The 57,671-nt window shown below is 42.0% G+C and carries 43 protein-coding genes and 1 tRNA gene (1 of these 44 running past the window's edge); 19 read left to right on the forward strand and 25 right to left on the reverse strand.

Annotated elements, in window-relative coordinates; all coding sequences use genetic code 11:
- The coding region (locus tag HWQ36_RS16580; RefSeq protein ID WP_292704790.1) for a FecR family protein at window positions 1–1,170 on the reverse strand (1,170 nt) is incomplete at its 3' end.
- Between the two features lie 546 nt (window positions 1,171–1,716).
- Between HWQ36_RS16580 and HWQ36_RS16585 the strand changes: the two genes are divergently transcribed.
- Entirely contained in the window at window positions 1,717–3,018 is a 1,302-nt protein-coding gene (locus HWQ36_RS16585; protein WP_292704791.1) for a hypothetical protein, read from the forward strand.
- 135 nt (window positions 3,019–3,153) lie between these two features.
- On the opposite strand, the gene HWQ36_RS16590 is transcribed toward HWQ36_RS16585, so the two are convergent.
- The 8 genes from HWQ36_RS16590 to HWQ36_RS16625 all read right to left on the reverse strand — a co-directional run bounded on the left by HWQ36_RS16590 (window position 3,154) and on the right by HWQ36_RS16625 (window position 10,911).
- Window positions 3,154–3,975, reverse strand: a complete 822-nt coding sequence (locus HWQ36_RS16590) for a sulfurtransferase (protein WP_292704792.1) — start codon at window positions 3,973–3,975, stop codon at window positions 3,154–3,156.
- A gap of 996 nt (window positions 3,976–4,971) precedes the next feature.
- Window positions 4,972–5,700: an ABC transporter ATP-binding protein gene (locus HWQ36_RS16595; protein ID WP_292704793.1), complete on the reverse strand. Its 729-nt coding sequence runs from the start codon at window positions 5,698–5,700 to the stop codon at window positions 4,972–4,974.
- 218 nt (window positions 5,701–5,918) lie between these two features.
- A complete protein-coding gene (locus tag HWQ36_RS16600) occupies window positions 5,919–6,143 on the reverse strand; it encodes a ferredoxin family protein (protein WP_292704794.1) in 225 nt (74 codons plus the stop codon).
- Window positions 6,144–6,353: 210 nt separating this feature from the next.
- Window positions 6,354–7,565, reverse strand: a complete 1,212-nt coding sequence (locus HWQ36_RS16605) for an ATP phosphoribosyltransferase regulatory subunit (RefSeq protein ID WP_292704795.1) — start codon at window positions 7,563–7,565, stop codon at window positions 6,354–6,356.
- Complete coding sequence (locus HWQ36_RS16610) at window positions 7,565–8,521, reverse strand: J domain-containing protein (RefSeq protein WP_292704796.1); 957 nt, start codon at window positions 8,519–8,521, stop codon at window positions 7,565–7,567. Before HWQ36_RS16610 ends, HWQ36_RS16605 begins: the two co-directional genes overlap by 1 nt.
- Window positions 8,522–8,746: 225 nt before the next feature.
- Window positions 8,747–9,559: an inositol monophosphatase family protein gene (locus tag HWQ36_RS16615; RefSeq protein WP_292704797.1), complete on the reverse strand. Its 813-nt coding sequence runs from the start codon at window positions 9,557–9,559 to the stop codon at window positions 8,747–8,749.
- 325 nt (window positions 9,560–9,884) lie between these two features.
- On the reverse strand, window positions 9,885–10,430 hold the full coding sequence (locus HWQ36_RS16620; RefSeq protein ID WP_292704798.1) for a thermonuclease family protein: 546 nt from the start codon (window positions 10,428–10,430) through the stop codon (window positions 9,885–9,887).
- 112 nt (window positions 10,431–10,542) lie between these two features.
- Complete coding sequence (locus HWQ36_RS16625; protein WP_292704799.1) at window positions 10,543–10,911, reverse strand: 2Fe-2S iron-sulfur cluster-binding protein; 369 nt, start codon at window positions 10,909–10,911, stop codon at window positions 10,543–10,545.
- Between the two features lie 107 nt (window positions 10,912–11,018).
- On the opposite strand from HWQ36_RS16625, the gene HWQ36_RS16630 reads away from it, so the two are divergent.
- The 3 genes from HWQ36_RS16630 (at window position 11,019) to HWQ36_RS16640 (ending at window position 12,964) form a co-directional block, all read left to right on the forward strand.
- Window positions 11,019–11,103: transfer RNA gene (locus tag HWQ36_RS16630), tRNA-Ser, on the forward strand.
- 538 nt (window positions 11,104–11,641) lie between these two features.
- Window positions 11,642–12,322 (forward strand): HEAT repeat domain-containing protein, encoded by a 681-nt coding sequence (locus HWQ36_RS16635; protein ID WP_292704800.1) that lies wholly within the window; start codon window positions 11,642–11,644, stop codon window positions 12,320–12,322.
- Window positions 12,323–12,397: 75 nt separating this feature from the next.
- Window positions 12,398–12,964 (forward strand): phycobiliprotein lyase, encoded by a 567-nt coding sequence (locus HWQ36_RS16640; RefSeq protein ID WP_292704801.1) that lies wholly within the window; start codon window positions 12,398–12,400, stop codon window positions 12,962–12,964.
- Window positions 12,965–13,195: 231 nt separating this feature from the next.
- Here the strand turns inward: HWQ36_RS16640 and HWQ36_RS16645 are convergent, their stop codons facing one another.
- The gene (locus HWQ36_RS16645) at window positions 13,196–13,789 is read right to left on the reverse strand and encodes an MFS transporter (RefSeq protein ID WP_292704802.1); all 594 of its coding nucleotides are present in this window, start codon (window positions 13,787–13,789) and stop codon (window positions 13,196–13,198) included.
- A 189-nt stretch (window positions 13,790–13,978) separates the two neighbouring features.
- Window positions 13,979–15,502 carry a site-2 protease family protein gene (locus tag HWQ36_RS16650; protein WP_292704866.1) on the reverse strand — a complete coding sequence of 508 codons (1,524 nt, stop codon included), beginning with the start codon at window positions 15,500–15,502 and terminating at the stop codon, window positions 13,979–13,981.
- A gap of 263 nt (window positions 15,503–15,765) precedes the next feature.
- Between HWQ36_RS16650 and HWQ36_RS16655 the strand changes: the two genes are divergently transcribed.
- On the forward strand, window positions 15,766–16,500 hold the full coding sequence (locus HWQ36_RS16655; protein ID WP_292704803.1) for an MBL fold metallo-hydrolase: 735 nt from the start codon (window positions 15,766–15,768) through the stop codon (window positions 16,498–16,500).
- A 144-nt stretch (window positions 16,501–16,644) separates the two neighbouring features.
- Window positions 16,645–22,635 carry a trifunctional serine/threonine-protein kinase/ATP-binding protein/sensor histidine kinase gene (locus HWQ36_RS16660; RefSeq protein WP_292704804.1) on the forward strand — a complete coding sequence of 1,997 codons (5,991 nt, stop codon included), beginning with the start codon at window positions 16,645–16,647 and terminating at the stop codon, window positions 22,633–22,635.
- Between the two features lie 660 nt (window positions 22,636–23,295).
- Here the strand turns inward: HWQ36_RS16660 and HWQ36_RS16665 are convergent.
- Both HWQ36_RS16665 and HWQ36_RS16670 read right to left on the reverse strand, forming a co-directional pair.
- Window positions 23,296–23,682 carry a hypothetical protein gene (locus tag HWQ36_RS16665; protein WP_292704805.1) on the reverse strand — a complete coding sequence of 129 codons (387 nt, stop codon included), beginning with the start codon at window positions 23,680–23,682 and terminating at the stop codon, window positions 23,296–23,298.
- Window positions 23,679–25,292, reverse strand: a complete 1,614-nt coding sequence (locus tag HWQ36_RS16670) for a GMC family oxidoreductase (RefSeq protein WP_292704806.1) — start codon at window positions 25,290–25,292, stop codon at window positions 23,679–23,681. The genes HWQ36_RS16665 and HWQ36_RS16670 overlap by 4 nt, the downstream gene beginning before the upstream one ends.
- A 238-nt stretch (window positions 25,293–25,530) precedes the next feature.
- Here HWQ36_RS16670 and HWQ36_RS16675 point away from each other — a divergent pair, with 238 nt between their 5' ends.
- Complete coding sequence (locus tag HWQ36_RS16675) at window positions 25,531–25,827, forward strand: hypothetical protein (protein WP_292704807.1); 297 nt, start codon at window positions 25,531–25,533, stop codon at window positions 25,825–25,827.
- Between the two features lie 32 nt (window positions 25,828–25,859).
- Here HWQ36_RS16675 and HWQ36_RS16680 read toward each other — a convergent pair whose 3' ends face one another.
- Window positions 25,860–26,657, reverse strand: a complete 798-nt coding sequence (locus HWQ36_RS16680; protein WP_292704808.1) for an SDR family oxidoreductase — start codon at window positions 26,655–26,657, stop codon at window positions 25,860–25,862.
- Window positions 26,658–27,370: 713 nt separating this feature from the next.
- Between HWQ36_RS16680 and HWQ36_RS16685 the strand changes: the two genes are divergently transcribed.
- Entirely contained in the window at window positions 27,371–28,327 is a 957-nt protein-coding gene (locus HWQ36_RS16685) for an SMP-30/gluconolactonase/LRE family protein (protein ID WP_292704809.1), read from the forward strand.
- Window positions 28,317–28,859, forward strand: a complete 543-nt coding sequence (locus HWQ36_RS16690) for a DoxX family protein (protein ID WP_292704810.1) — start codon at window positions 28,317–28,319, stop codon at window positions 28,857–28,859. Before HWQ36_RS16685 ends, HWQ36_RS16690 begins: the two co-directional genes overlap by 11 nt.
- A gap of 419 nt (window positions 28,860–29,278) precedes the next feature.
- On the opposite strand, the gene HWQ36_RS16695 is transcribed toward HWQ36_RS16690, so the two are convergent.
- The 9 genes from HWQ36_RS16695 to HWQ36_RS16735 all read right to left on the reverse strand — a co-directional run bounded on the left by HWQ36_RS16695 (window position 29,279) and on the right by HWQ36_RS16735 (window position 37,824).
- Window positions 29,279–29,686 (reverse strand): peptidoglycan-binding domain-containing protein, encoded by a 408-nt coding sequence (locus HWQ36_RS16695; protein ID WP_292704811.1) that lies wholly within the window; start codon window positions 29,684–29,686, stop codon window positions 29,279–29,281.
- A 553-nt stretch (window positions 29,687–30,239) separates the two neighbouring features.
- On the reverse strand, window positions 30,240–31,208 hold the full coding sequence (locus HWQ36_RS16700) for a VOC family protein (protein WP_292704812.1): 969 nt from the start codon (window positions 31,206–31,208) through the stop codon (window positions 30,240–30,242).
- A gap of 165 nt (window positions 31,209–31,373) precedes the next feature.
- Complete coding sequence (locus HWQ36_RS16705; RefSeq protein WP_292704813.1) at window positions 31,374–32,741, reverse strand: NAD(P)/FAD-dependent oxidoreductase; 1,368 nt, start codon at window positions 32,739–32,741, stop codon at window positions 31,374–31,376.
- Between the two features lie 200 nt (window positions 32,742–32,941).
- Window positions 32,942–33,187 (reverse strand): hypothetical protein, encoded by a 246-nt coding sequence (locus HWQ36_RS16710; protein ID WP_292704814.1) that lies wholly within the window; start codon window positions 33,185–33,187, stop codon window positions 32,942–32,944.
- Between the two features lie 38 nt (window positions 33,188–33,225).
- A complete protein-coding gene (locus tag HWQ36_RS16715; protein ID WP_292704815.1) occupies window positions 33,226–33,885 on the reverse strand; it encodes a heme-copper oxidase subunit III in 660 nt (219 codons plus the stop codon).
- Between the two features lie 111 nt (window positions 33,886–33,996).
- A complete protein-coding gene (locus tag HWQ36_RS16720) occupies window positions 33,997–35,673 on the reverse strand; it encodes a cbb3-type cytochrome c oxidase subunit I (protein WP_292704816.1) in 1,677 nt (558 codons plus the stop codon).
- Window positions 35,663–36,583: a cytochrome c oxidase subunit II gene (locus tag HWQ36_RS16725; protein WP_292704817.1), complete on the reverse strand. Its 921-nt coding sequence runs from the start codon at window positions 36,581–36,583 to the stop codon at window positions 35,663–35,665. The genes HWQ36_RS16720 and HWQ36_RS16725 overlap by 11 nt, the downstream gene beginning before the upstream one ends.
- Window positions 36,584–36,751: 168 nt before the next feature.
- Window positions 36,752–37,333 carry a DUF2231 domain-containing protein gene (locus tag HWQ36_RS16730; RefSeq protein ID WP_292704818.1) on the reverse strand — a complete coding sequence of 194 codons (582 nt, stop codon included), beginning with the start codon at window positions 37,331–37,333 and terminating at the stop codon, window positions 36,752–36,754.
- On the reverse strand, window positions 37,330–37,824 hold the full coding sequence (locus HWQ36_RS16735) for a DUF2231 domain-containing protein (protein WP_292704819.1): 495 nt from the start codon (window positions 37,822–37,824) through the stop codon (window positions 37,330–37,332). Before HWQ36_RS16735 ends, HWQ36_RS16730 begins: the two co-directional genes overlap by 4 nt.
- A gap of 758 nt (window positions 37,825–38,582) precedes the next feature.
- Between HWQ36_RS16735 and HWQ36_RS16740 the strand changes: the two genes are divergently transcribed.
- The 5 genes from HWQ36_RS16740 (at window position 38,583) to HWQ36_RS16760 (ending at window position 45,801) form a co-directional block, all read left to right on the forward strand.
- On the forward strand, window positions 38,583–39,395 hold the full coding sequence (locus tag HWQ36_RS16740) for an SDR family oxidoreductase (RefSeq protein ID WP_292704820.1): 813 nt from the start codon (window positions 38,583–38,585) through the stop codon (window positions 39,393–39,395).
- A gap of 194 nt (window positions 39,396–39,589) precedes the next feature.
- The gene (locus HWQ36_RS16745) at window positions 39,590–40,528 is read left to right on the forward strand and encodes a cation diffusion facilitator family transporter (protein ID WP_292704821.1); all 939 of its coding nucleotides are present in this window, start codon (window positions 39,590–39,592) and stop codon (window positions 40,526–40,528) included.
- Window positions 40,529–40,802: 274 nt separating this feature from the next.
- On the forward strand, window positions 40,803–43,199 hold the full coding sequence (locus HWQ36_RS16750) for a glycoside hydrolase family 15 protein (RefSeq protein WP_292704822.1): 2,397 nt from the start codon (window positions 40,803–40,805) through the stop codon (window positions 43,197–43,199).
- A 53-nt stretch (window positions 43,200–43,252) separates the two neighbouring features.
- A complete protein-coding gene (locus HWQ36_RS16755; RefSeq protein WP_292704823.1) occupies window positions 43,253–43,711 on the forward strand; it encodes a cupin domain-containing protein in 459 nt (152 codons plus the stop codon).
- A 455-nt stretch (window positions 43,712–44,166) separates the two neighbouring features.
- Entirely contained in the window at window positions 44,167–45,801 is a 1,635-nt protein-coding gene (locus tag HWQ36_RS16760) for an alpha/beta hydrolase (RefSeq protein WP_292704824.1), read from the forward strand.
- Window positions 45,802–46,120: 319 nt separating this feature from the next.
- Here HWQ36_RS16760 and HWQ36_RS16765 read toward each other — a convergent pair whose 3' ends face one another.
- The gene (locus HWQ36_RS16765; protein ID WP_292704825.1) at window positions 46,121–49,402 is read right to left on the reverse strand and encodes an ATP-binding protein; all 3,282 of its coding nucleotides are present in this window, start codon (window positions 49,400–49,402) and stop codon (window positions 46,121–46,123) included.
- A 607-nt stretch (window positions 49,403–50,009) separates the two neighbouring features.
- A complete protein-coding gene (locus tag HWQ36_RS16770; protein WP_292704826.1) occupies window positions 50,010–50,978 on the reverse strand; it encodes a ParB/RepB/Spo0J family partition protein in 969 nt (322 codons plus the stop codon).
- 908 nt (window positions 50,979–51,886) lie between these two features.
- On the opposite strand from HWQ36_RS16770, the gene HWQ36_RS16775 reads away from it, so the two are divergent.
- The 5 genes from HWQ36_RS16775 to HWQ36_RS16795 form a co-directional block, all read left to right on the forward strand.
- Window positions 51,887–52,129 carry a hypothetical protein gene (locus HWQ36_RS16775; RefSeq protein WP_292704827.1) on the forward strand — a complete coding sequence of 81 codons (243 nt, stop codon included), beginning with the start codon at window positions 51,887–51,889 and terminating at the stop codon, window positions 52,127–52,129.
- 1,282 nt (window positions 52,130–53,411) lie between these two features.
- The gene (locus tag HWQ36_RS16780) at window positions 53,412–55,265 is read left to right on the forward strand and encodes a fatty acyl-AMP ligase (RefSeq protein WP_292704828.1); all 1,854 of its coding nucleotides are present in this window, start codon (window positions 53,412–53,414) and stop codon (window positions 55,263–55,265) included.
- Window positions 55,266–55,375: 110 nt separating this feature from the next.
- Complete coding sequence (locus tag HWQ36_RS16785; protein ID WP_292704829.1) at window positions 55,376–55,693, forward strand: acyl carrier protein; 318 nt, start codon at window positions 55,376–55,378, stop codon at window positions 55,691–55,693.
- A gap of 61 nt (window positions 55,694–55,754) precedes the next feature.
- Entirely contained in the window at window positions 55,755–57,119 is a 1,365-nt protein-coding gene (locus HWQ36_RS16790) for a hypothetical protein (protein ID WP_292704830.1), read from the forward strand.
- Window positions 57,120–57,482: 363 nt separating this feature from the next.
- A protein-coding gene (locus HWQ36_RS16795) for a type I polyketide synthase (RefSeq protein WP_292704831.1) crosses the window boundary here: on the forward strand, window positions 57,483–57,671 show its 5' portion. The gene runs 4,668 nt beyond the window's last position; the window shows 189 of its 4,857 coding nt (coding positions 1–189); the start codon lies at window positions 57,483–57,485; its stop codon lies beyond the right edge, outside the window.

Raw genomic sequence — 57,671 nt, forward strand, 5'->3', positions numbered from 1 at the left:
TACGGGTGTTGTCTCAGTTGGGGTTGGGGTTACAGGCGTTGTCTGAGTTGGAGTTACGGGTGTTGTCTCAGTTGGGGTTGGGGTTACAGGCGTTGTCTGAGTTGGAGTTACAGGTGTTGTCTCAGTTGGGGTTGGGGTTACAGGCGTTGTCTGAGTTGGAGTTACAGGTGTTGTCTTAGTTGAGGTGTCGGGTGTTGTCTTAATTGGGGTGTCAGATGTTGTCTGAGTTGGAGTTACGGGTGTTGTCTTAGTTGAGGTGTCGGGTGTTGTCTTAATTGGGGTGTCAGATGTTGTCTGAGTTGGAGTTACGGGTGTTGTCTTAGTTGAGGTGTCGGGTGTTGTCTTAGTTGGGGTGTCAGATGTTGTCTGAGTTGGAGTTACGGGTGTTGTCTTAGTTGGGGTTACGGGTGTAGGAGTTAGCTGCACAAAAGAGGGGTTTTCAATTACTCCCTCACCTTTTATCGGTGGCTGTGCTTTCAAAGCCGCAGCAGTTTCGGCTTGAACTCTAATGATTGCAGGATCAGGTTTAGGCACAGGACTTTGCCTGTTCAAATCAAGTTCCCGAACTAGTTGGCTTGTTTCATAAAAATTTCTCAGATCAAAATCATATAACCTTTCAAATTTCCCTTTAACTATAATTACCATTTGCCCTGCTTCTAACACCTGAGTTTCAGAAGCTTCTTTGTTAGAAACTTCAATGCCGCTATTTGTCAGCGCACCCACAATCGTGGTGTCTGTTTGTTGGTTGTAGCGTACAAATAATGCTGAACCACGAATTGCTGCTGCTGCATTTGGTGTTTGTATACGTGTTTGCCCTTGTCCTGGTGGGATGAGTAACAACACAGTCCCATTTGAAAGTTTAAAGTCACGAGTCTTCGGCAAAAATTGAAATAACGCCTGTTCTCCAACTCGTGCCAAGGAGCCATCATTGAAACGCAAATCTGCTAGGGAAGCTCGACCAGTTGCCACCCCGTCACCAGGAGTCATTGCGTCTAATTTACGTGCAGGACGTTTCTTTAGTTTATCTTTGGGTATTAGTTGTACTATGTTGCGAAGATCCTGAATTTCTGCTCGCGTTAGAGGAGTTATGGCACTTACCCTATTTGGCAAAGGCAGTACTATAACTCCCCATAAACTAATCACTAATAGTGGAAACGACTTATAAAACATAGTTTGAAAATTTGTGGACTTCAACTAATACCAAAAATCTTAAATATTTAAACTGCTAATAATTGTTGTAATGAGTTTATTTAGTAAATTTATCTGCATTATTGTCTACATTTATATAGATATAATAAAAATGAATAGCCATTTATTTAGTTTATTTCAGTTTTTATCTTTAAATTTATATCATATACAATCAAGCCTGCGGCAAATTTAAAATTTAGTACTTGATATCAATAATTAAATGAGAAATACCTTACATATAATCGATTCTAATCAGATCGGCTACAGAGGCAAGAAATTGTTAGGGATGTGTTGTGAAGTAACTTCAGGACTATATTTCCCTAAAGTTTAGCAGAATGGACTATATCGGATCATCTCAGTTTTGCAAAAAAATCTGGGAAAAATCCGAAAATCAGCAATATCAGTTTGTAGTTTCAGTATATACTTACAAGGTTAAGATAGATGCACTCAATTGTATCTTCTGAGTCGGAACTTCTGATATACCTTGTGGGTCTACATTTGCCAAATGCGATTAACGCAATCTAACAGATGCGACTCAAAAACTGGAAGAATTTGTTTTTTTGTATTTTGTTAGCTTCCGGTGGTGGAAGCTGGTGTTGCATTAGAGTAGATGCGGCAGAATCTGCAAATACAGAGATTTGGCGTTCTAAAAATTTAGCAAGCACACAGGTAACTTATCAGCTATGTCAGAAGTTGCAGCAAGAGGCAATGAACTCTTTGTGCAAGCAATCCAGTGAGTCGTATGCTTTAGACTCCCAAATGCCGTTAAATCTGGCACAGCAAACACCCGAAGCTACACAAACCGATACAGGTTCAACCAAAGAATTTGGAGATACTCAAAAGCAAAATGATCCGCCACCGCTAGAATCGCAGCCAAGTGTTTTGCCTACATCTCCTTCAGATTCAAAAGAGGAACTATTAAATGCACCTGATATAAATTATTCCCAAAGGCTAGAGAGGCTACTAGAGCTTCTACGATCGCCAAAATCACCGCCTGAGTCTGATAGCGATCGCGAATTGGGGTTGCGGGTGCGGTTAAAACCCCTAGAAATGCCTCCTCTTCCACCAATCGAACAACCCTTACCTAAGTTTAAACCCATAGGCTATCTAGAGGGACGTGTCGGTTATTTCCAAACGACTAATATTTTTTCCTCAAATGATAGTCCCATAGAAGATGGTTTAATTATTTCTGGACTGACGCTAACCTCTGCATATTTCCCTTTGGGATCTAAAACTTTTTTAAATGGCTCAATAGATGGCAATCTCATTCGTTATATAAATCAGTCACAATACCATTACAACCAGCTAAGATTCAATCTCAGTCTTTACCAGCAGCTATCCCAACGAATGTACGGAGAACTCAGTTGGAACAATCAACAATTATTTTATGCTAACAACAGCGATCGCCTGGATAGCTTCAAAGCAGGCGATCGCTTTTTAAACGAGAATTCCCTACAACTATCTTTGGGACGGCGAGATCCATTAACTCCAAAATTAACGCTAGACAGCTTTTATGAATTAAGTGTAAATTTTGCTGACCCCCAAAGTCGCGATCGGATAATCAATTCCTTTTGGGTGTCTCTCAACTACTACTTGCAAAAACCTCTCCAGGTTGGTATTGACTACCAGGTGAACTTCTCGGACTTTACACAGCGCGATCGGGAAGACCAATTCCATCGAATATTTGGACACTTAAATTACCGAATATCCGATACCACTTATATGAATGTACAAGCTGGAATGAGTTTAGGTAGTTCAACCGCCGAAAACATTGATTTTGATGGCTGGTTCTTCACCATTAACTACAATTTGCAATTAGGTCAGTTTTGAAATTTGTCATTTGTGATTTGTTCTTTGTCCTTTGTCAAAAAACAATGACCAATACTTCGGCTTCTCTACGAGACGCTATGCGAACGCTCAGTACAAGTGACCAATGACCAATGACTAATGACTAATGACTAATGACTATAAATAAGAAATCCAATCACTCCAGCTACCAGCATAAAGTTTACCTTTGTTAATGCCAGCTAATTCTAAAGAAAGTAAATTTACGCAAGCAGTAACACCAGAACCGCAATAAACCAAGATTTCTTTGGCTGTTTCTAGCTGTTCCCACCGACGGCGTTGTTGATCTTGAGGGAGTAGGTAGCCGGAAGAGTCTGTAACTTCTTGCCAAGGATAGTTGACTGCACCAGGAATATGTCCGGCAATTTTATCAATTGGCTCTCGTTCACCTCGATAGCGATCGCTTTCTCTCGAATCTACCAATACTACCTTGTCGCTATCTTTCCGATTTTTCACCACATTAATATCTACAACTTTTTCTGGTTGTACTTCAGCTACAAACGTACACATCCGGGGTTGAGGAATGACATCTGTAATCGGATAACCAGCTTTTTGCCATCCAGCAAAGCCTCCATCGAGTACCGCGACTTGCTCATGTCCGAGATAGCGCAACAGCCACCATAGACGAGATGCAAAGGCAAAGCGGGAATCATCATAAGCTACAACCAGAGTTTTTTGGTAATTTACCCCAATCGCCGCAAATTTGCTAGCTATATCATTGGGTTCAGGTAAAGGATGTCTCCCGCCATGCTTACCCACTGAACTGGAAAGATCCTGATTTAAATCTAGGTAATATGACCCTTTAATATGGGTTGTTTGGTACTGTTGTTGTCCTAGTTTTGGATCGGCTAAAGAAAAGCGACAATCAACAATAACAACTTGCGAATCTTCTAAATGTTCAAATAACCAAGCTGGCGAAACGACAAATTGAGAATTGGGCATTGGGAATTATCTTAGAGGACTTACGCAACTGGCACAAATACGATTTATTACTACTGTTTGTGCATGGTTGGTGGTGGCGGTGTCATCAGTTGTGATTGCGATCGCGCTAATCAGGTCTTTGCCAGAGTTAGGATGACGTCACCAATGATGACTTTATCATCTTATAAACCAAATTATGTTGCGAAACGTAAACAGGCTTAAAGTCCTTACTAATGACCAATACTTCGACTACGCTCAGTACAAGTGACAAAGGACAAATGACAACCCTTGCCAGTTAGCTTTAATTGCGCCAATCTACTTATGTGTTTTCTGTTTGATTTCTAGCCAGTTGTAGTGAAGCGGTGATGCTTGCTTGTGCTTGTTTACTGCATCGCACCATTAAGGTAGTTTACAGAGCGTGAGCGTCAACAACTGGCCATTGGGTGGGATTTTTGAGACGGGATTCGATCCCTTGTAGAAGTTTCTCAATGTCCCAGTAACCCTGCTGATATATCAATTAAAACTGGAACAGAAAAATTTTGGATGCCAAATTGCCAAAAGCACTCAATCAATTTTGATTGGGGTAAACATAGGCGTTTTTATACCATGAAAAACGTCCCAGATTCTCTCTGGAGCGGCTTTGCAATAGTTATTGTGACTCAGAATTATATCAAAAAATGATGCAGAGCTTTATATATAGGAAGTTTAGTACGCCTTCTTGTTCAATTGGGTTCTGGCAAATCCGGTTAATTTGCATTTTTATGATTTTTTCCTGAATGAATGTCCTGTTTTACCTTTTTACTTGCTGTAGATGTGATTAGAAACGCAAGGATTATTGGGGAGAATTCTTTGAGCATCGAAAACGACGGTCGCGGCAGTGGCAGGAATTGTTATAGCTTTTGTATTAGTTTATAGATAGCGTAGGCGCAGAACGCCTTCGACATCGCTATCGGCTCGTGAAGTTTCCTTATTTAAAGTGGTGTTATGTTGAATGGGGGCAAGAGTGATTAAAGATGGTTAATGCCTTTTACCTGCTCCCAGATATAGTTCACCCACTTTAGGATCGTTCAACAGTTCTTGACCTAGGCCCGAGATAGCATCGCGTCCAGACTCCAGTACATAGCCGCGATTAGCCATCTCTAAGGCTTTACGGGCATTTTGTTCTACTAATACGATCGCAGTTCCCGCCTGATTAATTTGTTTTATCTGCTCAAATACTTGTGTCACCAAGATCGGGGATAAAGCAGCAGATGGTTCATCCAAAATCAGCAAACTAGGTTCCAACATCAAAGCTTTGCCCATCGCTAGCATTTGGCGTTCTCCTCCAGAGAGAGTACCAGCCCGTTGACGACGGCGATCGCTTAGTCTGGGAAACATAGTAAATATTTTATCTTTAATTGGTTTCAGAGGAACATTAAGCACAAAAGCACCCATCTCCAAGTTCTCTTCAACACTGAGGGAGGGGAAAACATTGGCGATTTGCGGTACATAGCACATTCCTCGTTGAACAATTTCATTGGACTTTAGCCCCACGATATTTTCACCTTTGAAGGTAATTGTGCCTGTGTGGGGGATCAAAAGCCCAAAAATTGCTTTTGCCAAAGTAGATTTACCAGCACCGTTGGGGCCAATCACTGTTACCAATTCTCCTGGAGCAACCAGGAAATTCACACCTTGCAAGATATCTACATCTTTGATGTATCCAGCATGGACATTTTGAACATCTAGTAAATAGTCATTTGTCATTTGTCATTTGTCAAAAAGAGGAAAAGGGGCAGGGAGCAGGGAGCAGGGGGCATGGGGCATGGAAAAGACGCAGAGGGGCGGGGGGCAGGGGGAAAACTCTTCTCCCTTGCTCCCTGCTCCCTTGCTCCCTTGCTCTCTCTGCCCCCTTCCCTCTGCCCCCTGCCTATAAAGGTCAACAGTCAAGTCAGAAATAACTATTGACTGTTGACTATGGACTATTATGGGGTTTTTTGCAACTCTGGTCGTTCTTCTGCAAGAATCGCCCCTTCTACTGGGCAAACTTGGAGACATATACCACAGTCGATGCAAGTGGCAAAGTCAATCCAGTACCAATCTGTTCCCTTGGCATTTTTGCCTGGTCCATCATGAATACAAGCTACTGGACAGGCTTCTACGCAGTCAGCTACGCCTTCACAGACTTCTGTAACAATTGTGTGCGGCATATTCTCGATTCCCTCTTTTCTGTATCGGCTATTTCTAGCCTAGCAGGGGAGGGGGGAGTGGGGGCAGGGGGCAGGGGAGTAGGGGGAGCAGGGAGCAAGGGAGCAGGGAGCAAGGGAGCAGGGAGCAAGGGAGCAAGGGAGAAGAGTTTTCCCCCTGCCCCCCCGCCCCTCTGCCTCTTTTCCATGCCCCATGCTCAATTCCCAACTCACTTAACGCAATGATTCAATTTTTGGGGAACCATCAGCTTTAATCCAAGCAATTTGGGCTATGCTGCGATCGCGTGCATATTGGCGAATAGCGTCTGCATCCCTTCCCCCTAAATCAATTTCTACCCGCACTAAATGGGTGGAATCTCTAAGTTTTTGAGCGTAGGCAAAAGCAGGGGCGTTAGCACTCGCTGTCTCTGGTACTATTAACCAGTTACTCGCTGGGGTTACTTGCGGTAATTGCTGAGTGGATAACAAAATTTGGTATAAATCTTCGATATTGAGTCCAAAACCAATTCCGGGTATATTTTCTCCTTGGGGATGATATAGACCCAAAAGCTGGTCGTAGCGACCACCACGCCCTAAAACTCTGGCTTGGGATTCGGTGTCGTTGACAACTTCAAAGACAATACCAGTGTAGTAATCTATGGTCTGGATCAGGCTGAGGTCGAGGATTAAGGGAAATTTTTTCTCTGATTCTAGTAACTCTACTAGAGATTTGAGGTTATTCACTGCCTCTCGCTGTTCTTCATCTAGATCCAAACTACTAACTTTTTGTAACACGTCTGCACTGGGGCCGCGTAGATCCAGCATGATTCTGGCGCGATCGCGTAGTTTGTCACTTAAGGGTAAAGTATCTATAGTAATGCGGTCGAGATGAGCGATCGCACTGCGAACTTTATCCTGTAAATTAGCAGGAAATGCACTCAGGAGCGATCGCGTAATTCCCGCTTCACCTAAAATTAAGTGCCATTGCCGCAAACCCAATGCTGCTAAACAATCTGCGACTAACAGCAGTACTTCCGCATTTGCCAGCAATCCGCCAGCACCTAACAACTCCACCCCAGCTTGATAAAACTCTTGCTGGCGATTATGCCTACTTTCCCACGTGCGGCGAAACACATTGGCGTTGTAGTACAACCGTTGCGGATAAGTTGCATTTGCCATCCGAGTGACAACAGTCCGAGCAATAGATGCTGTTAATTCTGGACGTAGCCCTAATTCATCATCTTCGCCATTTTGTAGTTGAATCACCATCTGGCGCTGAATTGCTTCCCCTGCCATCAAGGTATCCATGCGCTCTAAAGTTGAGGTGATAATCCTGTGATATCCCCAACGATGAAACACCTGCTGTAACCGATCTTCAATCCAGCGTTTTTTCTCCACATCCAAGGGCAATAAATCCCTGGCTCCCGATGCTGGTTGATACACCATTATTTTTTCTTCCCACCAAACAAACCACCGAACAAACCACCACTACCAGATTTATCTAGTTGCTTATCTCCATTATTGGCGGATGAAGTCACCTTATGATCAACAGGTTGTTGTCCTAAAGCCTTATCTATTTTAGGTTTCCATTGCAGAGCCGTTTCGTCATTGGGATCTAACTTTAAAGCGTTTTCAAAGTGGATTTTTGCCATTTTTAACTGATTTTGCCTCAAATACACCATTGCAATTAAGCTATGGCAGCGACTATTTTTAGGTTCTAATTTCAGGGCATCTTGTAACTCTACTTTGGCTTGGGCAAATTGGTTTTTGTCTATCAAAGATTGAGCGCGACGAAAATACTGTTCTACAACCGTGTCTTCTTTTGGGGGTGGTGGTTCTGGGAGTGTATTTTTTGCTGTATTTGGCTGAGGTATACCTGATTGAACTTTGGGTTGAGCAGGTGGCGGCGGCACTGCGGATGGTTTGCTTGCACTCCGCATTAAATAGACTAAATTCAACTCACTAACTTGGGCAATGACTTGCTGCACTTGCTCTAAAGAATCATATTGGCTTTGAGCTAGTTTAGCGATCGCACTTTTATAGCCATGATCGAGATTAGGTGACTGGACTAACTGTTTAGCCAAGTCGGTGTTGAGAGTTACCGAAGTAGATTCTTGTAGCAGACGCTTGCCAATTTGCGACAAGATTAAAATATATTCCGTGCGAGTGCGATCGCCAGCAAGTTTTTCGTAAGCTGGGTTAACCAGCTTGGATAACAATTCGTTACCTAGCTGTTTTTGTTCCTCACTTTCAGTAAAACTACTATCCGGGTGTAAGCGGCGGGCAATTTGGAGATAGCGTTTCCGAATCTCTTTGACATCCGCATCAACTGGAACGCCCAATACTGCGTGATAATCTATGAAATCATATTTAAATAATCCACGATCTATTTTGAAAGACATATAGACTTTTTGCACCAAAGGAGCAGTTAGATTCCTTTTAGTTTACCCAAAGTCGGAGGGAAAGCCCCCACCTCGAATACGGTTCGGATAAGCAGGGGAGGCAGGGGAGGCAAGAGGGTTATTGTTCAGTAATTCTTCTCTCAAGAACAGCTTTTCTTCTCCCCTGCCTGCCTGCCTCAACCAAAAAATTCCTTAACCGAACGGTACTGCCCCCACTCCCACGTGCTATACCCAGGCTGATAGTGGCGGAACCTGTAACAGTTCGTTACTGAGGGAGTCGTGAATATAACCATTTGTGGCCAGAATTCTACCTGACTCAATTTTGACAGGAGTGCCATTGTATGCGGTGACTTTGCCCCCAGCTTCTTGTAACAAAATTATCCCGGCGGCAATATCCCAAGGAGAAAGCCCTCGTTCCCAGTAACCATCGACACGTCCACAGGCAACATAAGCCAAATCTAGCGATGCTGAACCGCTACGTCTAACCCCTTGCGTAAGATGGGTGAGGTGACTAAATTCTGCGTAGTTGTTATCAGAGGTTTCACGGCGATCGTAGGCAAAACCAGTCACTAGTAGGCTTTTACTCAGTTCAGATGTTACCGAAACCTTAATAGGGCGGCGATTTCGCGTTGCTCCCAAACCAGCAGCTGCACTGAATAGCTCATTGTGGAATGGGTCATAAATTACACCAACTTCTGGAACACCATTAATTAACAGCCCAATAGAAACTGCAAAAAACGGGTATTGATGGGCGTAGTTAGTTGTGCCATCTAGAGGATCTATTGCCCAGAGGTATTGATTCTCTTGATCACCTAATTTGCCTGATTCTTCAGCGAGGATAGAGTGATCAGGAAAGTGGCGACGCAAAATTTCTAAAATCAACTCTTCTGAGGCTTTATCAGCAGCCGTGACTAAATCACCAGGGCGACCTTTTTCAATAATTGCGTCTTCTAACTTACCCAAGTAACCTTGCAAAATAGCACCAGCAGCTAAGGCTGCTTCTGTAGCAATATCTAGAAAAATTTGTATATTTGTCATTTGTCATTTGTCACTGGTCATTTGTCATTTGTCATTGGTCATTTGTCATTGGTTATTAATTCTTCTTCCCCTGCTCCCTAACGCTCTTTTATGACTCTGATGAAAGAAAAAATGTAGGTTGGGTTGAACTTTAGTGAAACCCAACAAAACCAAGGGTTTTTCGTGTTGGGTTTCGTCCCTCAACCCAACCTACTCGTAAATTTATCAAAGCCTTAAAAATCAAGGGTTCTGAATTTTTATTTAACGAGAGTAATAGAAGAGCGCTAATCTCCCTCATCTCCCGGTTGGTGAGCGAAGTCGAACCACATCCCCCACTCCCCACTCCTCAAAGATTTTGGCGGCGAAACTCGGCGGGAGTGAGGCGCATGGGTTTTTCTGGGTTCCAGATTCCTTGGCCCATGAGTCTAGCCCATTGTTGGGCACGTTCTAAACGCTGGTCATATTTGTGGTTAGGCGATCGCCCAACAAACATTGCATTGCCTTGTTTAACTAATTCTTCATTCAACAACACTTTATTTTTCCATACATAAGCTAGAGTTCGCCCGATTTTGTCTTTTGCTTCTAAATCAAACTCCAGTTTGACCGATTCTTCTGCACCACCAATTAGATTCTCTAACTGTTCTTTTGCTGCTTCCCCCCAAGGTCTTTGTCGCAAATCTGGTGCATCAACGCCAACTAACCGCACTTGAGAAATCAAATTTGGTTGTTCAGCCATGCCTAACACTTCCAAACTTTGCCCACTAACTACCCGCGCTACTTTCACCTGAGCCTCATTATTTGGCAGTTGGTTTTTACTTTGGCAACTCACCAAGAGCAATAAACAAACCAAAATGGCTATTTTTTGTACCCAGTTACCAAGACTCACAACCATCACAAATTCTCCTATGCCCCCTGCTGCGCCTAGCAAGCAGAACCTCCTACCCCCTACCCTCTGTCCCCTGCCCCCTGCTCCCTGCCCCCTGCTCCCTGCCTTCTTCAATTGTCTATTCCTCATCTAACGGTAAACCCGCTTTAACTTTCCCCTTAGCAAAATAGCGTCCAAACTGGAGTTCGTAAACTTCATCTTCGTCTTGTGTTTCTACTTCCAAGTCAGAACGGGGATAACTCACACACAAAAGGGCATAACCTTGCTGACGTAAATCTGGCGACAATCCGATCGCCTCTGGTTGATAAATTTCTCCTGACAATACCCTCACAGCACAAGCGGTGCAAGCCCCGTTGCGGCAGGAAAACGGTAGTTCTACCCCTTGTTTTTCGGCAGTGTGCAGGATGTAGCGGTCTTCTGGCACTTGTAGGGTGTATGTTTTGCCAGTGGCGCGATCGCGAACTCTAATTGTGTATGTACGGGACATCTGGATTTGTGTTGTGGAATTAGGACTTTCAGATTCAATCTAAGAATATCTTTCTTTATCTTTGCATTTTATGGGATTCTATAGTATGATCGTAACTTGTGGCACCTGGAGAGGTGGCCGAGCGGTTTAAGGCGCAGACCTGGAAAGTCTGTTTAGGGGAACTTAACGGGGGTTCGAATCCCCCCCTCTCCGTTCTCAAAACTAGTCTAAAATATATAGGTTGAACCAGATTTCTACAAATAGTCGGGTTCTTTAAAAAGCAGTATATTGCCAAATATATTCTTAAAATTGCTTTGAAAGTGGGTTAGCGTTCCGCAGGAAAGGTATCGTAAAAACCAATGTGGTTCCAATACAGTTCCGATAAGGTTTTTTGATAAAAGTTATATAGCGGTTCCCAGTTGAGTGAAGTACAAAAACCCAACCCCCTCCCCGCTCTTCGATAGGGGGCTATAATGTACCTCATTTTATTAGGAAAAGTTATAGATCGCAAAGACGCGATAAATCGCCGTCAAGACAATAATCAGTCCTTTGTCTTAACGGCGATAAATCGCGTCTCTTCCCTTAACCGAACCGTATTGTCCTTCCCCCTACCGCCTCTTGTAACATTTGTTTATTGTTCACTCATAATTTAGCCATTTTGTAAAGTCGCCAAACTCCTACTTCACGATGGTGACAGCCTGATGAAAGGATCAGGTAAATTAAGATAAGTAAAGAAAACGCTTTGAACTACATGACAGCTCTCAGCTTAGAAGAAATTTCTACTCAGTTAGAAAGTCCGAACTTACGCGATCGCATGGTAGCTCTTGCTAATCTGCGGAATGTTGCTCCTGAAGATGCAGTCCCTTTAATTAAAAAGGTACTAAACGACGAATCTTTGCAACTGCGATCGATGGCAATATTTGCCCTTGGAATCAAGCCAACGCCAGAATGTTATTCAATTTTGGTCAGAATTCTCGAAAATGACCCTGATTATGGTATACGCGCTGATGCCGCCGGTGCTTTAGGATATTTGGGTGATGCCAGAGCCTTTGAAGTGCTTTCACGGGCGTTTTATGAAGATACTGACTGGCTAGTACGCTTTAGTGCAGCCGTTTCTCTAGGTAACATTAAAGATCCCCGTGCCCGTCAACTTCTTCTTCAGGCATTGGATAGCAAAGAAGTAGTCTTGCAACAAGCTGCAATTTCTGCGCTTGGAGAAATTAAAGATATTGAGTCTGTCGATCAGATTCTACGCTTTGCCCAATCAGATGATTGGTTAGTCAGACAGCGTTTAGCAGAAGCTTTGGGTAATCTCCCTACTCCCAAGAGTGTCTCAGCTTTAAAATACTTAGAAAAAGACAATCATTTCAACGTTGCTGAGGCAGCCAGAATTGGCCTCAAGAAGCTTGAGGAAATAGGCAATCAAGCTTAATAATATTAGAGCCTCCTGCTACCTTTTAATAATTAAGTGGGAATTTTAGCATTTTGATGCAGGGTAATTTCATTCATGAATATTGAAGAGTTTTTTCAGTTAAGTACTGGTAAATGGTTTTCTCATCGGACTAGTCAACATTTGGCTTTGAATGAATCTGAAAATAGTAAGTCAGACATCATCATTGAGACGTTGGCAGTAGATGATCCAGAAGCGATCAAACTGTGTCAACAGTACGAAATTAATCCCAGTTCCGCCTCCTGTGCTATCAAAATTAACTGGAATGGCACAATGGATAAGGATCAAACAAAACATAGTGGTTCAACTGTGTTAGTTTCAGTACCCGATGCAGATAATCCGTCTGAAGGCAAGTTACTGCGGGAAATAGTTGATGCTAAGAAAACTCCAGTTGCTGGACACTATAAATTTGACAGTGATGGTGCTTTGATTCTAACTATAGAAGATGAAAATATCTGGTTAGAAGAACGCCTGTGGTTTGCTAGCCCCAATTTACGAATGCGGGTAAATGTCCTCAAGAGTTTTGGGGGATTTAGTATTACTTCCTTCACTTCTGAGATTCGTATGGGTGGTTTTCCACCTGCTGCGAAGGCTTCCGAGGCGGCTAATTCAGTATCGAGTTAAGTTGTAGACTTACGCAAAACTATACGCGCTTAGGGGCAATTCATGAATTGCCCCTACCTGTAGGACTCCTATTTGATTTTTGAACAAATTAAGTACCAATCGAAAAGACTTGTTCTCTACTCCCCACTACTTCGGCTTAACTCGGCTTCGCTCGGCACAAGTCGCTCAGTACAAGTCCCTATTCCCTACTCCCAGCCTACGCAAGTCATGTTCAATAATCAAAGCCGATCGCTAAACTGTGTCCTGGCTAGTAATTGCTTCTGGCAGGCTGCTTGAGGTATTAACGTGCAATTTCACCCAAACAAAAAAAGGAATTGCTAGCAGTTGAGTTGTGGATGAAAAGACAATTAGGGCAGTAATTGAGCGATCGTATAAAATGCCCATTAAAGCGCTACCTAAAAACCAGGATAAACCATAGCCAGTGCTAAAAATTCCATAAGCTGTAGCACGCTTGTTTTTTGGAACCATCCCAGCGTAGGCGTAGCCCGCCGCAGGCATCGCAGCTTTCAAAATTGATTCTTGCGCTCCCATCCCTATACCCCAAAATGCTATCCCTAAAAGAGCAAGTTGGGTGTTTCCTAAAAATACCAATGGCGCAAATAGGGATGAAAGGAAAGCTGCAACTATCAGAATAGAAATACCAGTCCGGTCAAATAGATATCCGAATATTAGCGCTGCGATCGCATCTACCACAGTACCGCTAGCTCCTAAAACTTGCAGATAAGCCCCCGTAATACTACGTGCGCCTTCATAAGTTGCATCAGCACAAAGGCTAACAAAACCAAGTAAAATCACAAACTTTAAAGCTGCTGCTTTCTGTGGCATAGTTCCTTATTTCTCATTTATTGCTTCCATATTGAAGCATGGGATTTTATAAAAAACCAGTTAATATTGAACCTTGAAATTATTAAAGAAGAATTCAGGAGTCTATTTCAATAAAAAACACCAAGCTATGGTTAATATTCCATAGTTGGGAAAAATATATCTAAATTTTTCTTGCTGCGTTGAGACTTTTTAAATTTGCAAAAAGTTAGCGATCGCTTGCGGTAATGGCAAAATAATTACAATCAACAAAGCCATTGCCAGTAATCCCCAAATATCACGTTTGTTATCCAATTCAGTGACATCATTCAGTGCAGGCTCATCAATCAACGGCATAAATAATAAGATAATCGCCCACATCAAAAATTCTTCTCGGATTAACGAAAGTAATAGCAAAAGGAGGCGAGCCACTTGACCAACTATAATCGCAACTCGTTGTCCAAACATTGCATGGACAATGTGACCCCCATCTAGTTGTCCCACAGGCATTAAATTTAACGCCGTCACAATTAGTCCGATAAAACCAGCCACTGCAACTGGATGCAAATCAAGGGCTGATTTTGCTGTTAACTGACTTCCCAAAGCTAGCTTCGATAGTAGCGCTAGTAAGATGGAATATTTGGGATTAAGGGCATCAGGATTCAAAAATCGGGTTTTTTCTTCAATCAGGGGAACCACGTCAGAATGAGCCAAGCCCCATATTAGTAATGGCAAGGTAACAACAAAGCCTGCAAGTGGCCCAGCAATACTAATGTCAAATAATGCTTTGCGGTTAGGAATGGGACTACGCATCTGAATAAATGCACCAAAAGTTCCCAAAAAGAAAGGCATTGGAATAAAGTAAGGCAACGTCGAGCGAATTTTGTAGAATTTAGCCGTCAAATAATGCCCAAGTTCGTGAATACCCAAAATAGTCATTAACCCTAAAGCATAAGGTAATCCTTTGAATAGGACATCTGGGTTAGATAGAACTTTGAAAAAAGAGCCAATTTTCCATAGAGGCGGAAGAGAAACACCAGAAATTCCCACTCCCACCAAGGTAGTAGTTATCAAGGTAGCTACTAGTAGTAGTAGTGCTAATCCTGGTCGAGTTAAGCGTTCTTGGTCGCGTCGTGGTGTATTTTTGTCTTTAGCAGCCTGAATATTAGGAACCAGTACAAAGAAAGGTTTGTCATTTAAACCTTCTTGAAAGATCAACACGAAGCGATCGCCAAATTGTGCTTCAATATTAGTCTTAATCTGCTGGTAGGCGTTGCTGGCTTTGGTTCGCAACTGACCACGGCAAATTACAGCTTGTGGTCGATACTCAATATTTTGAACGTAATATACAGACCAAGGAAAACAATTTCGCAGTTGAGTTTCTTCTGTTGGCTCAATGGGACGCACTAGTGGTTCTGGGGTAGGCTGAATAACTGGCTGTGATTCTGAGGCTTGGGCTGGAACTTCTGTTTGTGTATCTCTTGGCACTTGTCGCCCACTTAGAAACAATATCCAGTACAACACTGTGCAGACAAATAATGACGAAACAATCAGCGTTGGTGGCGGAGGTTGTTTCGCTCCATATATCAGCGTCCATCCACTTAACAGCAATGCTGGTGTCATTAAAACCAGCCACAACAACCATACTGGCGTTCGAGTGATGTGAGCGACGCTGTGCTGCACCATTAGATAAGTAGCTAGCCCCAGTAGGAGGATAAACAGAAACCAAAATGCCATGTTATCTTCAGTAATTTTGACAAAACGCCCCACCAGTAGCTTCAGCACCATAGCATTAACTACGAGGCAGACCTCAAATCCCAATTTTTTCAGACAGTTAACAGTTCGACGAAGAGGCATTGGGAATTGGGAATTGGGAATTGGACAATAATTAATAGTTCTTCTCCCCCTGCCTCCCCTGCTCCCCCTGCCCCCTTGCCTCTTTTAGAATCTCCCCACTGTAACCAGATTGTCCACAACTCCTCAGTTCCGGTTCTTTGATTATGTGCCCTTTACCTCAACAGCCAAGTCATACAATTAAGCCACCACGGGCTGTCTTTCCTCAAGAAATTCCTAGCGGAAGTTCCTTGCAATCGGACTTTGCACAAGATAGCATCTTTGCTTTTCCACCCAATCGGGACACATTAGGGGGAACCTCTTATTTTATTGTAAGAAATGAAGGCAATATCCTCATAGATTGCCCTGCTTTAGACCAAACAAATCAAGATTTTTTAGCAGCGCATGGAGGCGTGCGTTGGTTATTTCTCACCCATCGAGGTGCTATTGGCAAAACTGCTGAAATTCAGAAAGCCTTGGGCTGCGAAGTCTTGATGCAAGAACAAGAAGCTTATTTATTACCAGGCTTAACCGTAACTACCTTTAGTCAAGAATTTATTCTCGATGCGACAGTCAAAGTTATTTGGACACCAGGTCATTCTCCCGGCTCATCTTGCCTATATTACAGTAAGCTTGGAGGTATATTGTTTTCTGGTCGCCATTTAGTTCCTAATCAGATGGGTAAAGCAGTACCATTACGGATAACTAAAACCTTTCACTGGCCACGACAAATCAACAGTGTTCAGTTGTTATTGGAACATTTTACACCAGAAACTCTCAGGTACATCTGTCCCGGAGCGAATACAGGCTTTCTTAGGGGCAAGCGTGTTATGGATCAAGCTTATCAAAACCTCGTTTCTCTGGATTTACCAGCTTTGCTGCGGATGCAGCCCCTCATTTAACATTAATGGAGGAGTTCCAAGACTTATGCCAATGCCCAATACTCAATAAACTATAGTTGTTTTTGATACTTGTGCAAGATATAAGTTAAGGAAGATATTGTCTGGGGAATTCTAGCATTAGACAAGGAATTCTGGTAGAAATTTATGAGCGCAAAAGTTGATGGAACTGTAAGGATCGCTGGCTACCAAATTATAGAGCAACTTTATTCTGGTTCTCGGACTCAAGTGTATCGGGCAGAACGAGAATGCGATCGCCAACCAGTCGTCATCAAGCTCTTAAAACGAGAATATCCAAGTTTTAGCGAATTAGTCCAGTTTCGCAACCAATATGCGATCGCTAAAAACCTAGATATTTCCAGCATCATTAAACCCTACAGCCTAGAACCCCATCACAATGGCTATGCCCTAGTTATGGAAGACTTTGGTGGCATCTCCTTGCGGCAGTTTACCCAAAGACGACCATTGAACTTAGAGGAATTCCTTCCCATTGCCTTGCACCTGATAGACACTTTACACCAGTTGCATCAACAGCGCGTCATTCACAAAGATATCAAGCCAGCTAACATCCTGATTCATCCTGAAACCAGAAAAATTAAGCTAATTGACTTCAGTATTGCCTCACTGCTACCACGAGAAACCCAAGAAATCCAAAGTCCTAACGGACTGGAGGGAACCCTAGCGTATTTGTCGCCAGAGCAAACTGGACGGATGAACCGAGGCATTGACTACCGCAGCGACTTTTATTCATTAGGCGTGACTTTCTTTGAACTACTGAGTGGACAACTGCCTTTTACATCTCACAATCCGATGGAGTTGTTACATTGTCATATCGCCAAACAGCCTGACTCTATCTGTAATCTCAACTCCGAAATCCCCTTGATGTTGGGAGAGATCGTTTGCAAGTTGATGGCAAAGAATGCCGAAGACCGCTACCAGAGTGCGACGGGACTCAAATATGACTTAGTGTTCTGCTTAGAACAATGGCGAGAAACAGGCAAACATACTTGGTTTGATTTAGGACAACGCGATATCAGCGATCGCTTTCTCATAAGAGAAAAACTCTACGGACGGGAGCAAGAAATAGAAAGCTTACTGGAGGTATTTGGGCGGGTTGCCAATGGTGCAGTAGAAATGATGCTGGTGGCTGGCTTCTCTGGCATTGGTAAAACTGCCGTGGTAAATGAAGTGCATAAGGTCATCGTTCGCTGGAACGGCTACTTCATCAAAGGGAAGTATGACCAGTTCAACCACAATATTCCCCTGTCTGCTTTTGTGCAAGCTTTCCGAGACTTGATGGGACAGTTACTCACCGAAAGTGACACCCAGTTGGAACAGTGGCGAAACAAAATTCTGTCCGCAATCTCTGAGAGTGGACAGGTGATAATTGAAGTGATTCCAGAATTAGAACGGATTATTGGCACGCAACCACCAGTACCAAAATTATCGGGTAGTGCTGCACAGAACCGCTTCAATCTGCTGTTTGTGAAATTTATTCAAGTATTCGCTACAAGAGAGCATCCGTTAGTAGTGTTCCTCGACGATTTACAATGGGTAGATTTGGCATCTCTCAATTTGATGAGGCTGTTGATGGGTGAAACCTTAAAGGGTTATCTGTTGATTATTGGTGCATATCGTGATAACGAAGTGTTTGCGGCTCATCCGTTAATGGTAGCCCTGGAAGAGATTGAGAAGGGAGTCACTGTCAGCACTATTACATTAGCTCCTTTGAGTCAAACAGATGTGAATCGTTTGATTGCTGATACATTGAGTTATTCAACAGAAGTTGCCCAGCCGTTAACCGAGCTAGTTTATCAAAAAGCCAAAGGCAATCCGTTTTTTACAACCCAGTTTCTCAAGGCATTATATGAAGACGGACGAATTACCTTTGATTGGGATACAGGTTTTTGGCATTGTGATGTGGTGCAAGCACCCAGACGCACGGCGGCTTGTCTTCAGAAATCGCTTTCTTTAATGGATGATGTCGTTGAGTTTATGGCAATTCAACTACAAAAGTTGCCGCTCGAAACTCAGGAAGTTCTAAAATTGGCAGCCTGTATCGGTAATCAGTTTGATTTGGCGACATTGGCGATCGCTTTTGAACAGTCTCAAACCCAAACAGCAGCAGTTTTGTGGAAAGCGTTGCAAGAAGGGTTAATCTTACCACACTGTGATGTCTATAAGTTTTATCAAGAGTCAGAAGAATCTGTTATTGCTTCTGACTTGGGGATTCTGGATTCTAGTTTCTGTGTTTACACATTCTTGCACGATCGCGTCCAACAAGCGGCATATTCTCTCATCCCAGAGGAGCAAAAACAGGCAACTCATCTAAAAATTGGCCAGTTGCTCCTGAGTAATATCCCCGAAAGCAACCGGGAAGAAAGGATTTTTGAAATTGTCAGTCAACTTAACGTTGCGGCTGAATTGATTGCCCAACCCGCAGAACGTCAAGCATTAGCGCAATTTAACCTGATGGCAAGCCGCAAGGCTAAGGCGGCGATCGCCTACACTGCCGCCTGCAAATATGCCCAGGTGGGCATTGGGCTACTCGCTCAAAACAGTTGGGAACATCAGTATGAGTTAACCCTAGCACTTCATCAAGTTGCCACAGAAACCGCCTATCTAAGCGGTGATTTAGAGGAGATGGCAGCCAATGCCCATCTTGTCCTAAATCACGCCAAAACTCCATTAGATAAAATCAGCGTCTATGAGGTAAAAATTGAGGTATTGACTGCTCAGGGTCAGTTTGCCGAAGCGATCGCAGCAGCACTTGCCATTTTAAAGCAATTGGGAGTGGAACTACCCGCATTACCCACCCAGGACGACGTGGCAACTGCCTTTAGTACCGTCTTAGATGTGATTGGAGAGCGGCTTCCTGCCGAGTTGCTCAACCTCAGCGAAGCTAGGGATGCAAACATTCTGGCGGCGGCTCGAATTTTGACATCAGTAGCACCCTGTGCTTATCTGTATCAACCACTGCTCTATTTACTGGTGATTTTAAAAAAGGTTTATTTATCTGTCGTCTATGGTAATGAATCAACCTCGAGCTTTAGCTATGTCTCTTATGGAATATTGATGTGTGGTGTATTCCAAAACGTTGAATTAGGTTATGAATTCGGTCAGTTAGCCCTCGATCTGCGATCGCGTTATCAAAATTCCGAATTGAAAGGGAAAACTTTATTACTAGTCTATTTATACACAAGGCATTGGAAAATACACCTGCGTGAGTTATTACAACCCTTGCAGACTGCCTATTGTAGTTGTTTAGATGTAGGCGATTTGGCTTTCGCGGGTTACTCTGCGTTTAACTACGGTTTTTACTCCTATTTTGCCGGACAGAATTTAACACAGCTAGAGCCGGAAGTTGCTAGCTATTGCGAAGCGCTCAAGCACCTCAAGCAAAATCTAACTTTGAACTATTCCCAATTGATTCGACAAATTTTGCTGAATTTAATGGGAGATGCAGATAACGTTGTAGTGTTGAGCGGTACAGCCTACAATGAACAGCATCAACTTCCATTACATGAAGCAGCAGGCGATCGCACTGGATTAGCATTGCTGTGGATTAACAAACTAGTTTTATCGTATCTGTTTTCCGAGTTTGAACAAGCCGTAGAACAGGCTGGGCAAGCGAGACAATATTTAGATGCTATCCTTGCTTTTTTATATGTACCCATCTTTCATTTCTATGATTCTTTAGCCCAACTAGCATTGTTTGAGCAACTCTCAGCCCTAGAGCAGCAGCAAATGAAAGAATACATTACTGCCAACCAAGAAAAACTCAACTACTGGGCTGCCCATGCACCAATGAATTTTCGACACAAATTTGATTTGGTGGAAGCCGAGCGGTATCGAGTCTTGGGCAATCGGGCAGAAGCAATTGAATGTTACGATCGCGCCATCATTGGAGCCAAAGAACAAGGCTATATTCAAGAAGAAGCACTAGCCAATGAATTAGCCGCCAAATTCTACCTAGACTGGGGCAAAGAGCAGATTGCTCAGTCATACATGACTCAAGCCTACTATGGTTATGCTCGTTGGGGTGCGAAAGCCAAAGTCGTCGATCTAGAAAAACGCTATCCCCAATTACTCGCCCCCATTCTTCAGCAAAAGACATCTCCTCTCTCAACTAACGAAACTATCTTCGCCTTGGGGAGTGTCACCTCCACCAGTTCTGTCAATTCCAGTAGTAGCAGCATTTCTGCTGCTCTAGATTTAGCTACTATTCTCAAAGCTTCCCAAACCCTATCTGGCGAAATCGAACTCGAAAAACTGCTTTCAGTATTGCTGCATATCGTCATTGAAAATGCTGGAGCAGATAAGTGTGTATTCATGCTTTTGGAATCAGAGCGTTTGCTAATTCAGGCGTTAGCGCAGCTTTCTCTTGGTGTCCCATCTGTAGAAAGCAAGAGAATTACTCATGTTGATTTTTACCCAAGGTTGCTGAATCCACAGCCCATTGAAGACTCTCAAGATGTGCCAGTTGGCTTAATTAATACCGTCAAACGCAGCTTAAAACCAACGGTAATTATTGATGCCACAGTGCATCCCCAATTCATCAACGATCCTTATATTCAGCAACAGCAGCCCAAAAGCATCTTGTGCAGCCCGATATCACATCAGGGGAAGTTGCTGGGCATATTATATCTAGAAAATAACCTGACAACTGGAGCCTTTACAAGCGATCGCGTCGAACTGCTGAACTTGCTTTGCGCTCAAGCGGCAATTTCTCTGGTAAATGCCCGACTTTATCGAAATTCCCAAAACTATGCTCAACAGTTGACGCAATCTCTCGCAAAATTACAAGCTAGTGAAATCCGCTTCCAAAATTTGGCGAATAATATTCCTGGGATGGTGTACCAATTCCGTTTGGCGGCTGACGGCTCAACTTCAACACCCTACGTTAGCTCTGGCTGTTTGGAATTGTATGGGTTAGAGCCAGAGTTGGTAATGTCAGGAATACACAGCCTATACGCTATGAATCATCCTGACGATCAACCAGCTATTGCACAAGCGATCGCTTACTCTGCCCAAACTCTGACACCATTTGAGCGAGAATGGCGCATTATCCTACCTTCAGGAACCGTAAAATGGATTCAATCTGCGGCTCGGCCAGAGCGACAAGCCGATGGTGCAATCTTATGGGATGGGGTGGTAATTGATGTTAGCGATGTCTACGACGAGCTTCGCTTACGCAAACAAGCAGAACTTACTTTACAACAAAAATCACTTGATTTGCAACAAGCGCTAAACGATCTACAAAATGCCCAATTACAAATAGTTCAAAATGAAAAGATGTCTGCACTGGGTAACTTAGTTGCTGGTGTAGCTCACGAAATGAATAATCCCCTCGGTTTTATTGCAGCCAGTCTCAAACAAGCTCAACCAACTGTTAATGATATTGTTGAACACTTAAAACTTTATCAAGAAAGCGTGCCTAATGCAAGCGATCAAATTATCAATCATGCGGCCGAAATTGACTTAGATTATAGCTTAGAAGACTTGCCTAAGATGATTGATTCAATGTCTATGGCGTGCGACAGGTTAAAAAAAATCAGTACCAGTTTAAGAACTTTCTCTCGTGCCGATCAAGACTACAAAGTGCCTTTCAATATCCACCAAGGCATTGATAGCACAATTTTAATTTTAAAACATCGTCTGAAGGCTAATGAACTACGTCCTGCCATTGAAGTTGTCACAAATTACGGTAATTTACCTCAAATCGAATGTTTTCCAGGGCAACTAAATCAGGTATTTATGAATATTTTGGCAAATGCAATTGATGCTTTAGATGAGTCAAATCCTGGGCGGACTTTGGCAGAGATTCAAGAAAATCCTAACCAAATTACAATTACAACCTCAGTCGAAAATCATCTAGTTAAAATTGCTATTGCTGATAATGGAAAAGGGATGAGCGAAGAAGTAAAAGAAAAAATATTTGACCATTTATTTACTACAAAAATTGTTGGTAAAGGGACTGGGTTGGGGTTGGCGATCGCTCGGCAAATTGTCGAAGAAACTCATGGTGGTAATCTGAACTGCACTTCTGTACTGGGACAAGGGACAGAGTTTGTCATTACCTTATCAGTTAAAACTGTGGCATTGGATTCATCCGACTTTCCGCACTTCATCATGTAATATGCGTAGATTTCTCAAATCTGCCTAACAATGGTTAAATCAAAAACATAAATCACTAATGATTTTCAATATTAATACTTAATGATTTGAACATTATTAGGAATATTTCTTGAAAATTAAGATAATACATTTTGAAGTGCGGAATATGGGATTCATAACAATAAAGAGCAGGGCGGGTTTAACTGTTTACACTTCACTTATAGCGGTTCCCAGTTGAGTGAGGTACAAAAACCCCACCCCCAACCCCCTCCCCGCTCTTCGATAGGGGGCTATGACGCAATACGGTTCAGTTAAGAAAAATAGTAGGTTGGGTTGAGCAATAGCGAAACCCAACAAATGGTTAATAATGTTGGGTTTCGTTCCTCAACCCAACCTACACAACTTTTAGTTTTTACCCTTAACTGAACCGTATTGGGCTATGACGTACCTCATCTGATTAGGAAAAGCTATATTTACCTAAAAAACTCTCGATTTACATTTACCCAAAAGATTTTTCTGCACTACCTACTGCCGTTTTTTTTTAATCCGTTGAACTCACGTTAAATTAGGATAAAAAATCAATCAAAATTTTTGCCAATTCAGCAGTATGGCTATAACCAATCCCATGCCCACCTTGTTTATCGACATTGAGAAGCGTCACAAAGGGTTTTTAATGGTAGACTAAGCCATATTGAGTTGAATTTCTCCACCTTGGGGTTTTGACAGTGCTTGTAGTTCTTCCCAAGTGTAGTGACGAGGTAGTTCAACTGGTTGGCGATCGGCTCCTAATCTCAATCCAATCGTCGGCTGGAGTTCTTCAATAAATTCCTCAGCATACCCTGCTAGCTGATTACCTGCAACACCACCAGCGATCGCTCCTGCAACCCCACCGATCGCAGCACCAACTTTACCACCAATTGAACGACCGAGTGCGGCTCCTGCTACGCCACCTCCCACAGCACCTAAACTTGTAGCTATGGGATGAGAATCCGTTGCATCTGAGCCGATTTGTTGAGATTGAATCTCTGCTTGCTCTTGTTGTTTAATTTGCTGTTCATCGTTTGTCATAATATTCTTCCTTTTGATTTCAAGCGTTCAGCAATGAGATCGCCAACGCGCAACGCATTGGCCATAATCGTTAATGTCGGGTTAGCACCCGAATTTGAGGGAAAGAAACTGCTATCTACCACATAGAGATTATCGACATCATGAGTACGGCAATTGATGTCAAGGACTGAGGTTTTCGGATCTGTGCCAAATCGACAAGTACCGCATTGATGGCCAACAGCTTCTTGAGGTAACTGAGTGCGGGGATAAATACTAAATGGTAAAACGTGTTTAGCGGAGTGAGGAATTGATTTTAGTACAGATGTCCAACGGTGAATTAAGCGATCGCCTGATTCGGTATTATTTAGTGTATAGTCAACGTGAATTTTATCACCCACTACCCGAACCCGATTATTTGGATCTGGTAAATCTTCTGTCTGTAACCACCAGCCAACCGATCTTTCAGCCAGTAAATGGCGCTCAAAATGAGGAATCAGTTTCACAAAGGGAGCCATAAGCGGCGGCGCTTCTGCGGGAATCATATCAGCTAGGACATTGCCGGTATTCTGCACCATCCCCATCGGATAAGGAAAATCCGGCTCTCCCCAATAAAAATCATTGACAGCGATCGTTTTTTGAAAGTTGGCGCGATTTACCTCTAGATGTATGGAAACTATAGCTGTTTCCAACTGTTTCATAAAATTCCGCCCTACCTGATCCGAACTGTTTGCTAATCCATTGGGATGCTTATCGTTAGCAGATCGTAAAAGCAAGGCAGCCGAGTTGATAGAGCCACAGGCAACAACCACAATATCACCTGCAAACCAATGCCGCTCTCCGGCAATTTCAGTTTCTACACTTGTCACCTCTCGTCCCGACTCACTGGTATGCAGCCGTAAGACTTTGGCATTAGTTAAGAGGGTGAAATTCGCATACATTTCGAGGGTGGGACGAATGGCGTTGACATCGGCATCGGCTTTTGCATCTACTAAACAGGGGTATCCATCAAAAGTATCGCAGCGAATACAGGGACTTTTGGTGCGTAGGCGTAGCCCATCGGAGATATCGCTTTCATTAAGTTTTAATCCCAGTGGTAGATGGAATGGGTAATAGCCCAGTTCGCGGATGCCATCAGCAAGAGACTGCATATCCGGCTCATGACTCACTGGCGGATAGGGATATGGTTCGCTACGAGGTGGTTCAGTGGGGTCTTCTCCTTCTTTGCCATGCACGTCATACAGCTTTTCTGCCTGGGTGTAGTATGGCTCAAAGTCTTGATACTTCAAGGGCCATTCTGGAGAAATTCCTCCTTTGTGAATTACCCTTTCAAAATCTCGTTCCCGTAATCTAATCAGAGCCGCACCATAGAGTTTGGTATTGCCGCCAACCCAGTAGCCTGTCTGCGGTTTAAAGGCTTTGCCTTCTTTGTCGTACCATTCCTCATCTGTATGATAACGATGTTTTTGATAGACCTCTTGTGGACTCCAGTTAGCTTTCTCTCTGGGCAAAAAGTCGCCTCGTTCTAGCACTAGAATTTTTTTACCTGTGGGTGCAAGGCGGTGAGCCAGTGTACCTCCACCCGCTCCTGTACCGATGATGATAATGTCGTAGCGTTCTGTGATGTTTGTCATATATACAGGAGGTTGCAAATTATTTTTATCTTGAACCTATTAGTTAGTCTACCTAGTTCTTAGTCAGCACTTCAGCCGGAATTGAGCATTAACTGATCCCACGGCTACTTAACATCGCTTGGCTGACGACACGCTTTTGTGAACGCGATACTCTTAGACAAACTATGCCAAAGGCTTTACATTGCGCTATTTTCTTGAATTGCCTTGGAAAAATCTAAGTCACTAGTAGCAATGATTAATGACTAACTCGGCGGGCGGCTATCGCGGACACGCCCTGAAAGGACGGGATTACCGCCGATTTTTTGGAAGTGCTTGCTACTATAACAGTCCTAAATCATTTGTGAAAATTATATATTTATTCCTTTTTTCTTCCCTTTGCGACGGCAGTCGCTCATGGGGGAAACCACGCCACTTGCTCATGGGGGAAACCCCCAAGACCGCAGTGGCTCCCCAAGACCGCGCTGCCTCTCCTTGGCGTTCTTGGCGGTTCGTTTCCTTGTCTATATTTTTCACTAATCAAATAGGACTGCTATAACTTGAGGCTAATTTCCCCTACATCCACTTCCCTTACAAACTCGCAACCGAGCCACCATCTACCCGGTAGTTAGAACCCACCACAAAGCTTGATTGCTCAGAGCAAAGGAATGCAATCACAGCCGCTACTTCTTCGGGTTTGCCACGTCGTTTTAGTTCGATGTGAGGGCGCTGTTCATCAAGAAAACTGTCAATTGCCTGATCAAAGCTGACACCCAATTCTTTTGAGCGCTTTTCCATCATTGCGTCAGTCATTGAGGTGGCGATATACGCAGGAGAAACTGCATTTACCAGTACGCCATCTTTTGCATAAGCTTTAGATAAGTTTTTAGCAAGATTCAGTACAGCTGCTTTGCAAGCGCAGTAAGGTATCTCTTCTGGGTAGGGTTGTAGTGCATCTTCCGAACTGACGAGAATGACTCTTCCCCAACCAGTTTTACGCATCGCCCCGATAAAAGTGCGACAGGTGCGTACCGTCGCCATCAAGTCAACGTCAATTGTCTTATACCACTCTTCATCACTCAGTTCCAGGAAATCTCCTGTAGCACCTGTGATTCCTGCCGCATGAACAAGAATGTGAACTGTTCCGAAACGCTGAATAATTTGCTCTTTGGCAGCTTCAATTTCTTTGGGCTTGGTTAAATCTGCTTGAACCGGAAATATTTCTCCAAACTCTCTCAATTCCTCAGCCGCCTGCTGAAGATTTTCTGAAGTCTTATCGACAATAGTAACCTTTGCACCCTCAAGAGCTAGCAGTTTAGCTGTCGCTTTACCAATGCCGGAATCACCCCCGGTAATTACAGCGACTTTACCTTTAAGACCAAGATCCATAAGCTATTTCTCTATGTTTTAAATTAGGAAAAATTTATGCCAAGCTAATTAATTGAGAAATATTCAGATAATTTTTGCTTGCACGTTTTACTTTATGTCACTGATTCTGAGTTTTTCAACTCATCAATGGTATATATCCCGAACGATAAATTCAGCCTTTGGACATAGATAAACTTGGAAAATAATTGTTTTAACTGAGATTTGTAACTGAAAAGTGGGAAAAACTTTGGCATAGATGGATTGACATAACCCAGTGCATCGAAGAAGAATTCAGAATCCAGAATGGGCTAAACCTTAGCTATCCGCTAACAGGAGCGGAGCCGGAGACGCTCCGCCTCCGGTCAGAATCAATAAACATCTCCGAAAATGAATGTAGAGACGTAGCAGTGCTACGTCTCTACAAGGGTTCTGGATATGCCTATTATTTCTGTAAGAGAAAAAGACTTTTAATAGAAAGAATCATTTTAGCAAATTAACATAAATTATTAATTTAAATATTGTTTTAAGACTAATAAACTATATCTATGGTTTGAGGTATATCAAAGGTTATTCAATAATAATTATATTTACACAAATTACCTGAAAAATTATATTGAATAGCTAAAGCTAATCATGTATCAAGAAAAAAAACAAGTGTAATTTTAAAGTTTTTTGGTATTAACTTGAACCTGGTATTTATTGCCAGTAACCAAGTTAAATAAGCGGAGATTATTATGGTTAAAACCATTGAGATTTACGACGATCGCCTGCGTGCTATTGTATCTCCAGATGCTTCACTCCAAAAGCTAGCCAACGGTGCAATCCATAGTGAGGGGCCTGTTTACTTTCACGAGGACAATAGTGTTGTGTGGAGTGATGCTCACGGCAATCGCCTGTTACGTTGGAGTCCTACTGACGATGTGAGTGTCTTACGCGATCCATCTGATTATCAAAGTGGCAATTACCGTGACTTGGAAGGCCGTCTTGTTGCTTGTTCATCTGGTTTGCGTGCCATCATTCGACGCGAACACAATGGTGAGTGGAAAGTTTTAGTCGATCGCTACCAAGGCAAACGCCTTAACAGTCCAAATGATTTGGTAGTGAAAAGCGATCGCACAATTTGGTTCACCGATCCGCCTTATGGGATCACCGAGCCAAATCAAGGTTACGGTGGCGAACAAGAACAACCGGGAAGTTACGTATATCGATTTGATCCAGCAACTAGCGAGATTTATCCTGTAGTAACCGACATGATGCGTCCTAACGGACTGGCTTTCAGTCCAGACGAAAGTCTACTGTATGTTTCAGATACAGCTGCGTTTAATATTCCTGGCGGGCCTCATGACATCTGCGTGTATGAGGTTGTGAGCGTAGGCGTAGACCGCACTTCGACTTCGCTCAGTGACCGTCGTAGACATCGCTATGTAAAGAATGGTCGTGTATTTGCAATCATCGATCCAGGACAACCTGATGGATTCCGGGTGGACAAGTACGGCAACGTTTTTACTAGTTCTCAAGACAGCGTGCAGATATACGCCCCCGACGGGACTCAGTTGGGAAAAATTCTTGTACCGGAGACATCCACTAACCTGACTTTCGGCGGTAAGGAGAGTAATCGCTTATTTATTACAGCCGGTCATTCGTTATATGTTATCGACCTTAATACCGTGGTGTACAACAATGATTTATAGATTTGGGATTGGTGTAGCGATCGCTTTTTTCCTAGCTGCATTTAATTTTCCTCAGCTCAGTCCACACTTGTTAAGTTCACTTTCTCCTGTGTATCCTGACGGATTTCCAGGATTGGCACTTTTACTTCTCAGAGTTAGCCTTGGCTGGTTGTTTATATTACACGGCTATCCCAAGATAACGCATCTTCGACAGTGGGCTGAGTCTCTAAAAACGCCTGTCTTTCTTTGCTTTTTATCAGCTGCATCGATGTTAGGTGGCGGAATTTTTCTAATTATTGGATTCCTCACACTCTTAGCAACTTTGCCCATTCTCTGCTCAATGATTTTTGCAATATATTTGCACATCACTGGAAGTAAACCTTTTGTAGCCCAAGATCCATACTTAATTCCTCAAGAACAGTATCAGGGTGCTTTAGGACAAGGTGAACCGCCAAGTTGGGAAAAAGCGTTTATGTACTGCGTGATGCTAATTGCGATCGCGGTTTTAGGCCCTGGTGCATATTCGCTAGATGCTTTTATTTTTGGACGATGAAAACTATCCGACTGAATCACCAAAACAGTGCTGAATTTTCATCTGTAGTAATGAATAACTCATGCCATGAAGTCGTTTCATAGCATCAACATTGGCATAGCCCATCGGAGATATCCTTTTTTGACACATTTAGGACTTACGCATTGACAGGAAAAACCAGATCCATCGTAGGGGCAATTCATGAATTGCCCCTACGACGCGGCTTGCCCTATTCTGTGCCGAGCTGCATCAAAGTCTCTGCTGTTTAGTAAGTAAGTTGGCGCGAAAAAACCCAAGTATGTTACGAAACGTAAATAGGCTTAAAACCCTTACTAATGACTAATGACCAATGACAAATGACAGCCTTAGCCAGTTAGCTTTAATTGCGCCGACCTACTTAGGTTGACTTGAACTCTAATGAACAAGTCAAGCAAATTATCTTATTTTAAAGATGCTAAAGTCCGCCGTCCAACTATTCCGTCTGCTCTTAATCCTTTAGACCTTTGAAATTTGATCACTGCTGAACGTGTCTTGTTATCAAAAACACCATTCACATTTGCGGTATAAAATCCTTGCTGCTTTAAAGCATTCTGAGCAGTTTTGACTGCTTCTCCCCTGCTACCTACTGTGAGTACATTACTACGCTTAACTGCTGTATTATTAGACTTGTGCTTGGCATTAATCTTGTGGACAGCATTAGGCTTTTTCATGGTGTTGCCTTGCTGAGGATTTTGTGCAACCTGAGTAGCGGCAGCCAGATTGTGGCTTTTTTTATTGGTTAAAGAGTAACCAGGCAAAGCAGTAGCTAGAGTCAGAGCAGGGATCAAAGCAAATACTTTCCAATTCATTCTCTTATTCCTTCCAAACTATGAGAGATTTTGCAATTTTGATTTGAAGAGTCATGCTATGAGGACTTGTACCTGATAGTGATTCTCTTCGATCGACTCTGGTGTGTGGATTTGCTATAGAACGAGTCTATTGCTTACCCAGAGCTATAGCATCACACGTTATATTGACAGAGTTATTGCAAAAATGTGATAAGAGTGTGACAAAAGCATGACTAATTTATTAAGGATTATGTCGCACAATCCCATACTATTGATTTATGAGAATTTATCGAACAGAATTCAGAAGTCAGGACGGGCTAAACGCCCCGCTATCGCTAACAGAATAATGCCTCCGGCACGCTCTTCGCGTTCAGAATGAATTCTGTACGACTGGCGGATGAATAATCGGCGTTTTTGCACCCCCACCAAATTTTTAATTTGGTGGTCTTCAATGAGTCGCAGGTCTGAATCCCCGACTCATGGTTACTGAGCGTAGCCGAAGTATTGATTCTGATTCCTGTTAGCGGATAGCTAAGGTTTAGCCCATTCTGACTTCTGAATTCTGAATTCTTCTTCAAGTATTGGTAACAAGCAATATAGCGTGTCCGTCAGGATCTTTAACTAAACAACCCTTGCGATCGCAACTTCCACTAACCGTAAACTGTACAATCCGCGATGATACAAACTGAACTCCATTTTGCCGCAGTATCTCTACCGCCTGCTCAATATTATTGACAACAAGCTCAATTTGTATATGTGCAATATCGCAACTTTTCCAGTCACTCGGTATCAGACGGGCTGTGGAAGGCACGATATAGTCTAATAATTCAATCCCTAAGCCGCCTTGAACAGGTCGCAAGCCCGTAATTTTGACTTCGGCTCCTGGCAAATTATCCAAGCGAGATTGGGTTGCACGCCAGTTGAGACTGCGGCTATCAATTTGCATTCCCAGGAGGTCGCGGTAAAAGTGTAGACTCTGCTCGGTATTGGAAATAGCGATCGCACTATGGTCGATTCCCAAAAATAAGCGATTCGTGTTCTGATGCCATTTATCTTGTCCTTTATCGGCAGGAAACCAAATTAACTCTAAATCATGTCCATCAGGGTCTTTAAACTTAAAAGCGCGGACACCACCAGATGTTTCATTATCAGGTAGGATTGTCTGTGGTGCAACTGAAATGGGTTCAATCGGAAATAAACACACTTGTGCATAAGCGCGATCCATATCACTCACCACAATTGCTAGATGTTGAAACCAGATGTCATTACTTTGAGAATCTTTTGGGATGGGTTTTCCCGTAATGTTGAGATACTCCATCAACTCGATGAGTTCATCACCTAGCCGTAAAGTGATAATGCGAATTTTTGCCTCAGTTATTCCTTGTAAGTCGCTGTAATCTTGTCCTTCAACTGTGATATCGGAAACTAATTCAAACCCAAGTGCTTGCGTGTAGAAATCAACAGAGCAATCGCAGCTTGTAACCGTTAATCCAATAGCTCTAATTCTTTGTACCTGTACATCGGTTTGACTAAGCATATTCATCAATCAACACTCCTTTTATCAATCCCTAGTTCCTAGTGGTTCATGTCATTAATTACGATCAATGAGCGTGATCAGATCCCCGACTTCTTGAAGAAGTCGGGGATCTCGCAGCGCCGCAAAATTAATGGAACAGACGACTAGTCCCAAATCCCCAGTCCCTAGTCCCTAGTCCCTAGTCTCTCCATCTCCCAACATTTTTAGTAATTTTCTCGCAGCTAGAATACCCACAACTCCTGCGCCGACTATTTCCACCGCTTGCACCACTTTTTTCCCGACATCATGAGGGTCAAGGTGATGGTGAAAAATCTCTTCATCCACCCATTCAGTGGTGGCTTTGAAGTCATGAATTGCTGTTGGTAATAGCGTTAAATAAGTGCCTTGACGGATTAAATGTGCGGTTTCACCTGCAACTTCAAAAACATTGAAAAGGTTAGCAGCAGCATCATTTATCCCCAATTTCAAAAGGGTTCCCCGGATGTTAACCTTAACAGGTTTGAGTTCTTTTCCTAACGCTAATGCTTTCAAATTCTGGGCAATATTGGCTCCTTGCTGATAAGCCACTTGAGCCGTAGGCGGTAGGGAATTATCCTGAACTGCTGCACAATCACCACCGACAAATACTTCTGGGAAATCGAGTAATTGTAAGGTGGGAGTAACTAAAGGGCGATCGCGACGATCTCGGTGTTCTTTAGAAATTGGCAAATCTTTAATCAGTGGATGGGTAGAAGTGCCAGCAGTCCAAACTGTAGTATGTGTGGCTAATGTCTCAATTTGCTCGTTACGCTTATATTGAATTGAGTTGGAACCAATAGCAGTAGCTTCGGCTTCCACAATCATCTCTATTGGTACAGCACGTTTCTGCAATTCCCGTTCGGCGATTTCACGCAATGGGTTATTTATATCGCCATCAAGGATTTCTTTACCATGATTGAGCAGTACTACACGAATTTCACTTGAATTTCCTCCCAAAGCGCTATACCAATGTGGGAGAAAATCAGCTAAGGTTGCTGCCATTTCCACACCACTTGCACCACCACCAACTATGACTACTGTTAGTAGTTTTTGGCGTTGTTCCGAATCTTCAGTTTGCACTGCTCTTTGTAAACAGTCACGTAAATGTTTGTCAAGAGCGATCGCATCTGCTTGCGTCCAGAAAGGAAAGGCGTATTCTTTAGCACCTTCAACTTGATGATAGCCAGTAACACTGCCCAAAGCTAATACTAAGTTGCTGTAATTATAAGAGTTACCAGATACTAATTTGACTTCCCGTTGATGCAAGTCTATCGATTGCACTGTATCTTGAACAAAGATGACACCACTACCTTTAAGTAATTCCGAAAAACGCGGGACTACCTGAAAGGTATCCATCTCACCATCGAAATATTCATATAGTAGTGGCTTAAAGCAAAATCGCTCGTCTTTATCAATCAAGATGACAGAACGAGGATAGTGTTCGTGAGCTAAATGTAAGGCTGTAAATAGCCCCGTAAAACCACCGCCGACAATCACAGTTTGATAAACTGGGCTGTTCATAAAATCTCTCATGAAAGGGAATAGGGAAAACTAAGCCGGGAGCATCTCAATGAGTGTAAAAACACATCTTCGGGTTTCAAATTCCTAAGAGTCCGCGTAGGCGGACTTCGTTTGTGTAGCGGCGATTTCTAATCGCCTGGTATGTTTGCTTTTTTTTGTAAATCTTGTGAAATTAAAATGTTTTATTAATGAAAGCTCTGCTAGATGAATAAAAACAAAGCTATCAAAATAGCGCTGAGGAACACAGCAAATCCAATAGCGTATTCAACTCTGCGACTAAAAAATCCGACAGCAGCAATTAGAGCGATCGCTAGCCCAATAATGCCAGCATATTGCTCTTTTTGTAATCCGCGTGCGATTAGTGGATCTTGACCTGGTGCTGGAGTTTCTTGAATTGTTTTTGGGGCGCGTTCTGAGGCTGGTATTTCTTGCAAGAATAAATTCATCAAATTACTCCTTAAAATACTGGGATTTCTGAATTTTTTTATGTTCGCCAAAGATAGATCAGCGAGAAAAGAAAGACCCAAACTACATCAACAAAGTGCCAAAAAAGAGTAGTCGCACTTGTCCCGAAATGAGTTTTATCATAGTTGCCTGGAATGAATGAGCGAATCAGCATAATTATCTGAAGCACAACACCAGCCAAGACGTGTAGACCGTGGAAGCCTGTTAGTAAGTAAAATGTCGAACCAACTAACCCTGTAGTAATCTTGAAATCGAGACTTTTCCACTCAATTAGTAGACCAACTAAGAAGTAACTTCCCATTGCGATCGTTATTAACCATAGCCAACGAAATTTATTGAGTTGATTACGCTTGAGGGCATTTTCTGCTGGTTGAATGACAAAGCTACTAGAAAGTAATACTACCGTATTAATAACCACAATTGTAGACAATTCTGGCCCCGAAATACCGGGTGGTAGCCAGTTATTAGTACTCAGCCGGAGAGCAACATAAGTAAAGATAAAACTCAAAAAGATGATGCTTTCTGACAGCAGGAAGACGGTAAATCCGAACATTCCTTTACCATGATGATCTTCATGACTCCCGCCACCACTTGGTAGGAAGCGCTGTAACCAATTTGGCAAGCGTCGCCGCCACAGATCAAAACGGATTGGACTTTCATCTATATGAGTGCGACGCATAATTCGTAATTCGTAATTCGTAATTCGTAATTTAAATTTGTCTAACTCTTTACAGAATTAATGGTGTGGATAGGTTAATCCAAAATCCAAAATCCAAAATCTAAAATTGAGTCACTCATTGTTATCAGAATTTTCGATGACTGAGTACTTTGGATTGCCGTAGTCATAAGGAGGTCTTGTGACAATTGGAATCTCTTCAAAGTTATCTCGCGGAGGTGGTGAAGAGGTTGTCCATTCTAATCCAGTAGCGTGCCAAGGATTATCAACTGCCCTCGGCCCGTAAAGCCAAGAGCCTACTATGTTAGCAATAAAAGGCAGCGTGGATGCTCCTAGTAAAAATGATGCCAGGCTAGCAATGACGTTCCATCCTTGATATTGTGGATCATAAGAAGAAACTCGGCGTAGCATCCCTTGTAAACCTAATGGGTGCATGGAGAAGAAGGTAATATTGGCAGGAATAAAGGTCAGCCAAAAATGCAACTTACCCCAACCCTCGGCATACATTCTTCCAGTTATTTTGGGAAACCAGTAGTAAATTGCCGCGAAAATTGCCATTGTGATCGTGTTAAAAACGATGTAGTGGAAGTGTCCCACAACAAAGTAGGTGTTATTAACGTGGATATCAAATGGGGTGGCAGCAAGCATTACACCAGTAACACCACCAAAAATAAACATGGCTGCACCTCCCATTGCAAACAACATTGGTGTCTCTAGATGTAGCTTGCTTCTCCAGATGGTGGCAGTCCAAGCGAAGGCTTTAATACCAGTTGGTATCGCAACTAACATTGAGGTAGCCATGAAGGTCATCCGCATCCAACCAGGGGTGGCACTGGTGAACATGTGATGTACCCAAACGAAGATGCTGATTGCAGCAATACCCAAGGTGGCGATCGCCACTGAACGATAACCAAATAGGGGATTGCGAGAAAATGCAGGCAGAACCTCCGCAAAAATACCGAAGGCTGGTAGTGCCATGATATAAACTGCTGGGTGAGAGTAGAACCAAAATAGATGCTGGTAAATGATCGGATCGCCATTCCCATCCGGTTTAAAGAATTGTGTACCAAAGGATAGGTCAAGCAACAGCAGTACCAATGCACCTGTCAAGGCAGGTAAATTAATCAGTTGCAATAACTGAGCGCTGAGAACCGACCAAACGAACACAGGCATCCGAAAAAATGTCATCCCTGGGGCCCGCATCCAAAAGATGGTTGTCACAAAGTTGACAGCCCCCATGATTGAAGAGATGCCTATTAAAACTAGGCTGACTATCCAAATAAATTCACCGTTAATCAGTTCACCGCCTGGAATTTGCAGACTAATTGGCGGATAAGACCACCAGCCAGATTGTGCAGTGCCGTTTGGTAAAAAGAAACTAGATAGTAGTAAAAGACCTGCGGGTGGCAGAATCCAAAAAGAGATGGCGTTGAGCAAAGGAAAAGCCATATCCCGCGCTCCAATCATTAGTGGTACTAAGTAGTTAGAAAGACCTGCATTAAAGGGAATGATCCACAGGAAAATCATGATTGTCCCGTGCATGGTGAACAAACCGTTATAAAGCGGGCGATCGACCAAATTCGATTCTGGGGTGAGCAATTCAGCCCGAATCAGCATCGCCAATAGCCCGCCAATCAGGAAGAAAATGAAGGTCATCACCATGTACTGAATTCCAATCACCTTATGATCGGTGTTGAAGCTGAAATATTGTCGCCAAGTATTACCCTGCTGGTTCTGGTAATTTTTCGATTCTCGATCCCCGGTAATCTCTTGACTAAAATCATGTGTCATTATTTAGCTTCCTTTTATTGGCAATGCCAGGTTGAGCAGGTGTGACGGTGTACCAGCCGCTATTAAACAATGTTTTTGGTGGTTGGATATTTTCGGCAACTGCCTGATTTACTGGAGTTGGTTCGCTATTAGCAGTTTGCGTGAGCCACTGATTATATCGATCGAGAGATTCAACGTATACATCGGTTTCCATTAAGGCAAAGTAAGTACCGCTAAATTGAGAATCTTTCAGCCGATATTTGCCTGGGCGAATGGGTGTTAGCACAATATCAATGTCGCGCCCTGGAATAATATCTTGCTTTAAGCGAAACTCAGGGACGTAGAAACCGTGGATTACATCCTGCGCTTGCAGATTTAAGCGAGTGCTACGATTGATCGGCAAATGCAGTTGATTGCTAGTAATATTATTTGGATAACGAAAAGACCAATCCCACTGCTTAACGAAAACATCAATAGTTTCAGACGCAGGTTTGGGGACATCGCTGAGGGTTTCGGCATAAGCGGGTGCAGATTCAAGGGGTGTATGCAAATGCACAATTTGCTTTAAACCTAAAATATTTAACTGCTGATAAATATTGAAGCTTTGGAAAGCAATCCACACTACTAACAAAGTTGGGGTTGCTGTCCACAATATTTCTAGCCTCGTATCACCTCTAGAGGGGTGTCCTTCGGTGTAGTCTTCTGGTGGGGCACGATGGAAAGCGATCGCATACACCATTACGCCAACTAGCCCAAGTAAGATAAATGCTCCAATTGAGACTAAGAAGCTAAACAAATCATCTACCCGTTGTGCTTCTGTTGTAGCTTGGGGAGGCATCCAAAAAAACGCCTGTTGCCCAATCCACCGACTGACGACGAGCAGCACTGCTACATAAACCGCTATTAATACATATTCAAAAACACTAAACATAAAATTCAATAAATTCTCGTTTAATTATTTGTTGTAAACATTTTTGGCAATGGTATTAAGTAACTAGGCGCAAATAAATTAAAGTTTGTAGTCGGGACTTTAGTCCTGATGATAATCCTTGTTTTGAGCGATGAATCGCTCACTACGAACTAGGATTTTATTTTATGTTTAATTATGCCTACCTAACTTAGCAGCAGTAACATGAATCCCAAATTCTTCTCCCAATTGCGCCCCCAAAGTTCCGTGAACGAATAATATGCCTAGTATTGCAATCCCTGCTAACAAGTAACTCCACTGCACCTGTCTGGAAGCATCCTTACGCCAGCGATAGCGTTGCAAACCTCTCCATACAGTCATGGCTACAATGATCCCCAACAGCAAAAGGCCACCCAAACCATGTAAAAGCATTGTCCAACCAGCACTCAACCCCCAAGCACTCTTTTGATCGACTGGTGGATTTGCCAAAATTAGCTCCAAAAAACCAGCCGCAACTGTGAAAAACGTAATAGCTGCTGCTGCTATGAGGTTGTACCAACCGACATCAAAAAAGCTAGAACGGATGGCAGCCAATCCCAAAAATTTGAAAATTGGTTTTTCTAAAGAAAATAACACTCCTGCTAAATCAAAAATGACGGCAATGATGAACAAACCCAGTGTTAGATGCACCAACTGCGGATGTAAAGGAATTTCGTAGGGTAATCCGTTAGCACCCAGGCGCAATCTCAACTGCTCAATCAGTTGCGGGTTCATGGTGAAACTCCCTGTTTCATGGCTTGAACTACAGGCTCAACGTGTAAACCATATACCCAAAACAGTTTACTGCCTAAATATACTTGCAAGAATACTAGGCAGACTAACAATGTTGCAGCCCCTAAGTAAGCAGGCGGTACTTTTCGGGGGCTGCGGTTGCGAATCACAAAACGCCAAGCTGCGATCGCGGCAACCATCGCCGCCAATGACCAACCCAAGACGGTATGATAATTCAGTGTAGACTGGGCTGCTTTCTGGGCTTGTGCTAGTCCGGCTTCAAATTGACCAAAGATCACCGCTAAAAAAATTGCGATCGCAGCAACAAACATATTCCAGAAACTCACCTCAAACAAACGCACGTTGCGGGTGAAATAGCCTAGAACATCGCACACGAAAGAAAAAAGCACCATTGCGATTACGAAGTGGACAATGATGGGGTGTAGAGGGTCAGGGTATGGTAAATTTTGGCTATTCAGAGACAGAGCAGGCATCGCTTTTTCCTTCATAAGTCTAAGAGGTTATTTGAAAAGTGTTTCGCTGTGACTTTAGGCACTTTGAGAACCCCCCTTAAATAATTCGTAATTCGTAATTCGTAATTCGTAATTCGTAATTAAGTTTTGTGACGGGTATCTAGACCACTACCCAAAACTTTCTGCCTGTAGAGGCAGAGGAATTAACCCCTAAACTTTGTTAAAAACTATTTTCTAGCAATTATTTGTTCAAGCATAAGAACTAATCAAAATAACTAGAATTTTCTTTTCTTTTATATCCCAAATGATATCAACTAAAACTGATAAACAATGTTTCTCCGAATATACCATAAATTGTTGCTCAGATTGACATAGCCTTTAAATCTATAACTTAACAAATCTTATAAATAAAGACATACTATTGTCACAGGAATGACAACTAATTAAAATATTGGTCAGTAAAACAATATACTATTTATCTTTCTTTGGATAGATTAGGAAAATACTAGGATTCTCTTAAAATCTTAAAAAGCTTTGTTTGTTTAATCGATAAATTAACGATTTAATAATCTAAATTTGCTAAGGTAATCCTACGCGAAGCAAGCAAAAATATAGCTTTTCCTAATCAAATGAGATACATCATAGCCCCCTATCGAAGAGCGGGGAGGGGGTTGGGGGTGGGGTTTTTGTACCTCACTCAACTGGGAACCGCCATATTATATTATGCAAGTCTTCAGCTACTTACAAAGAATCCACTTTTTAAAAGTATCGAAAGCATTATGAGCTATTCCCCTTACCTGCTGAAAGGTCAAAAAGCACTTGTAACAGGTGCTAGTTCTGGGATTGGTGAGGCCATTGCTCGCCATTTGGCTACATCAGGTGCAGCAGTAGCCATCAACTACAATTCTGAAGCTGAAGAAGCCCAAAAAGTTGTTGATGATATCAAAGCTGATAATGGAGAAGCATTTGCTATTCAAGCCGATGTCAGCAAAGAAGACCAAGTAAAAGCGATGTTTAGCAAAACGCTCCAAGAATTTGGCACTATTGATATCTTAGTAAGTAATGCGGGCATTCAAAAAGACTCAGCATTTATCGATATGACCATTGAGCAATGGAATGCAGTGATTGGGATAAATCTGACGGGACAATTCTTGTGTGCTAGGGAGGCTGCAAAGGAATTCTTGCGTAGAGGTGTAAAACCTGATATTTCTTGTGCAGCAGGTAAAATTATTTGCATGAGTTCCGTACATGAAGTAATTCCTTGGGCAGGTCATGTTAATTATGCTACGAGTAAGGGTGGCATTAATATGATGATGAAAAGTATTGCTCAAGAACTTGCTCCCCACAAAATTCGCGTTAATAGTATTGCTCCTGGTGCTATCAAAACCCCCATTAACAAATCAGCTTGGGATACTCCAGAAGCAGAAGCAAAGTTACTAAAACTGATTCCAGCAAAACGGGTAGGAAATGTTGAAGATATCGCCAAAGCAGCAGTTTGGTTAGCTTCTGATGACTCTGATTATGTTAACGGTACAACACTATTTGTAGATGGTGGCATGACCTTGTATCCCGGATTTACAGAAAATGGTTAAAGAAAAGAGGTGAGAGGCAAGAGGCAATAGGAAAGAAGGCTTTTTGAGTTGTAGGGAGTTTTTCAAAAATCAAATATGAGTCCTATAGTAAAGCTATCTTATACCTTCTGATAGTTTACTTTTAACTATCAGACACGAGATTGTAGGTGGATGCACGATGCACCTAAGTTTTTAGATAGCTCTTATTTACGCTCATGGCAACTGATTCATCTAAAAAAATAATCTTTGCAGCGATAGGGTCTAATTTAGCGATCGCTATTACTAAATTTATCGCCGCCTCCGTTACTGGCAGTTCCGCCATGATCTCTGAGGGAATTCATTCAGTTGTAGATACAGGCGACCAACTTGTACTTTTGCTAGGACTTCACAGAAGCCAAAAACCAGCAGATGATAGCCATCCCTTTGGATACGGTCAAGAACTTTATTTCTGGACTTTTATCGTTGCTATCCTCATCTTTGCCATTGGTGGCGGTATGTCAATTTATGAGGGAATTACTCATTTAATTAACCCCAGCCCTTTAGAAGACCCGATGTGGAATTATATTGTGTTAGGTGTAGCAATATTACTTGAAGGTTTTTCTTGGACTGTGGCTTTAAAAGAGTTTTTGCCAACCAAGGGTAAGCAAAATTTTTGGCAAGCAATCAAAAACAGTAAAGACCCTACAGTATTTACAGTATTATTTGAGGATACTGCCGCAATTTTAGGCTTAATTGTTGCCTTGATCGGAATTTTTTTAGGACATCTATTTAATAATGTTTATTTCGATGGTATCGCTTCGATTATTATTGGCATTATTTTGGCGATAGTAGCAGTAGTATTAGCTAGAGAAAGTAAAGGATTATTAGTTGGTGAGAGTGCTGATCCTCAAACCATAGCTAATATCCGTTCTTTGGCAAAAACAGAACCAGGAGTCAAAGAAGTTATCCGGGTGCTAACAATGCAGCTTGCTCCACATGAAGTATTACTTAACTTAGAAATTCAGTTTTCTAAAAATCTTACAGGCGAGGAAATAGCATTAACTGTAGAAAGTTTAGAAATAAAAATTCGCCAAAAACATCCTGAAATAAAACAAATTTTTATTGAAGCTAAATCATTAACTGCCGTTCGCAAATATTCTCAACCTTTTCAATAAAATTGGCTCTTCAGTACTTGCTATGCTAAATACATCTGTAAATTAGCTTAAAACCCTTGCTGGGCAATAATAACAGCCGTTATTCTTAGCGTTTGAGGCAAGATTTTTGAAATTGAAGCTATAACTCCCTGTAAGGCTTGATTTTCAAGGCAAGTGACGGACTTTAATTAAAAGTTCAGCATAATACGTACTGAAGAACCATAAAATTTTAATCAGATAAATATCCAATCCCGCATGTTCAAAAAACATTCATAGCTTATTAGTGCAAGAAAATATGGTAAAAATTATTGGTCAAGCACAGGCTTTTGGTTCACCAGGTATTGAGCCTCGATGGACTCATGCCAATAAGGATGCAGTCGGTACAGCTTATTCTACCTCTAGTCGCGTTTGGTTTACTATCTGCAACGGTGTTGTAACAGAAGTCTACCACCCCACAGTAGATAGACCCCAAATTCGAGATTTGCAATACTTAATTTCTGATGGAAAAAGCTTTTTCCACGAAGAGAAACGCCATCTCGAATCAAAAGTTGAACAGATGTGGACTCATGGTTTAGGATACCGCGTCACTAATTCCGATCCACAAGGGCGTTATGCTGTGATCAAAGAAGTGATTGCTGACCCACATTTATCCTGTATTTTACAACATACAAAGTTAACAGGAGAGCGCGAGTTTATCTCGCAACTCCAGCTATACGCTTTGTGTGCGCCACATTTGGAAGTTAGCGGTAGAGGTAATAATGGTTACACCAGAGAAGTTGCTGGGCATCGGATTCTAACGGCCGAAAAAGCAGGAAGATGGCTGGTGCTGGGTGCAACAGTTCCCTTTACCCGTCTTTCCTGTGGTTACGTCGGTCAAAGTGATGGCTGGACAGATTTAGCTGATAATTTCCAGATGGATTGGGAGTTTGACTGTGCTTTAGATGGCAACATTGCTTTGACTGGACAACTAAATTTAGATGAAAGTAACGAGTTTACTTTGGGACTGGCATTTGGTACAACTCTGCACAATGCAATTTCCACACTGTTTCAGTCGCTAAATATTCCTTTTCAACAGCAGAAGCAACATTATATCGAACAGTGGAAGCGATCGCGCCAGTGCATCAAACCATTAGAAAATATTTCATCCAATGATGGCAAGTTGTATCACCACAGCATTAGTCTGCTTTTGGCCCATGAAGACAAAAGTTATCCAGGTGCTTTAATCGCCTCCCTTGCAATTCCTTGGGGCGAAGCCAAAGACGACCAAGACCAAGGGGGATATCACCTTGTCTGGACACGGGATATGATTAGCAGTGTAACAGGTTTGGTGGCTGCTGGGGAAACTGAAACAGCAGTGCGATCGCTCATTTATCTTGCCACGAGTCAGCAGGAAGATGGCGGTTTTCCCCAAAATTTCTGGGTTGATGGTGAACCTTACTGGAAGGGTATTCAACTAGATGAAGTGGCATTTCCCATTTTACTAGCATGGCTATTGCACCAACAAAAAATACCACTGAACTTTGATATTTATCCCATGATTTTACGGGCGGCGGGTTATTTAATTCGTCATGGCCCGGCTACCCAACAAGAACGCTGGGAAGAAAACAGTGGCTATTCACCTTCTACACTCGCATCTAATATTGCCGCTTTAATCTGCGCTGCTCAATTTGTTCGTGAACGTGGAGATGAAGTAACAGCACAATTTATCGAAGAATACGCCGATTTTTTAGAATCTCATATCGAAGCTTGGACAGTTACTACCGAAGGCACTCTTGTTCCTGGCATCAATCGGCATTACATCCGCATTACTCCTACAGATATTAATAATCCTCAACCCAACGAAAATCCTAATCAGGGAACTCTTTTCATCAGTAGTCAACCTCCTGGTAAAGCAGCAGAATTTCCTGCGAAAGAAATTGTGGATGCAGGCTTTTTGCAACTAGTACGCTATGGAATTCGTAAACCTGATGACCCGATTATTGTTGATTCCGTCAAAGTAATTGATGCAGTTTTGAAAGTAGATACACCCGTTGGGCCTTGTTGGCATCGTTACAACCACGATGGCTACGGACAGCAAGAAGACGGCAGTCCTTATACTAGTTATGGTAAGGGACGCGCTTGGCCTCTCTTAACAGGAGAACGGGGACATTATGAATTAGCTGTTGGTGGCGATGTCAAAACATATATCAAGGCAATGGAGGGATTTGCTTCAAACACTTGTTTGCTACCAGAGCAGGTTTGGAATGAAGCAGATAGAGCTGAAAGCCACATGTATTTAGGAAAACCAACAGGTTCCGCCATGCCTTTAATGTGGGCGCACGCAGAGTATATCAAGCTGCTACGGTCAAATCATGACAATCAGGTGTTTGATTTTATCCCAGAGGTAGCGAATCGCTATTTAGGCGAAAGACAAGAATGTAAATCATTGGAAATGTGGAAGTTTAACCGTCAAGTAGACAAAGTTAAAAAAGGTTATACATTGCGAATTCACGCTTTAGCTTCTTTTCAGTTGTATTGGTCACAGGATAATTGGCAAACAGCAAAAGATACGCCTTCTACTTCCACAAAATTAGGAGTAAGTTTTGTAGATATCTCTGTTTCTAATAACCAACAACAGCCAATAAGCTTTACCTTTTTCTGGATTGAAAGTAGCAAATGGGAACAGCACAATTACACGGTTTTAGTTGAGTAAGTAATTAGCTTTGATTTTTCTGAGATTGCCCCACAATTCAAGAGAGCCATTTTATGCAGAATAACCAATCACACAAGCCGACAATTGACTACTGGCACGTCTGGACTGACCGCGATGGTATAAGTCACCAGTCCCGTTGCCAAATTCAGGACTTCATTGAGAAAGGTATAGCCCCTGATACCTCACCTCAGTGGCTTTCTAAATTGAAGCAGTCTGGTGCGACAATTACCTTTACTGTGCTACCGGTGGGATGGGTTGGTAACTGGCATGAGAACCCAAAGCCCCAGTGGATAATCCCTCTATCGGGACGCTGGTTTGTAGAGACTATGGATGGACAGCGAGTAGAGATGGGCCCTGGCGAGATTTCATTTGGAGAAGACCAAGGCACGAAAGCGGACGCGCAAGGTAATAAAGGTCACTTATCTGGAACAGTAGGCGATGCGCCAGCTGTTCTGATAATGGTGCAACTTGAAGAAACTCCGACTTTCGAGCAATCTTGTCGATTTAGTTAACTAGTACAGCACGGCGTAAATAAACCACCCATTCCAAATCAAAGAAACGCTTACGCTGTATTCATTTTTAATTTTTAATTTTTAATTTTTAATTCCGCCTTGCGGTACTAGTACAGTTCGGCGGAAATAAACAGACCATTTGAAATGTCTAAAACCCTTACGCAACGGTAATTACAAATTACGAATTACGAATTACGAATTACGCGAAGCGGTACTATAAGATCCCCGACAACTTTTACGAAGTCGGGGATCTCACCACCCTCATCTATCAGAATTAATGACATGAACCACTAACCATCATCTTGTTAAAAAGTTTGTTTGTTTACCTCTGTAGGGAATCATTCGGTGGTTGCTTGGTGCTAAAAATTCTAGAAAATTTTCCTCAACTATATCAAATTTTATTATCAGCTAATTTTCTCCTTGCGTAATGAATGTAGTATCTCAACTGGTGTGTAATGACTCATCTTATCGGTAAACAAATTGTTTGGCAGAAATTAGCTTTGAGAATTTTTAGTATGGCATTGCTGCCTACATTAACTGCTTATCCCGCTTTCGGTGCAGAGCGCCTAAAATTTAATTATGGTGTTTTAGAAAGGTCTATCCCCATTAGTTCGCTCGAAAACTATGCTAAAACAGGCAAAGTAGATGATGATTTAGCTGGATATAGTAAGTATGTAGACAAAAAGCAACTAACTCAACTGCGGAAAGTTTTACTAACTCGCATTCCCTTAAATCAAGTAGAAATGTCGCAGTTTCTTTATACACCCATTGGTGAGCGATTATTACAAAGATTGGGGAAAATTATTCAGACAGAATCTAGATTATCAGGCTTTTATGCAATTCGTTCGGCACTAATTTTATCAGCCGCCGATCAAAAAGATTTTACCCTCTTAAATATATTACGCAAGTTTCCTGCAAGCTCAATTTCAATTAACTTAAACCAGACTTTAGCAATAGCAGAGACATTACAAGATTTAGTAAATCAAACTCAAAATGCAGTAGCACTTATTAACGAACAATCTCAACAAAAGGCAACCACTACTTCTAAGCCTAATTCTATTCCATTGATGGACTTAGGAAAAACCGGAAGTTTTCGTTTCTTAAAGCAAACCATTACCCTTAATGACCTTTCACGTAATAGAAGGTTTTTAGCTGATATTTACCTCCCATCTGCTCAAACTCTTCGGACGATAATTGTTATTTCACATGGACTTGGTTCTGACAGAACAAGTTTTGCATATCTAGCCGAACATCTCGCTTCTTATGGTTTTGTGGTTGCTGTCCCAGAACATCCTGGTAGTGATTCAAAACAACTACAAGCATTATTAAAAGGTACAACTGATAAAGTTACTAATCCTAGAGAACTTATTGACAGACCTTTAGATATTAAATATTTACTAGATGAACTCACTAGTTTATCTAAGTCTAATCCAACATTTCAGGGACGTTTAAATTTAGAACAAGTTGGTGTAATCGGGCAATCATTTGGTGGATATACAGCATTAGCATTAGCCGGTGCAAAGATTAATTTCGAGCAATTGAAAGCCGACTGTCCATTAGAAGATACGTTAAATGTTTCGCTATTACTTCAATGTTTGGCTGTCAATTTACCAAATTCTCAATACAACTTATCGGATGCAAGAATAAAAGCAGTAATTGCCATTAATCCCGTTGATAGCAGTATTTTTGGTCAAGCTAGCCTTAGCCAAATCAAAATTCCTGTGATGATTGTATCTGGCAGTTCTGATACTGTTGCTCCGGCTTTACTAGAACAAATTCAGCCTTTTACTTGGTTAACAACTTCAAACAAGTATTTAACACTTATCAATGGCGGGACACACTTTTCTACTATTGCTGAATCACCCAATGCAACTATTCCTATTCCTACACAAGCAGTCGGTTCAGGTTCAGCCTTGGCACGTCGCTATGTTAAAGCTTTAAGTGTTCCTTTCTTTGAAACGTATATTGCTGAACAGCCAAGTTACCTTCCATATTTGAGTACAGACTACGTTCATACAATTAGTCAGCAACCACTACCGTTAAGTTTAATTAAATCTCTGACATCTGAAGAATTGAAAAAAGCGTTTTAAGAGGTTATAGCCATTTTCAATCTGGTGAGTTACAGGTATGCAAATAGACCTAACCCCCTGACCCCCAACCCGTTGCGGGAAGGGGGAACAATTCAAAGCCTCTCTCCTTTTAGAAGAGAGGTTTGGAGAGAGGTCAAAATTGTATTTCACTAGACCGAGAACCGCTATACTTATAAAGTAAAAATAAAATTTTTGTAGGATGTGTTAGGGATATATTTTGATATTTTTGGTTAAAAAAAAGATAATTTAAGCGCCTAACGCACGCCACATAACACGGTGCGTTAGGCTAAAGCCATAACACACCCTAACTTTTGATTTACTACGTTTTTGGGTCATTTATTTTTTGGGTAGTTCCTAATGCAATAATTTCTTCAAAGCAGAAGCAGTCTACGAGATTGGTTAGTGCCTTGATGAGATGATCGTGCTGTTCAGGAATTTGCTTAATCAGCATCAGAACTTCTTTAGCATTTATTCGGAGCGCTGCATGATGCAGTTGCTCAACCCAGTCGCTGGGCATTACGCTTAAATCTGCAACCGTTAATAAATCGGGTGTGAAGGATGAAGCGTTAGAAGACCAAGATGCTTTTTCCTGATTTTCCAGTTCATCAGCATAAACATAACGAATACCCAAATATTCAGCCATCTTTTCAAAAATTACGGTCGTCCGAAATGGCTTACGCACAAAGTCATCAAAACCTACAGACATTGCTGTTAAGCGGTCTTCTTCAAATGCGCTTCCGGTCAACGCAATAATAACTGGGGCTTGAGCGCCTGCTGCTTTAATATGTTTGGTTGCCTCAAATCCGTTCATGATTGGCATCCGTAGATCCATCCAGATGAGGTTAGGCGACCAATTTTGCCAAAGTTCGATCGCATCTTGACCATTTACTGCTTCCCGCACCTCAAAGCCAACGGGTTTCAATAACTCAACTAGAAGCCGCCGATTTTCTAGTTTATCCTCGACAATCAGAATGCGATAGCTGGGTTGTCCCTTTTCTAAACCGATAACTTGCCGACTCTGTGCAGGCGTTGGCAAGGTATCCATAATTACTGCACGAGTTCGGATATCAAAGGTAAAATTTGAGCCTTTTCCTAGCGTGCTATTCACCCTTATATCTCCGCCCATGAGCCGCACAAATCGCTGACTGATGGGTAATCCAAGTCCAGTCCCTTCCTGAGCTTTTTGTCCCGCTTCTGTTTGGACAAATGGTTCAAATAGGCGATTAAAGTCAGAATCAGCAATGCCGCAACCCGTATCTTCGACGCTGAAGTTCAGGGTAATGGGTTCATCTGGTGTGATGTTTTGGTTAGGAGTTTCTACCCGCAAGGTTACTTGACCGATCTGGGTAAACTTAATTGCGTTTCCTAATAGATTAACCAGAACTTGGCGTAATTTACTCTCATCGGCACAGATGTATTGGGGAATGGTTGGCGATCGCTCTAGAATGAGTTGTAATCCTCTCGATTGGGCTTTCAATGCAAACATCTGTTGGAGTCGATCCAAAAGCGCGTAGAGGTCAAAGTTTGTTTCGCTGAGGATAACTCGACCTGCTTCAATTTTGGACATTTCCAACACATCATTGATTAAGGTCAGTAAGTCTTCACCACTGCGGTTGATGGTGTCAAGATATTCTTGTTGCTGTGAGTTGAGCGATCGATTTCGCAGCAGCAGTTGGGTAAAGCCAAGGATGATGTTAAGAGGAGTCCGTAGTTCATGGCTCATGTTAGAGAGAAACTGGCTTTTGGCGAGGTTGGCAGCATCTGCGGTTTCTTTGGCTTGCTTGAGCGCGGCTTCGGTTTTTTTCAGCTTGGTGATATCACGAGCAACCCAAAGTACTGTATTATCAGATAATGGCGAAACACTAGCTAAAAACCAAGTTTCTCGATTCTTGTTCGCTAAGTGGTATTCAACAAAAACATTTTTGCGACTTCCATCAGGGTTTCTGGGTTCTTCTTTCAGATGCAACGCTTGCTGAATGGCATCGACTATTAAATTGGCGATTTCTTTTGGTAAAACTTCATCAACTTTTTTGCCAATGCGCTCCATATCAGGTTTATAAGCGAAGGATTGTGTTAGCACATACTTCGTTTGCACATACTTTTGGTAACGACCCTCTGCATCAAAAACCACTACCATATCAGTCATGGCAGCGAACATTAACCGGAGTTCTGCTTCAGATGTTTTTAGTGCTGCTTCTACTTTTCGGCGATCGCTAATTTCCCGTTGAAGTTGGGCATTTTTCTCTCCAAGTTCCCTGGTGCGTTGCGTGACTCGGCTTTCTAATTCTTCGTTGGTTCCTGCTAGAGCTAAAAAGGATTCACGCAACTGATGGGCCATAAGGTTAAAAGACTCCGCCAAAGAGTTTAGCTCGGTTGTACTGTTCACAGAAACCTTCTGGTCTAAGTTTCCGGCTGCGATCGCTTTTGCTGTACTCCCCAGTCGGAGAATTGGCTGTGTAATCCAGTGAGCGGTAAGAATGCCCCATCCGGTTGCGAGTGCAAAAGCACATAGACAAAGCACAATTGTGGAGCGAGTATTTGCATTGATTTGATCCATGAAATCCCGTTCTGGAACAACCACGATGATTAGCCAGTCCAACCCCTGCGGATTCTTCATTGGCACAATCTGTAAAAATTGCCGTTGACCCCCAATGTCAAAATCTAGTTGTTGTTTTTCGGTAATCTGGGTTAAGTCTCCAAAGTGTTGCTGCAAATATTCAGCAGTGCGTCGCGTCAAAATATCATTACTTGCGATCGCCTGAACTCGAACCGGATTCTGATCTGCAATTGGGACTGTCGGATTTTCAATTACGTAGGGTTGTTGAGTGGCAGAACTACCAACCAGCAATCCTGTTTGGCGTTCTAAGATGAAAGTTTCGCCCGTTCGCCCGATTTTTAGACTCCGCAGATATTGACTGATCCCAGTCAGTGAAAAATCGACAGCAGCAACGCCTAGCAGATTGTCGCCATTATCATAGATCGGCAAGCTAGCATTTAGCACATATTTGGGTGTGGCAAACAGTCTATAAATTCCACCCCAGTTGGCTGTCTTAGACTTAACTGCCGATTGATACCACGGACGAGTCCGCGGATCGTAATTAGGCTTGGATCTTAAAAGTTTAGTGTAATGTCCCGGTTGATCTGCGGCATAAATCCGAATTTCGTTCCCAGTGGACTTGCCTGAAAGTTTCACCTGAAACTGACCATTATCCGCCCTTTGAACCGCAACATGTTCACCATATTCTGACCCAACGTAAACTGCTGTCACTGTGTCAAACGTCTTCAGCTGATACCAAAGGTGTTGTTCTAATACTGGTAAATTTTGGATATTAACTTCACCTAGTTGAATAGCATTAGCATTTAGTTGATTGATTTTATGAGGCGTTTCAACATATATTTTTAGGTACTGCTGGATTCGAGCCGTGATTTCATTTCGGAGTTGGATTGCAACTTCATTGACTGCCCGTTGCCCATTGTGTATTGATAGCCACCCGGTTAGCCCTACAGCTAGAGAAATTTGCAGTACAAACGGCACTACAAGAATGTGGCGCAACTGCACATTTTTAGTCAGTTTTGAAAGTTTAAGGGTGAAAGAAGGCATATCCGAATTCCTGAAATTAAACAGCAATGTTGGGGTACTAATATTTACACAGAAGCCTCTTAATTTTGATGAATTCTATTTGCATAATTATAGAAGATGAACTTTCTCAGATAATATTACCCTCTTGGGTAATATTGAGAAAGGATACATAACCTTATTATGTAAGAGATGTAGGGGCAATTCATGAATTGCCCCTACCGACAAATTAGGGTTTCAACTATTATTTGCCTAAGTCCTGTCCTTATTTTCACTCTCCCCCATCTGCAAGAGTTTGCCCCGGCTGGATATTAGCACTGCCGCCAATTGTAGTTAAGGGAACTCCAAAAAATAAATTATCCAATATTCTGTACTTCACTACGATTTTCCTCCCCCTGCCCCCTACCCAGGGTGGTTTCATACGAAGAAAGAAAAATACATAAATCCTGATTTCTCGTTTTGTAGCATGGCTTTTTACCCCTCTCCAAACCTCTCCCGGAAACGGAGAGAGGCTTTGAAACCCAGTTTTAGTTTTTTCTCTCGTTGTATGAAACCACCCTGCCTGCCCCCTGCCCCCTGCCCCCTGCTCCCTTCCCCCTGCCCCCTACCCTGAAAGCAATGAGATATTTTTTCATTTTGTGGAGTCATTTGTCAGCAGTACATCCAATTGAGCCAACAGCTTCTCTAACTTTGCTTTTTTCTTCGGATCATCCCATACCTGAGACTGCTTAAAGCGGCGGAGTGTGTCATCAACGCGGTCTTTTAAGGATGTTGACTCTGTTTGAGCGCAAGACTCTGATTCTGAGTTCTGCTCAATTTCTGGAATCTTCCGCTTAATTTCGCTCAAGGAGAGATTGTAGGCGATCGCGTCTTCTAGTAGTTGAATTCTTGAAGACTCATTTTTTACCTTAGCTATTGCCCGTGCTTTGGTGTACTCAATTTTTCCCGAACGCAATACTAAAACCACATCAAGAGGGAGATTGAGTAAAGGCAAGCGATTGCGAACAAATGAATCCCACTTCATGCCTCCTAATGCTGTAAATATTTCCTCAACAAGTAGAGTTTGAGAATTACCCGTAACGTTACGGGTAATTTTTCCTTTAGCTTCGTTCTCCATTTTTTGCAACAGTTTGACAGTTTCTGATGTGCTGATTGCCAGCCGGAATGCCAAAAGTTCAAGGATACCTTCAGTCTCTTCTAGTGGATTGAGGTCTTCGCGTTGCAGGTTTTCAACGAGGCGCACTTGGTACGTAGTCGCATCATCCATTATGCGGACTACCACAGGAACTTCAGTTAAAAGAGCCATTAGTGCGGCTTTGTAGCGTCGTTCCCCGGCTACTAATTCATAATCGCCCTCAGAAAGCGGACGCACTAACAGAGGTTCGAGAATACCCAATTCTTTGATTGAGCGTGATAGTTCTTCAAGCTTCTGCTCGTCGAAATAGCGCCTTGGCTGTGAGAGAGGTAGCTTGATTTGGGCAACTGCAATTGTGTTAGTAGCGCTGGCTTGATCGTCAGATTGTGACCTAGTTGCATCGCCAAACAGCAGTTCGACGGGCTTTTTGATTGCAGCGTAAGGTTCGTTACGTTTGCTACTCACGGTTTTACTTGAAGAAGTTTGCTGTAGCAAGAGTATACAAGTTCTCGTTTGAATACCGCGAATGCAGTAAGTTGCACATCGCGTAAAATCCCAAAAATTAATATATTTTATATCCTTAGCAATAAAAGTAAATCTGATTTCTATGTCTATGGGTAGATAAATAAACAATAGAAAAAGTGTAAATCTGGTATGGGAGAACCGACCTTGTAAAATATTCCTGAAACGGTTTTAGGTTTATCTTCTTACAAGACTTACATAAGGTATAACTCGTCCACATTAAGAGGGCTGCTTTTCCAAACTTAGTAATCTTAATTAAGAAATGTTGTATTAGTCGTTAAAAAGCTGTATTATCAAAAGTGTCTTTTTTAAAAAGCGATTAATGCTAGATACGTAAATAGGAAGGATAAAAATGGCTTTGCTTAATTAATCAACAGCACGAATCTGCCTTCTCCAAGATTCTTATTTACGAATCAGCACTCCATTTATCTAAAATCCTCATTCTTTGTGCCCTAAGGGATCTATTCAAACGTACTATTTCCGTAGTACTCCTTAATCGTGAAATGATATCCTTAGATAGTGTACCGTTGTAATGTCTACTTTAGATAATAGGTTTGCTTCAGAAATCAACTAAAATCCATAGTAAATCTAGATTTACCTTAAACATGAAAAATTTTACCAAGGTTAAAGTATAAGCTTGCAGTTAAACCAGGATTTTTCCCCCTAGCCTCTGAAAAATACTAGAGGGATCATCCCAGTTTTAGTTGTCTATCAGGCTGCCAACAAATTAACCCTTGTGGGCTAACTGCTTGTGCATTTTTCTGCAAAATCTCGGGCAAGAGAAATTCAGAATTTAGCTGCTGCACTTCGTGCAACAGTTGTTCGCCATATAACTACAACCAGTTTCAATTATGACACATAAACTTCCTCAAAATCAAGCTGTAATAGCGCAAGCACTTGTAATATTTACCCCTTGCGACAGTTCTTTTTTGAAAAATCAACTACTAAAATTTTGGCTTAATAACCGGAATTTTGGCTTAATATATCAATTTATTTCTCTTTTCTCTAGAAAGTTAATTGCAAATTCGCCACAAAATTGGCATTATCAAATCTTAACAGAGCAAGCTAGTTTCATAGCTAAAGAAAATTGCTAGCTACAATCTTTAAAACCTCAAAAATAGTTGATTTTGGGTTTTAATGGACAAAATGTACCAATGTAAATTTTTCTTCAGCGACATAATTTTGCTAAAAACGCAAAATTCAATAGCTAGCAACTTAGGTTAGCTAATCTGAGTTGTGAAATTATTGAGAACCTGTATACCTCCAATCAAAAAAAATAGACACATGCGAGACTTGCTTGTTCAGCATTAATGATTTCTTTGGAGTTAAAGCAGTATAGTTGCATACCAAGCAATATGTTTGCATAGAAAGCAGGGATCAAAATTTTTAATTCTGTAGCCCGCTTTTGAAGATGAGCAGGTACTATCGATATTTTCCCAGGATCATATATTCGCGATCGCGCATTTGTCCACCCTGAACCTGGGGATTTACTGCTAGCTATTGTGATAATTGATGCAAATATTTGATGAATGTCCTCAGTAGTCTGCAATCATCATCTTTATTTGAGCGGCGCGATCTAGATTGCTTTTTCATTCCAATAACTTTACTAAGATAGCAAAGACACTAACATTGTCCACTATTATTCACTTGGAAATTTACCCTAGTCGATTGCAACAACTGTAGTCAGCATTTGTAAATCATGACTAATTAGATGAAAAATATGTAAATATTAATTTGCATATTTTCTAGATGGACAAGACAAAGCTTTCTTGATCAAAAATATTTGAATTAGGAAAAATATATGTTGTGAATAATATTGTTTAATTCATCATTTAAAGATCATTGTTGTAATGATGAATTAGTTTTTTGAGAAGAAGTTTACAGCAAAACTCAAGATTATGTTCAGTGGGCTTGAATTCAAATTTAAGAGCCTAAACATCTCCTGTACTTGGGTTTTAGGATTACATTGTTTGTGCTTGACTAAGCTTTAATCTGCTGAAAACTGAAAGATTAATATTTAAACATAACAGCTAGAACTGGACATTATGTTTAGAGTTTTGCTGTGTTTTCTTGGTATATGCTAATCCGAAAACCCATATTCTTTATATATCAGGTTATTAGATATATGTATTGGATTATTTATAAATGTTGTTGACTTATCAGATAATTCATTGTAGTCTAAACCTAGAAACCGAAAAAATAATTTTTGCGTGTACGGGCTATAGATTCACTAGAAATGCAGGCTAAGATTAATTATTTTGGTTAGTACAAGTATTTGAGTATTCGTTAAACGAACTCCTAGCATTAAAAATTTTGCACCTATTTTAATATGTATACATTAGAACTATAACTGTAATCCCATAAGAGGAGCATAGAATGATTAGTTATTCCAATAGCTTAATAACCCAGCACGATTTTTCAACGTTAGTTGAATTGTTGAGTTACAGAGCAGAAAATCAATCTGAGCAGAAAGCTTATAGTTTTTTACAAAGTACAGAAAAAGAAGCAGCATCGTTGACTTATAAAGAGCTACATCTGCAAGCACAAGCGATCGCAACTAACCTCCAGTCTTTAAATCTAGTTGGCGAACGTGCTTTGCTCCTATATCAACCAGGTCTAGATTTTATTGCTGCCTTCTTTGGATGTTTGTATGCTGGTGTTGTTGCTATTCCTGCATATCCACCCAGAAAAAATCAAAAGTTGTCTAGGTTGCAGGCAATAGTGGCAGATGCCCAAGCCAAGATTGTACTTACTTCCACATCTCTTTTGGAGAGCCTTCAAACTAGCTTCAATCAAGAAGAGGGTTTAGAAATCTCTGGATTGCATTGGCTAGCTACCGATGAGTTGAGTAGCGATCTAGCACAAGCATGGCAACCACAAGAACTCAACGGCAATACCTTAGCTTTCCTCCAATACACATCTGGTTCTACAGGCACACCAAAGGGAGTGATGATCACTCATGGGAATCTGCTGCATAACGAGCGGATGATCGAGAAAGCCTTCGGACATACAAACAAAACTATTGTTGTTGGTTGGTTGCCTGTTTTCCATGACATGGGACTCATTGGAAATGTCTTGCAACCTTTATATTTAGGGGTTCCTTGCATTCTCATGTCCCCAGTAGAGTTTCTCCAAAAACCAATTCGCTGGTTGCAGGCAATATCTCACTACAAAGCTACAACTAGTGGTGGGCCAAATTTTGCTTACGATCTTTGCATTCGCAAGGTGACACCCGAACAATTAGCGACTCTCGATCTCAGCAGTTGGGAAGTTGCCTTTACTGGTGCTGAACCTGTCCGGGCTGAGACTTTGGAGCAGTTTGCTTCTACTTTTGCGCCTTGTGGCTTCCGCAAAGAAGCATTTTATCCCTGTTACGGTATGGCAGAAACCACACTCATAGTAACTGGGGGTGAGAAGACAGCTTTACCAATCACTTGCAATGTAGAAAAAGCAGCATTAGAGCAAAACCGAATTGTCAAGCAGCCCGACGATCGCAAAGATACCCACACGATAGTAGGTTGTGGGCAAAGTCCTGCCGATCAGAAAGCGATCGTTGTTGATCCCCAATCCTTAACAATGTGTCCTCCTGAGCAAGTGGGGGAGATTTGGGTAGCAGGGCCGAGTGTTGCTCAAGGTTATTGGAATCAACCTGATGAGACAGAGAAAACTTTCAATGCGTATTTAGCAGATACAAATGTTAGCGATAGTGCAGCATCCGGCCCATTTTTTCGCACTGGAGACTTAGGATTTTTGCAAGATGGGGAGTTGTTTATCACAGGGCGGCTCAAAGATGTAATTATCGTCAGAGGGCAAAATCATTATCCCCAAGACATTGAACTGACTGTTGAAAAAAGTCATCCATCTCTGCGAATCGGTTGTGGAGCCGCATTTGCTATTGATTTCAAGAATTCTGAACGACTAGTTGTTGTTCAAGAGGTAGAACGGAGTTATCTACGAAAGTTAAACGTTCAAGAAGTCATCGCACAACTAAGACAAGCAGTAACCGCACATCATGGTTTAGAAGTCTTCACTACCGTACTCGTCAAGACTGGTAGTATTCCCAAAACCTCTAGTGGCAAGATTCGTCGTCAAGCTTGTCGGAGTGCATTTCTTTCTGGAAGTTTAGATGTTGTAGAGGATTGGAGTGAGAATCCTCGGAATAAATCTAAGTTTATCAATCTACAAGCTGATGTTGATTCTATGTTAGGGCAACTAACAGCTGGTAAATAGCTAAGTAGGTTGGAGCAATTAAAGCAACTGGCAAGGGCTGTCATTTGTCACTTGTACTGAGCGTAGTCGAAGTATTGGTCATTAGTAAGGACTTTAAGAAGGATTAAACAATGGAAACGCAGAATCTTCAAGTGAACACCATGTCTATAATTTCAGAGATTAACAAAGCCGATGCACCTAAGCAGATACGGACAGCAGCAGAAATTCAAGCTTGGACAGTCTCTTATCTAGGTGAACTGCTGGAAGTTGATCCCGAAGAAGTTGATATTACGATCCCTTTCGATCGCTATGGTTTAGATTCTTCAGCAGCGATTGGTTTAACTGGTGACTTAGAAGATTGGTTAGGATCTGAGGTTGATCCCACCCTGCTTTACGATTATCCAACCATTGAAGGTCTTGTTAAGCATTTGAGTGCCAATTTAAATTGAAAAATTGGAAGTTTACCTTGCTTGATTTACTTGTGAAAATATCTGATTGAGGAGTAAAAGCGTGACTACAGCTAATCTATTGAATGAGAAACCCAAAGTTTTAAATGTCCCAGTGGACAAACAAAAGAAGCACTTTCAAGTTATCGATAAAACGTACCAAAACAACAAAGAATCTGACTACACCGAGAAAATAGAATCTCTGGGAAAAAACTTTGACTATAGTCGCAACGGCGAGCATTTTTGGGGCGATCGCCAGCTTTCCACTTTATATGGTACTCCTCTCTACGAACAAGCTTCTCACGCCCAAAAACTAGCTCTTAACCACCTTTATTGGGTGGGGCAGTATCAACATACTGCATCTGCTGAATCAAACACCATGCTCTACAATCAAATTACGTCTGGTGTTTTTGCTCACGTTGGCGGATATGAAACTCTCTGTCAAGAACTAGACTTTGAAACTAGTCAAGAACGTTATCACATCAATACGTTTCATAAAATTGGTTATAAAACCAAGATTGCTTTACTGGGTAAAGAATCCCTTGGTAATCCTCTCCATAAAAAGTTGAATAACCAGACTAATAATAATCTGCTGCCAAAACTACCAGAACTTCCCAATAAAGAAGCACTTCAGAATTCTACGTTTCGTTTTCTTACCAAACTGATGCATCCAGGTAAGGGGGACTACTATTCCCAGTACTTGAACGAAAAAGGTGACTCAATTCCCACAACAACTGGTGGACTGGCTGGACTCACTGCATCTCCATCTGCGTTTAAATACCTGAGTTTAAATTGGGGTAGTTCTCCTTTCTTAGCAGCCCAATATTACTCAGTGCGGATGGTTGCAAATATGTCATTAAAAACATACGAGTACCATTACTACAAACAGTTCAGAGATTTGGATAAAAAAGGTGAGTTCATCCCAGATCCGATCGCTGTATCTTATTATCACTTGTTGGATGAATCTTTCCATACCACAATGTCTCAAACCATTGCCCAAGAGGTATATAAGGATTTTCCCGATCCAACAGTGTATGAGAAATTGCTGTCTAATGCAGTCATCTTTTTGTTACAAAGGGGACTTTTGGGCGGACTGTCTGCGGCACTACCAGCCACATTCCGGGATGATGTAAATTTCATGCCTTCGTATTATCGCCTGCTGACATCTCCTCTATTTAATAAAATGTCCCAGCAGGATGCACTTCATTGGATGGAAAAGTGCTTGTGTCAAGAACATGAAGGCTTCCATGTCAATCTCAGATATCAGCAAACTCTCCTCAATGATTTAAAACGCTTCTTTGGCCACCTTGAATATCTGTGGCCAGTTAACCGCGAAATGCGCGTGATGGCTGAGGGGGGATCGATAGAGAAAGCAGTCAAACGCAATCAAATCGCCTTTAAGCAATTTGCTAGCTCTATTGCTGCCTAGCGCTCTTTTATTACTCCGAAAAAATAAAATATTCGTAGGTTGGGTTGAACTTTAGTGAAACCCCAACAAAATCAGAGATTGTTGGTGTTGGGTTTCGTTCCTCAACCCAACCTACGCCTAAGTTCATCAAAGTCCTTAAAAATAAGGGTGGATGATTTTTATCCCACGAGAGTCATAAAAGAGCGCTAGAGCGATCGCATTAATTCTGAAGGGTGAATAAGTTCGTAGTAAGGACTTTAGTCCTGGATTTTTAAGCACTTAAGTGCTTACTACAAACTCATCACAATTAATGAGACAAACTACTAGAGCGATCGCACCTTTAAGCATATAAAGCAGCAATACACAAGTGTTGAGGACGTATTAATGGAACCCATAGCTATTGTCGGTATTGGCTGTCGCTTTCCTGGCGCTAGCAGTCCAGAGGCTTTCTGGGATCTTTTGCATCACGGCATTGATGCTATATCCGAAGTCCCTATGGAACGATGGGATATAGATAAGTTATACGATCCCGAACCTGCCACACCTGGAAAGATGAGTACTCGTTATGGCGGA

Source organism: Nostoc sp. NMS2, assembly GCF_017115105.1.
GTDB lineage: Bacteria > Cyanobacteriota > Cyanobacteriia > Cyanobacteriales > Nostocaceae > Nostoc.

Coding starts and splice junctions, on each gene's coding strand:
- HWQ36_RS16585 (WP_292704791.1), top strand. CDS start 1,717: ATGCGACTCAAAAACTGGAAGAATTTGTTTTTTTGTATTTTGTTAGCT.
- HWQ36_RS16590 (WP_292704792.1), bottom strand. CDS start 3,975: ATGCCCAATTCTCAATTTGTCGTTTCGCCAGCTTGGTTATTTGAACAT.
- HWQ36_RS16595 (WP_292704793.1), bottom strand. CDS start 5,700: ATGACAAATGACTATTTACTAGATGTTCAAAATGTCCATGCTGGATAC.
- HWQ36_RS16600 (WP_292704794.1), bottom strand. CDS start 6,143: ATGCCGCACACAATTGTTACAGAAGTCTGTGAAGGCGTAGCTGACTGC.
- HWQ36_RS16605 (WP_292704795.1), bottom strand. CDS start 7,565: ATGGTGTATCAACCAGCATCGGGAGCCAGGGATTTATTGCCCTTGGAT.
- HWQ36_RS16610 (WP_292704796.1), bottom strand. CDS start 8,521: ATGTCTTTCAAAATAGATCGTGGATTATTTAAATATGATTTCATAGAT.
- HWQ36_RS16615 (WP_292704797.1), bottom strand. CDS start 9,559: ATGACAAATATACAAATTTTTCTAGATATTGCTACAGAAGCAGCCTTA.
- HWQ36_RS16620 (WP_292704798.1), bottom strand. CDS start 10,430: ATGGTTGTGAGTCTTGGTAACTGGGTACAAAAAATAGCCATTTTGGTT.
- HWQ36_RS16625 (WP_292704799.1), bottom strand. CDS start 10,911: ATGTCCCGTACATACACAATTAGAGTTCGCGATCGCGCCACTGGCAAA.
- HWQ36_RS16635 (WP_292704800.1), top strand. CDS start 11,642: ATGACAGCTCTCAGCTTAGAAGAAATTTCTACTCAGTTAGAAAGTCCG.
- HWQ36_RS16640 (WP_292704801.1), top strand. CDS start 12,398: ATGAATATTGAAGAGTTTTTTCAGTTAAGTACTGGTAAATGGTTTTCT.
- HWQ36_RS16645 (WP_292704802.1), bottom strand. CDS start 13,789: ATGCCACAGAAAGCAGCAGCTTTAAAGTTTGTGATTTTACTTGGTTTT.
- HWQ36_RS16650 (WP_292704866.1), bottom strand. CDS start 15,502: ATGGCATTTTGGTTTCTGTTTATCCTCCTACTGGGGCTAGCTACTTAT.
- HWQ36_RS16655 (WP_292704803.1), top strand. CDS start 15,766: ATGTGCCCTTTACCTCAACAGCCAAGTCATACAATTAAGCCACCACGG.
- HWQ36_RS16660 (WP_292704804.1), top strand. CDS start 16,645: ATGAGCGCAAAAGTTGATGGAACTGTAAGGATCGCTGGCTACCAAATT.
- HWQ36_RS16665 (WP_292704805.1), bottom strand. CDS start 23,682: ATGACAAACGATGAACAGCAAATTAAACAACAAGAGCAAGCAGAGATT.
- HWQ36_RS16670 (WP_292704806.1), bottom strand. CDS start 25,292: ATGACAAACATCACAGAACGCTACGACATTATCATCATCGGTACAGGA.
- HWQ36_RS16675 (WP_292704807.1), top strand. CDS start 25,531: ATGACTAACTCGGCGGGCGGCTATCGCGGACACGCCCTGAAAGGACGG.
- HWQ36_RS16680 (WP_292704808.1), bottom strand. CDS start 26,657: ATGGATCTTGGTCTTAAAGGTAAAGTCGCTGTAATTACCGGGGGTGAT.
- HWQ36_RS16685 (WP_292704809.1), top strand. CDS start 27,371: ATGGTTAAAACCATTGAGATTTACGACGATCGCCTGCGTGCTATTGTA.
- HWQ36_RS16690 (WP_292704810.1), top strand. CDS start 28,317: ATGATTTATAGATTTGGGATTGGTGTAGCGATCGCTTTTTTCCTAGCT.
- HWQ36_RS16695 (WP_292704811.1), bottom strand. CDS start 29,686: ATGAATTGGAAAGTATTTGCTTTGATCCCTGCTCTGACTCTAGCTACT.
- HWQ36_RS16700 (WP_292704812.1), bottom strand. CDS start 31,208: ATGAATATGCTTAGTCAAACCGATGTACAGGTACAAAGAATTAGAGCT.
- HWQ36_RS16705 (WP_292704813.1), bottom strand. CDS start 32,741: ATGAACAGCCCAGTTTATCAAACTGTGATTGTCGGCGGTGGTTTTACG.
- HWQ36_RS16710 (WP_292704814.1), bottom strand. CDS start 33,187: ATGAATTTATTCTTGCAAGAAATACCAGCCTCAGAACGCGCCCCAAAA.
- HWQ36_RS16715 (WP_292704815.1), bottom strand. CDS start 33,885: ATGCGTCGCACTCATATAGATGAAAGTCCAATCCGTTTTGATCTGTGG.
- HWQ36_RS16720 (WP_292704816.1), bottom strand. CDS start 35,673: ATGACACATGATTTTAGTCAAGAGATTACCGGGGATCGAGAATCGAAA.
- HWQ36_RS16725 (WP_292704817.1), bottom strand. CDS start 36,583: ATGTTTAGTGTTTTTGAATATGTATTAATAGCGGTTTATGTAGCAGTG.
- HWQ36_RS16730 (WP_292704818.1), bottom strand. CDS start 37,333: ATGAACCCGCAACTGATTGAGCAGTTGAGATTGCGCCTGGGTGCTAAC.
- HWQ36_RS16735 (WP_292704819.1), bottom strand. CDS start 37,824: ATGCCTGCTCTGTCTCTGAATAGCCAAAATTTACCATACCCTGACCCT.
- HWQ36_RS16740 (WP_292704820.1), top strand. CDS start 38,583: ATGAGCTATTCCCCTTACCTGCTGAAAGGTCAAAAAGCACTTGTAACA.
- HWQ36_RS16745 (WP_292704821.1), top strand. CDS start 39,590: ATGGCAACTGATTCATCTAAAAAAATAATCTTTGCAGCGATAGGGTCT.
- HWQ36_RS16750 (WP_292704822.1), top strand. CDS start 40,803: ATGGTAAAAATTATTGGTCAAGCACAGGCTTTTGGTTCACCAGGTATT.
- HWQ36_RS16755 (WP_292704823.1), top strand. CDS start 43,253: ATGCAGAATAACCAATCACACAAGCCGACAATTGACTACTGGCACGTC.
- HWQ36_RS16760 (WP_292704824.1), top strand. CDS start 44,167: ATGACTCATCTTATCGGTAAACAAATTGTTTGGCAGAAATTAGCTTTG.
- HWQ36_RS16765 (WP_292704825.1), bottom strand. CDS start 49,402: ATGCCTTCTTTCACCCTTAAACTTTCAAAACTGACTAAAAATGTGCAG.
- HWQ36_RS16775 (WP_292704827.1), top strand. CDS start 51,887: ATGACACATAAACTTCCTCAAAATCAAGCTGTAATAGCGCAAGCACTT.
- HWQ36_RS16780 (WP_292704828.1), top strand. CDS start 53,412: ATGATTAGTTATTCCAATAGCTTAATAACCCAGCACGATTTTTCAACG.
- HWQ36_RS16785 (WP_292704829.1), top strand. CDS start 55,376: ATGGAAACGCAGAATCTTCAAGTGAACACCATGTCTATAATTTCAGAG.